The sequence below is a fragment of the Flavobacterium hydrocarbonoxydans genome (assembly GCF_009789235.1).
Taxonomy (GTDB): Bacteria; Bacteroidota; Bacteroidia; order Flavobacteriales; family Flavobacteriaceae; genus Flavobacterium; species Flavobacterium hydrocarbonoxydans.
The window spans coordinates 57,672-115,342 of sequence record NZ_WSTB01000010.1; the positions used below are offsets into that span (position 1 = coordinate 57,672).

Sequence of the window (57,671 nt, forward strand, 5' to 3'; positions counted from 1 at the left end):
TGATTAGCCGCCTTCTGCGCAATATCATACACTGAATTCACCATTTTGGCATCATCACGATCCAGAAAATCTACTTTGAAACCTTTAATACCTAAATCAGCATAATTCTTTAAAATTCCTTCAGTGTTTTTCGTCAGAGCCATCCAGGAACTCCATAAAATGATTCCAACATTTCGTTCTTTTCCATAAGCGATTAAGGCTTCTAAATCCACATTCGGATTGTGTTTCATAATATCGTCTTCCAGACTCCAGCCTTCGTCTAAAACCACATATTCGACTTTGTTTTTTGAAGCAAAATCAATGTAATACTGATAGGTTTTAGTATTGATACCGGCTTTAAAATCGACATTATAAATATTCCAGTCGTTCCACCAGTCCCAGGCCACTTTTCCGGGCTTAATCCACGAAAGGTCTTTTATTTGGGTAGGTTCAGATAATTTCTGAACCATATCATTATTCGCTAATTCAGCATCATTCTCTGAGATAACAATCGCTCTCCACGGGAAACTTCTTGTTCCTTTGGTTTTAACCAAATAATCAGCCCTTTCCGTAATAAGGCGATTAATATTGTTGAAGCCGCCATTTTTTTCCTGCAAAGGATAGTTTGAAAAACGCGATTCAAAACCTGATTTTGCTGTATTATTCGTTACAAACAATCCTGGATAATCTTCCAGATTGGCTTCTAAGAAAACGGCTTTTTTATGGTTTTTATAATCAATTAAAAAAGGTAAAAATGCCAAAGTATCTTTTGCAAATTCACTAATTTTTTTATGTTCATAATGCGCTTCAAAAGACGAAATATAAGGGTCTTTCGGGTTTCTTAAATCACGAACATAAGGAATTAAGGTGTTATAATCCTGATCAAAATTCAATGTAACTTCCTCAGATTTTACGGTAATATTTTTTTTCTTTTTGGTAATAAAACGATACGCAACACCATCATCAAAAGCACGGAACTCTATACTGAAATCATTTTTAAAATTGAGAACCAATTGATTGTACTGGTTTTTTACGTTTTTCTTTTTGTAAAAAGGAGATTCAAAAGAAGCATCAACACTTTCTTTCTTTGAATTGATAACGACAGCATTTTTGCCTAAGACAATATTTTCATCCAAAGTCATAGACACAGAAGATGGTGCTAAAACAACGTCTTTTTCATGCAAAACAGTCCAGGTTATTTGATTCTTTACCGCAATTTGTATGGTAATTTTTCCATTAGGCGAAACGACTGTAAAGTCTTGTTTCTTCTGAGAAAAACTAAGATTAACTAGTAAGAAACAAAAAAGAATACCTATTTTTTTCATGTTGCTATTTTTAAACCATATAAGTGATATAAGTTCATTTAACAAGCTATGCGTATGTTTTGATGAACTTATATCACTTATATGGTGAGGTGAGAATAATTATTTTTTCTTTAGTTTCGAGTTGTATTTTTTTACAATTTCGAGAGTCAATTTGTCGCTAGAAAAAACAGTGTTTAAACCTTGAGGCTCCTGAGGTGGATCAGTAGTCAACGGATCACCCGGACTCCATTTACCTGATTCGTTTACAGGTTTGCCTTCACCGCCAAATCCCCAGAAATTCGCTGCCTGCAACGGACCGTTATTTTTGCGGCTTTCTACAATGCGATCAAAAACATAAGTATAAAAAGTGTTTCTGTTGGTTACCGATGCGTTATTTAGCAAACTCTCGTTTTCTCTTGGTAAACCAAATTCTTCAATGATTATGGGTCTTTTCAGATTATTTGCTACCGCAATATGAGCGTCGATATATTTACCGGCATTTTCGATAGTGGTGGGTAATGTTTTTTCAGCATCGTCTGCTTTAAACCAGTTCCAGTTTTTAGGCCAGATGTGCATTGTTAAATAATCAATATTTGGATTTACGTGCGTTCTTTCAAAAATCCCTATATCATCGTTCGAGCTGTTCAAACCTTCTGAGCCTGTAGAAATCAAATGATTTTTATCTAAACTGTCCATTAAATTAACAATATTGTTCAGCCAAAGTGTGAATTTTTGCTCGTTTTCAACAGTAAAAAGTCTTGGTTCATTTCCAACTTGCCAAGCCATAATAGTGTTGTCATCCGTATATTTCTTTTTTGAATAGGAATTTGTACGGGTCATGATAAATTTTACATGGTTTTCCAAAGCCTCCATACAAGAATCACAACTGTAAAATTGCTGTGTATATTCCATAAACTGCGGCCAGGTATTGGGAGCGATGTTCGGAACCGGAATCGGCCCTTTGCCATTCCACTCCAAATATTGCGACATTCCGCCAGACCATTCCCAGTTGTTTGTCAAATACAAAACCGCATACATTTTGCGCTTCGCCATTTCATTCATCAAAAAATCCAGTCCATCCAGTAAATCCTCATCGTATTTTCCCTGCTCATACTGCAACGCCGGGCGAACGGTAAAATCATATTTTCCACCATCAGCACCCACCAGAATACGCAGGTTATCAATACCGTTTTTCTTCATTAAATCCAGCTCACGAATCAATCTTTTTCGATCACCCACTTTTTTCGAAGCCAGTAAACTTCCGTACCAATAATTGGTTCCAATGTAAGCGTAAGGCTTATCACCTTTATAAAATTCTGTTCCTTTTACCGTGATTCTTTCCTGGGCCTGCGCCGAAAGTGTAGCAAAAACCAGTGCTAAACCAAGTGTTTTTAAAAGTCTGTTTTTCATATATTATTTTTTTTTGGGAGCTAATCCTGCTATCCGTTGCAATCTTTTGTTTTTTAAAGAAAAAAACAAAAGGATTTCCACTTCTATCAGGGCTAGGGCAATACGTTTTTTAAGAAGCTATAAAGAACGATAATTTTGCTGTTTTTATTTAGGCAATTCATACATTTTTGGCAAAGAATTCACTAATGCCGATTTTGATTTAGTGGCAAAAGTTTTAAAATCATTTGCATTGGGCGCTGCTGCATTTGGTACATAGTATCCATCCATATTATTATTCCAAAAGAGCACATAACTCACTTCGATATCATTAGCAGTTAAGGCACTGTACAAATAAGTCGAAAACCAATTTTCTATCGGAGCAGTTGAACTTGTAACGCTATAACCGGTTTCGGTCATGGCAGCAATTTTTACTTTTGTTTTCGCTAAATCCGAAATTATTTTCATTTTAGCATTTGCTTTGTCAGCACCATTTTGCCCCTGATTGTTAAAGTCACCATAATTATCCATACCTATGATATCAACGTAGGTATCACCAGGATAACGGCTCAAATAACTGACCTCTGTAGTATAGGAGTTGTCAGGAGAAAAGGCGTATAAAATATTGTGAACTCCTTTTGTGTTTTTTAAGTAATCAACTGTAAACTGATACGCTTTTTTGTATTCATCCGGGGTCGAAAAATTTGCTCCCCACCAAAACCAGCTTCCGTCAAATTCATGAAAAGGCCTGAAAATTATAGGAATCAGTTCGCCTTTTGAACCTTTTAAATTCAGTACAACACTCGCAACCTTGTCGAGTTTTTTCTTGTACCATTCATGATTGGTTCCACCAGGCAAAATACTTTTAAAGGCGGTTGCTTTTTCATCAGCAGTCATATCATCGGTATAAAAAGAATCTTCTTTGTTCGGTTCGCGAATATGCCAGCTAAAAGTATTGATTATCCCTTTTGCGTAAGCAGCCTTTACATCACTTGTAATTTTTTGCTCTTGCTGATAAAACCAGTTATCCGACTGATTATTATTGTTTTTATCGGTAATAAACATAAAGTCAGAACCTAATACTGCAGGGTCATAACCCGTATTTTTCTTAATGTCAGAGTCGCCTCCTGTATCCTGGTAAAAGCTGTTAAAAGCATCTTGCTGGCCAATGGCGAATTTTGTTTTGGCTAACTTTTTTAAATTATAAAATAAGGCAGCCGTTTCCGGAGTTGCATTTTTATCGACCATATAAGTGGCAACATTTGTTGTGGTCAAAGGATCTGTTTCTACAACCGGTGGAGGTGTAACGATAACTTCCTCTTCTTCTTCAGTTGTTTTATCAGAAGAACAGCTTGTTGCCGAAAGAAACGATAAACTTATTAAAGCTAATTTAAAAAAAGTATTTTTCATCTTTGGTTAGGTTTTAATTCGGCTAATAAGCTCGATACACGCTCTGCCATTGTGATATGGACATTTCCAGAATCCTGCTTTGTCATTTTTCATTAGCGAATAATCACGATTTATTCCCCAAAACCATTCACCGTTTTGAGTATCCAAAAGGTGTTTTTGAATGAATTCCCAACTTTCAAAAACAATTTCTAAATATTTTTCATCACCTGTTAACTGATACGCATTATAAAACCCAATCAACGCTTCGGCCTGAACCCACCAGTGTTTTTCGGCAACTAATTCATTCTTTTCAGGATCAAATTCGTACCATAATCCTCCATCAGCATCTAAACCTTCCAGGGTAACATCTGCCATTAGAATGGCATACTTTTTATAATGATCAATTAAAGTTTTGTTTTCTGTAATTTCAGCACATTGCAATAAAAGCCAGGCTGCTTCGATATCATGACCGTACGAAATAACGTCTGGTTTTTCGACCCAGTTTTCATCAAAAAACAATCGTAAATGACCTGTTTCGGTATTGATAAAATGCTTTTCGATAGTTTGTAATAACTCAATGATATCGTTTTTAAGCGTTTCGTCTTTCCAGACTTTGTACAAATTTGCGTACCCTTCAACGATATGCAAATGCGTATTCATGGTCTTTTTTTCATTGGCATCTTTGTCGCTCAGGCGTAAATCTTCAATAGGCTGCCAGTCGCGTGTCAGGGCTTCGAAATAGCCTTTGTTTACAGGATCGTAACTGTGTTGTTGTATTTTTTGATATAAATTTTTTGCTATTTCTAAAGCTTTTTGATCTTTAGAAATAACATAATATTCGGATAAACCATAAATCGAAAAAGCCAGAGCATAAATCTGATTTTTAGTATCCTTTGGCGTTTTATCAGGGTTGATACTCCAAAATAAACCACCAAATTCAGCATCATAAAAATTCGCCGACAGAAATTCAAAAGCTCTTTTAGCAATCTTCAGATGCTCTTCTTTTTTCGAAATCTGATAGCTGGAAGAAAAGGTCCATAAAATTCGGGCTGTTAAAACTGAGCCTTTTTCTGTTTCGGGAATAATCTGATTATTAAAATCAATCTGACCTACAAAACCACCATTTTTAATATCCAGGGCGTTTTTAGACCAATAATTTAAAATGGAATCAAGCTCTGCTGACAGTTCGGTTTTGAGTTGGTTTAATTGTACTGACACGATAGATTAAATTGCGTTGTTTTTATCAATTAGTTTGATGATTGTATTTACAGAACCTGCTGAAATAAAAGTGTCTTCAGGAGCATTCGTTACATAATCAACTAATTGTGCTACAGATGAAACCGCCACATGCATTCTCGTATCCGATGATGCGTAGTAAATATAAACTGTACCATCGTTATCCTCAATCCATCCGTTTGTGAACAATACATTCGATACATCACCAACTCTTTCAATTCCTTCAGGACCCATAAAATGACCAGCCGGAACGTGCGTAACTTTGGTAATATCATTCAGATCGGTCATGAACATATAAAGGGTATAACGCAATCCTGCAGCCGTATTACGAACACCGTGTGCTAAATGCAGCCAGCCTTTATCTGTTTTTATTGGAGCCGGACCCAAACCATTTTTCAATTCGTAAATCGTATGATATTGCTTGCTGAAAATGATTTTCTCTTCTTTTACTTCCGGATTGGTCATATCATCAACATAGCCTAATCCTATTCCGCCACCGTTTCCAACATCAATAAAACCATCCTGCGGACGTGTGTATAAAGCGTATTTTCCGTTTACAAACTCAGGGTGCAAAACGACGTTGCGCTGCTGTCCTGTATTCGAAATTAAATCAGGAAGTCTTTCCCAGTTTACTAAATCTTTAGTACGTACGATTCCTGCATTGGCTACAGCCGAACTGGTATCGCCTTTTGGTGCATTCGGATCTTTTCTTTCGGTACAAAAAATACCGTAAACCCAACCGTCTTCATGGTTTATCAAACGCATGTCATAAACGTTGGTGTCCGGTTCTTCAGTTTGTGGAATCACGCATGGTTTTGCCCAAAATTTAAAATTATCGATACCATTTGGACTTTCGGCAATGGCAAAAAATGATTTTCTGTCAATTCCTTCAACGCGAACGGCCAATAGGTATTTATCATTCCATTTCATGGCTCCGGCATTGAAAGCTGCATTTATTCCTATTCGTTCCTGTAAAAATGGATTGGTGTTTTCGTTAAAATCAAAACGCCAGTTTAATGGAATATGTGATGCTGTAACGACAGGATTTTGGTAACGCGTATAAATACCGTTCCCTGCTGTGTTTTGAGGTTGGTTTTTTTGCTCTAAAAGTGTTTTATGCTCTTTTTCTAACGCTACTTTTCTATCCTGAAATGTAGTTGAAGTGGCTATTGCTGTCATATAAATCGATTTCTGTATCTGTATTATTCTTTAATTTGATTGGTCTCTTTTTTCGTTTAAATCTTGTTCAATTATTTGTAATTTTTCTTCAGACAAAGGATAGAAGGCAATAAACGCTACTGATATTGCCGCAGCAATCGCAGGAAGTATGCTTAACATTAACTGAATTCCGTTTTGAGTGGTCGCAGTTTGCTCGACATTGGCCTGAAAACCATAGTAACCCAAAAGCCATCCTGCTCCGGCACCACCAATGGTCCACCCAAATTTTTGGGACATGGAGGAAGCTGAGAAAACCAATCCAGTTGCTCTACGGCCTTGTTTCCATTCGGAGTAATCTGCGCTATCGGCATACATTGACCAGATAAGAGGGAAAATGCAGCCTGCACAAATACTGATTAAAACCTGAAAAGTCATAATCAGGAATACATCTTCTTTTCCGAAGAAATAAAAGATGACGCTCAGTATAGCTGCTAAAGCCATTGCGCCAAAGAAGGTTTTCTTTTTACCTATTCGGTTCGCAATGGGCGTTGCGGCAATTACACCTATTATGTTTGCAGCCTGTCCCAAAACCAGATAGATTGAGGTAGGTGCCATGTGAAAATCAGTTCCGAATAACGAAAAATCAAAGTTTACAGTACTGCTCACGTAATATTTAAAATAATAAACAGCGGCTCCGTCACGGATAGAATTGAATACCAAAGTGCCTATTCCGGCTCCTAATAAAATCCACCACGGTTTATTTTTTAATAAATCTTTTAAGTCTTCTTTTAAATCATTTTTTTCGTTTTCAATTGGTTTTACTCTTTCTTTTGTCCAAAGGAAACATCCCCAAAAGAAAATTGTAGTAATCACTCCAAAAACAGCAATTGTAGCCAGCCAGCCTGTTTTTGAGTTTAGGCTTCCGCCAAAGTAATTCACTAAGGGTTCAATTAGCCAAAGCGCCAAAAGACTTCCTCCAAAAGCAAAAACCATTCGGTAAGACGAAAGTGTGGTTCTTTCTTTTCGGTCTGATGACATAACACCCAAAAGCGACGCATACGGCACGTTTATCAAAGAATAAATCATCATCATCAGCGAATAAGTTACGTAAGCATAAATAATTTTTCCTTTTTCGTCAAAATCAGGCGTGTAAAAAGTAAGTACGCCAATAACTGCAAAAGGCACGGCTACCCATAAAAGATAGGGTCTGAATTTCCCCCATTTGCTTTTGGTTCTGTCAGCAATGATTCCAACAATTGGATCAAAACAGGAATCCCAGATTCGGGTAATTAAAAACATGGTTCCCACAACGGCTGGAGCCAGACCGAAAACATCGGTGTAGAAAAACAACAGGTACATACTGAAGATTTTCCAGAACATGGAGGAAGCTGCATCTCCAAGACCGTAGCCTATTTTTTCTTTTAAACTAATTTTGTCGTGCATTAGGTTTTTTTTAAAGGTTGAAATTAGATTTGGGGTAGTTATTTTTTAGTTTTTGGAATGTCTTTTTCGAATAAAGTGTTATCAAGATTATAGAAATCAACAAAGTCTTTTTCGCTTACCTGACCTTTATACGGCGCGTAATAGTGCATTTTTTGCTCTTTATCCTGCCAGCCATGATTTCTCCATAACAAAACATAAGAGGGTTTGTAATCGCCAACGGCTTTAAGTAAAGTTCCGGTCCACCATTTTGGATCTGGAATTGCTTCGTATCCGGCTTCGGCTAAGGCAATAAGTTTGTGTTGTCTTGTACCAATTTTATCAATAATCTTAAATTGACTTTGAACTTCTTCAATAAATCTCGTGCCTTCTTTGTCGTTGTTGTTCTGGTAACTGTCAAAGCTTATGATGTCTGCATAATCGTCACCAGGATAATTGGTTAGGAATTCTTCTTCAGTTTTAAAACTGCTCGTATTGTAAACATAAATTAAGTTATGTACGCCTTTTTTTTGCAAATAATCAAAAGTAAATTTCCATAAAGTTTTAAATTCCTCAGGCGTACAATTTCCTTTTCCCCACCAAAACCAGCCACCGGTTAATTCATGATAAGGACGGAATAAAACAGGTATGTTTTTTCCGTTTTTATCTTGTAATGAAAGAAAAAAAGCAGCGGCTTTATCTAACCAGGAAGTAAATTTAGCATGATTTTCAGCTCCAGGAAGTACTGTTTTGAGAGAGTTGGGTGTGTTGTCCCAGGCATTTTTTCCGGTTGCTGGATTGTCAAAATGCCAGCTTATGGTTGAGATTCCGCCTCTTGCATTGGCATCCTCTATATATTGTTTCATTTTATCAAAAGGAACACCGTCAATATTGTTTGGGAGACCGTTTTCTAATCCAGCTATGTCCCAGCCATAAACCCCAGGATAATCGCCAACCACATCTTTTATATCGCTTCGTCCTGCCTCATATTTCCAGTTTACACCGTAAGCAAGGTCGTCCTGATGGCCAAAAAGAAAACCTTTTTGGGTTAATCGATTTAGTTTTTTATACAATAAAATGGTTTCAGGAGTCGATTTTTTATCTGAAAGTGACAAATTAGTATCAGTTTTAGTGTTTTGGGATCGACAGGAACTTATTGTCAAAACCATAAAAATATATGTTATAAAGCTTTTTTTCATAATGGTTCATTTATTTTTTGGATGAGGGACTCTAAAAGCACTATTTAAAACCTAATCGTAAAAGTCTTTTTTTACAACTTATAATTAAATATTGTTTTACTGCTTTAATTATCAAAACTATAAAAAGATATTAGATAAAAAACGATTAATGTTTATTATTAATATACTTTTTGTAGAATATACAATTGTATTTTTCAAAGATAATTGTATGATAAGCGTGTAATTAATATTATTTTATCAATTATATATCATATTATTGCAATAAAAAAAATCACTTTTAATTATAATACTACGAAATAGAAATGAGTACCGCTAAAAATTTTTACAGGGAGATTGCGCCACTTTCGGCGGGAGATAGTTTTTTGGTTTTTGACAGAGTAAAGGATAGCTTCGATTTTCCGGTGCATTATCATCCGGAATTTGAAATAAATTTTATTTTAAACGGAAAAGGAGTTAGAAGGGTTGTGGGTGATAATATTGAAGAAATCGATAATGTCGAATTGGTTTTAATAGGCCCGAATTTATATCACGGCTGGGAACTCAATAAATGTACAAGCAAAAAAATTCATGAAATTACGATTCAGTTTCATAATGATTTATTTCACGAATCGTTGTTGTCCAGGCGTATTATGAATCCTATTCGGGATATGTTTAACCGATCTATTCATGGTATTTTATTTTCGAAAAAAGTAGCCGAAGAATTAACGCCCAGACTGGTAAAGCTTTCTAAATTAGATGGTATGGATTATTTTTTAGAAATAACCTCTTTATTATATGATCTTGCCAATTCCAGAAATCAGCGTTTGCTTTCGACCTATACGGTTGATTATGATACGTTTGATGATTATGATAAAATGAAGTTGGTTTACGAATATGTACAAAAACATTTTGCTGATAAGATTACTTTAGAAGATGCTGCAAATGTCGCCAGTATGTCTATTATTTCCTTTAATCGGTTTATAAAAAAACGTACAGGAAAAACTTTTGTCAACTATATAAATGATATCAGGATTGGTTATGCGGCAAGATGGCTTGTAGAGAAAGATATGAGTGTTTCTGAAGTAGCATTTAAGTCGGGTTTTAATAATATAGCCAACTTCAATCGTAGTTTTAAAGCGATAAAAAACTGTACTCCAAGTCAGTATAGGGAAGATTTTTCCGGCTTGAAGCGTATTTTGTAGTGATACTTTTTTTGCATGTACAAATATTATTTTTAACGAAATCGTTTGATTTTTCAATAAATCCTTAGATTTTGTTTAATCACAAAGGAGTTTAGAATAGTGTTGATTGCGAATAATGTAATTTTTTGGCAGTTTTATTTTTATATGTATTTTTTTAAAGCATTATAGTAAAAATTCTATCATTAATTGATATAATACTATTAATATGATGTTTGGTTCTGTTATAGTTTTGTTAAATAATCTTTTAGATAAATCTCACCAAATTATTTCAAAGATTTAAATGATCACTTTAAACTAACCAAACACTTATTATGAAAAAACTAATGACTAATTTCGATCATTGGAGAGCGAACCACAAAGCTATTCCTTTGATTTTGTTTTTGCTGCTCGCCAGCAATATTATGACCGCCCAGGTAAAAATTACAGGTGTTGTTTCGGATGATAAAGGACTTTCTATTCCAGGTGCTAACATTGCAGTAGTTGGAGCCAAAAAGTCGGTATCTACAGATTTTGATGGAAAGTATTCTATCGAGGCACCTGCTAATGCTACTATTAGTGTATCTTTTATAGGATATATTACCAAAACAATTAATGTAAACAATGGCGGAACTATAAATGTTGTTCTTAAACTTAGTGCCGAAGATTTACGTGAAGTTTTGGTAAATGTTGGATACAGAAGCCAGAAAAGAAAAGATGTTACTGGTGCAATTTCCTCAGTTACAGCTAAAGATTTCAAAGATTCGCAACAAGTTACGGTAGAACAATTGCTGCAAGGTAGAGCAGCTGGAGTTGTCGTGACGAATAACTCTGGAAAACCAGGAGGAAGCGTTTCGGTGAAAATTCGTGGTAGCGCTTCTTTAGGCGGTAGCAATGAGCCTCTTTATATTATAGATGGAGTTCCTGTTTCTGGTGATGCAACAAGCCAGGCTACTGGAGGAACTATCGTAAGTGGCTACATTGGTACAAACACGGGAAGTGTAACCAATAGCCCTTTGGCATTCCTGAATCCGAATGATATTGAAACGATGGATATCTTAAAAGATGCGGCTTCTACTGCAATTTATGGTTCCAGAGCTTCAAACGGAGTTGTAATTATTACGACTAAAAAAGGTAAAAAAGGTACTGGAAAAATAACTTACGATACTGCATTTTCTGTACAGGATGTTACCAGATTGCTTAAAACAATGAACCTTAGTCAATATGCGGAGCAACAAAACGCATTGGCTCAATATTATGGTGTTGCCCCAAGAGAAGAGTTTGCTGTGCCTTCGGTTTTAGGAGATGGTACAGACTGGCAGGACGAGATTTACAGAACCGCTTTAATGACGAGCCATCAGTTATCATTTTCTGGAGCTAATGATAAAACATCATATTATGTATCTGGAGGATATCTTACTCAGGATGGAGTTGTTATTGGATCTGATTTTAAAAGATATACTTTCAAAACAAATCTGGAATCTAAAATAAAAGATTGGTTGACAATGGGAGTTAATATTACTGCAGGTATCACCAATCAAAATATCACTATCGAAGGATATAGTGATGGTATCATTGGTACTACTATTTTATCTACTCCTGATGTAGCGGTTAGAAATTTAGACGGAACTTATGCAGGGCCTCCAGCTGGTGGTTCTCAGGGTTCCTGGATTAATCCGGTTGCGAGTACTTTAATGAATACTAATTATTTGGTTCAGAAGAATTTTCAGGCCAATTTTTATACGAATGTCAGACTGGCAAAAGGTTTGGAATATCGTTTTGAATTAAACGGTTCTACAAGCATTCAGAATTTTGAAAATTTTCAGCCTACCTATGAGTGGGGAGCAGCTGTAAACAAAGTAAATCAACTTTCGGAAAGAGCCAATACCTGGTACGGAATTAATTTAAGTAACAGATTGAGCTACAGATTCGCTACCGGTAAACATAATTTTACCTTAATGGGGGTTCAGGAAGCAAATGATGCACATTGGTTTGGAAACAGCCAGTCTATCAGTGGTTTGCTAAGCAATGATGTGCACTCTATCAATCTTGGAGATCAAAATACTTTGGTGGCTAGCGAATATAAAGGCAGCAATGCTTTGTACTCATTTTTAGGGTCTCTAAACTATGATTTTGATAATAAGTATTATTTACAGGCATCGATAAGAGCTGATGGTAGTTCTAATTTTGCCGAAGATAACAGATGGGGATACTTTCCTGCAATTTCTGCTTCATGGAAATTGTCTAACGAAAAGTTTATGGAAGGTACCAAAGACTATATCGACAATATTAAATTTAGAATTGGATATGGTGAAACGGGTAATCAAAATATTGGAGGCGGATTATATGCGTCTAATATACAAACGATTAAATCTGCTTTAGGGAATTTCTTTACGGCTGGTAATATTGCTAATCCGGATTTAACCTGGCAATCTGCTGAGGATACCAACCTTGGTCTTGAATTTAGTTTGTTTCAGTCTAAATTATTTGCAACTGTAGATGTGTATAGAAAACAATCATCAGGATTTTTATTTGTATTGCCTCTGCCTACTTATGTTACCGGTTTAGAGCAGTATCAGGGAGGGTTATCTGCTCCGATGGTGAACTTAGGAAGTATGCGTAATCAGGGTATCGAAGCTACTTTGAAATATTCTAACAACTTTAGCCAGAACTTTTCATGGGATGCAACGGTTTTATTTTCTAAAAACAATAATGAATTGTTAAGCCTGGTTGAAAATTTTGATTTAATAAAAGATGTTCAGGTTAATGGTTATACGACTAAAACCGTTACAAAATCTGAAGTTGGTCAGCCAATAGGTCAGTTTTATGGTTACGAAACCGTAGGAATCATTAGAACAAACGAACAGTTGGCAAATGCTCCAATTCCTTTTACAGGAAACAAAGCTGTAAAAAGTGTTTTAGGAGATGTAGAATATGTAGATCAAAATCAGGATGGTCTAATTGATGAAAAAGATTTAACCTATATAGGAAATCCTCAGGCCGATTTTATTTATAGTTTTAATAACTCTTTTAGATATAAAAACCTGGATCTTTCTATTTTCCTGCAAGGATCTCAAGGAAATAAAGTAATGAACTTAACTGGAAGAGCGGCAACAAAAAACCAGCGTCTTTACGAAAATCAATTAGCTGAAGCGGCAGATTTCTGGACTCCGGAAAATGTAGATGCTAAATACCCTAGACCTGACGGAGGTGATGGTCATCCAAATATCGCTATTTCTGACCGTTACGTTGAGGATGGTTCTTATCTGAGAATTTCTCAGTTGACTTTTGGATATAATTTACCTTCAGATGTTATTTCTAAAACTAAATTAAGCAAACTAAGATTTTATGCAAGTGTACAAAACTTATACACTTTTACAAAATACACTGGTTATGATCCTGAAATTGGAGACTATAACCAAAATGCTTTATTAAGTGGAATTGATTCAGGACGTTATCCTACGAATCGTACCATTACTTTAGGAATGAATGTTGAATTTTAATAAGACTTATTATGAAAATATATAAAATAAATTTAAAAAGCTTAGCGGTATTGCTTTTGCTGGCTTTGTCTGCGTCATGTAGTGATGATTATTTAGACCGACCTACTCAGGATGGTTATGTAAGTGATAACTTTTATACTTCTGATGAGCAGGTACAACGCACCACGTACGGTATGTATGGGAGAATGTGGGCTCCTTTTTATACAAAATGTTTCTATGCTCTTTCGGAAATGTCTTCAGGAAACTGTTGGTCAAATGTAGATGGAAACGAAGTAATTCAGTTTAAACTAACGTCTGATAGTTTTATCTTAAACGATCCTTGGCGTTCTTGTTTTGGTGTAATTGCGCAATCTAACGATTTGATTAATAACTTAAATACAAATGCAAAAGAGGGCGTAAGTCAGGCTGTGATTGATAATGCAATTGCTGAGGCGCACTTTTTCAGAGCAGTTTCTTATTTCTATTTAGTTCGTTTATTTGGACCAGTACCTATTATTGAAGATAATTTAGCACTTGCTCAAAACCCATTGGTGAACAATAACAGAATAGAAGATGTGTATAAATTCATCGAAAATGATTTAAAATATGCTGCCGCTAATCTGAAACAAAAAATCAGAATGAGAGGTTCAAGTCAGGAAAATGTATTTGTATCGCAAGGTACAGCGGAGTCTTTTCTGGCCAAAGTATATCTTTATGAAAAGGATTATCCTAATGCAAAAGCAATGGCTGAAAAAGTGATTAATTCAGGAGAATTTGCTCTTTTGCCTAATTTTTCTGATTTGTTTTTAACAAGCAAAAACAATAATGAAGAGTCTATTTATTCCTGGCAATGGTCTGGTGCTATAAACGAATATCAGGGAGGTAATTTTTCTAATGTTCAGTATGGTCTTGATATTTTAAATGACAGAGTGTCTTACGGAGCGGTATATATTCCTTCGAATGATATTCAGGAAGCTTTCGAAACGGGAGATCTTAGAAGAAAAGAGTCCTATATGGTTTATGGCGATTCTTATCCAAACATGAAAGCGGACGATGTAGTAGGTTTTGTTTTGGATGAAGATAAGTATCCGGGGCTTCTGGATGCAACAGGAGCAGCAGTAAAAAAATATGTTGTAGGTCAGGCAACGGATGAAACTGGACCAGCAGATAATTGGGGAGCTATGAATAACTGTAATTATATCATGCGTTACGCTGATGTATTGCTAATTCACGCCGAGGCAATTTTAGCAGGTGCAAACGAAACCAATAATGCCGCAGCAAAAGAATCATTTAACAAAGTGAGAAAAAGAGCGGGTCTGCCACAATTGAATGCAACGACACCATTAACTAAAATGGGCTTATTCAAAGAACGCAGAGTAGAGTTTGCTTTCGAAGGTGAGTTTTGGTACGATTTAGGAAGATTGCCAAGAGCTGAAGCGATTGAAATTATTTCAAAACAAGACAGAGGATCTGATTATGAAGGTGTAAAACACTATACGCCTGTAGAAACAGATTTCATTTTTCCTAAACCAGCAAATGATGTAAGGAAAAATCCAAAGTTGAAAGAAGCGCCAGTTCCTTACGTTTTTAAATAATTCTTAAATAAAATAATGATGAAAAATATAAAAAATATGAAGTTATTGAAGTTTTATTTTTTAGCTTCAATTTCAGTTTTACTGCTTAATTCTTGTTCAAGTGATGATAGTAGTTCATCAGGTTCTGGCTCTTTAGCAGTAACGGGTATCAGCAGATCTGTTATCGATGATCCTTTAATTGAAGGCGATAGACAAGTAGATGTTCCTACAGATGTAATAAATGCAGGAAATACGTATATTATTAGAGGTTCTGGTTTTGCAACGTTAAAGTCAATATCTTTTAATGGATTAAAATCAGAGTTCAATCCTACTTTAGTTACAGATAACGCCATTGTAATAAATGTTGATCAAAAAACACCTTATTACAATGAGATGGATGAGTTGAAACTGGTAACCAATATCGGTACTTTAAAATATAAAGTAAAAGTAAGACCTCCGTCTCCAAACATTATTGGATTTCCTATCAATCCTAATGAGGGTGATATTATTACCATAACAGGAGAGTATTTTTTACGTCCTGTAGTAAATTTTGGAACCATAAAAGTAGAGCCTATTTCTTCAAGTTTAACCGAAATTAAAGTAAAAGTTCCGGCTGGAATTCAATATAAAAACTTATCCATTACGAATGTGTCCGGTACTACTGTAGCGCCACAATCTTTTGGAAGTGCAATTTTTGATGATGCTTATACCTCACTTAAAGCGTATGATGGTTTATGGAATGCTGCTGACGGTTATGATACGGCTTATACTAAAGATGTTAAACAAGGATCAAAATGTATTGCCTGGAAAGCCGGCGGATGGAATGGTTTGTATGTAGGTATCGACAAGACTAAAGTAGATATGTCAAAATACAAAGCAATCAGAATTAGTATCAAGGGTGAAAAAACCGGAACGGCAATCGGAATTGTAAACGGAAATTGGGGCGCAACGGTTTCAATATCGTTTAAGTCTGATTGGACCTATATCGAAATTCCTTTTAGTATGGTAGGCAATCCAACGGAATTAACCGAGATTACTTTTCAGGAATCTGGAAATTTTGGAGGAAACACACTCTTAATTGATGATTTTGGTTTAGTACTAAAATAACATTAGAAAAAACATAAAAAATAAACGTATGAAAATTATATATAAATTAAAGCAATTCGCATTAGTTGCATTTTTGATAACGGCTGTTACCTCATGCGACGATGCGTTACCGGATGTTGGCGGAGCAGAGCAAAACTACAATTCGGCTTATGGCTTAATTCAGGCGAATACTAATTTGAGCCTTTTTGCAAAAGCTATCGAAATAACAAAATTGCAACCCACTTTAGACACGGCTGAAAATTACACCTATTTTGTTCCTACAGACGCTGTTTTCGAAGCCTTCTTAGTGAAAAATGGTTATGTAAACTCATTAGGTTATCCGGATATTAGCCTGGTTCCTGAAGCTGATTTGAAGCAAATAGTTTTAAGTCATGTTGTAAAAGGAGTCAAAAAAAGAGTAGGTAAATTAGAAGGTGTAGAGGCAGATTATCTGGAAACAGGTGAGTTATCTACTTTGGCAAACGCAGCTAATCCAGATTTATATTTGCTTGCTGTAGATGTTGAAGATGGTGTTTTGAAAGTAAATGGCTCAGATAAACAAGCCGTTGGTCTGGATTATTATGGGGACAATGGTTTTGTGCACGTCCTGGATAATGTAATAGACTTAGCGCCACCAGCTCCGGTTATTAGTGGTGTTTCTCAGGCTTTTGCTTCTCCTGGTGATGTGCTTACGATATCGGGTTCTAATTTTGTAAAAGTTACTTCGGTTAAATTTGGAACAAAATCCATAACATTTGCTGCTGTTTCAAAAACTGAACTTAAAGCGACAGTTCCTGCTGATTTCGAGTCGTATGCACTTATAACGGTTGAAACGGAATACGGAACTTCAAATACAGCAACACTTGGGGTTAAATATTTAGTTTTTGGGGACGATTTTTCTGGATCGCCAACACCAATCTCTACCTGGAATTGGGGTGGAACGGAAGATTTTCAAAATGCAGAACAAGTAGGCAGAGGTACAAAATCGATTAAAAGAATTAATAATGACGCCTGGAGCGGTCTTTATATGCAAATTCCGACTATAAATCTTGCTCAGGTGGAGTATCTGAAAGTGTCTATTTATTCTACCAAAAGTACCAGAATTTTGTTTTCAATTGGAGAAACAAATAGTGATGCTGGTAAAGCGGTAGATATTGTAGCAAATCAATGGAATAATATTTCTATTCCAATTTCTGAAATGCACCCAGAAAAATTAGGTACTACCATCAACTCATTGTTTATGCAGGAGTTTTCGGGAGAAAAAGGAATTGTATATCTGGATGATATAGGTTTCTTATAATACGTTACATATTTTGAGTTTTGTTGTTTTAATATTCCCTGATTAATTTAATTAGGGAATATTTTTTTAGTTTTATTAAATAAATTTTCACCAATGAAAAAAATCATTTTACTAGTAGTTCTAAATCTTTCAATAACAGTTTTCGGTCAGGGAAATACATTTACGCAGAAAGCAGGTAAATTCGAGGGTATGGCGATGACACCGCCAATGGGTTGGAATTCATGGAATACTTTCGAAACGAATATCGACGAAAAATTAGTCAAAGAAACGGCTGATATTATGGTTTCATCCGGGATGGCTGCTGCAGGATATACTTATATTGTTCTGGATGATGGCTGGATGACTAAGGAGCGCGATGCTAATGGCGATCTGGTGCCGGATCCGGTAAAATTTCCAAACGGAATGAAAGCACTTATCGATTATGTTCACAGCAAAGGCCTGAAATTCGGATTGTATAATTGTGCCGGAACCCAAACCTGTGCCGGATATCCGGGAACGCGTGGTTACGAATATCAGGATGCCAGATTTTATGCAAAACTCGGAATCGATTTCCTAAAATACGATTGGTGCAACACACAGGGAATTACGGCAAAAGAAGCTTACACCACCATGAGTAATGCACTTAAAACGGCCGAAAAACCTATTGTTTTTAGTCTTTGCGAATGGGGTGACAATCAGCCTTGGGAATGGGGGAAACCAGTGGGGAATCTCTGGAGAATTTCTGGAGATATCTATCCTTGTTTTGATTGCGAATTCAAACACGAAATTGGTAACTGGTCGTCCTGGGGTGTTATGAAAATTGCCGAAATGCGAAAAGACATCCGCAAATTCTCCGGCCCTGATCATTGGAATGATTTTGACATGATGGAAGTTGGAAACGGAATGACCAAGGCCGAAGATAAAACACATTTTACACTGTGGTCGATGTTAGCTTCTCCTTTAATAGCTGGAAATGATTTCAGAAAAATGTCAAAAGAAACGCTGGCTATTTTAACCAATAAAGAATTAATCGCCGTAAATCAGGACAAATTAGGAGTTCAGGGTTTTAAATATACGGTTGAAGATGGAGTGGAAGTTTGGGTAAAACCATTAACGGATGGAAACTGGGCCATTACTTTTTTAAATAGAACAGATGTCGTTAAAAAGATTAATTTTGACTGGAAGAAGCATATTATCAAGGATATAGATTTTGGTTATGAAGCAGATTTTAGCAAAACAGTTTTCAAAATAAAAGACCTTTGGAAAAATAAAGACGCAGGAAATACCAAAAAGAATTTTGTTGCAGAACTGGCTTCTCACGATGTAATCACCGTACGACTAACACCATAAACAAATAATAAGATGAGGTTAAAAACAATTTTTGTAGCAGCAGCAGTATTGTGTTTTAGTTTTTCGAATGCACAATTCGTTAAAAAACACGGTCAGTTAAGTGTCAAAGGAACTCAATTAGTAGATAAGGACGAAAATCCTATTGTTCTAAGAGGTTTAAGTTTTGGCTGGCATAGTATGTGGCCCAGATTTTATAACGAAAAAGCGGTTAGCTGGCTCAAAAAAGATTTTAATTGTAATGTGGTCCGCGCTGCAATGGGTATCGAATTAGGAGAGTATGCCTATAATAAAGAACCTGAATTTTCGAAAGAAAAAATAGAAGCGGTCATAAAAGGAGCCATCAAATCTGATATATATGTAATTATTGACTGGCATAGTCATAACGTAAATCTAAAAGAGGCAAAATTGTTTTTCGAAGAAATGTCTCTTAAATACGGACAATATCCGAATGTGATTTACGAAATCTTTAATGAGCCTGATTACGAAAGCTGGTGGGAAGTAAAAACCTATGCAGAGGAGGTAATTGAGGTAATTCGAAAAAATGACCCGGACAACATTATATTAATAGGTTCGCCTCGCTGGGATCAGGATGTAAATCTTCCTGCCGAAGACCCAATACAGGGATATAGCAATTTAATGTACACGATGCACTTCTATGCAGCTACACATGGAAAAGAATTGCGTGACCGTACGGATGCTGCCATAAAAAGCGGTTTACCCATTTTCATCTCAGAATCTGCAGGTATGGAAGCTACAGGTAATGGTCCTTTAAATTATACTGCCTGGCAGGAATACATAGACTGGATGGAGGCACGCAAACTAAGCTGGATTACCTGGTCTGTTTCGGATAAAGACGAAACCTGTTCTATTTTACAAAAATCAGCAAAATCTGAGGGACACTGGAAAGATGCCGATTTAAAAGAATCGGGAATTAAAGTACGAGAGTTACTCAAAAAGTATAATACTAAGGAGTAGTAATGTGATAAAGAAGATTTAAGAGCCTGTTCAGTTTGAACAGGCTTTTTTTTGTTTTTATAAAAAGGATATGTATTACTTATAGGTAAAAAGGAGTTTGTTTTATAGGTTATTTAGCTTTGTTTGGAGATTTGTTTTTGTAAGAATAATTTAATTTAAATGTAGCCGAATCTTAATTTTGCTTTAATTTTAATTATTTTTAATTTTTTATCGATACCCCCTAAATTTTTAGGGGGTATCGCTTTTTGATGACTAAAATAGGCTTGTTTATTGCTTTTTTTGGTTTTAAAATTAGTAAATACCCTTTCAAAAGCACTTTAAATGATGAAATTTGGTTGTTGAATTTTCAAAAACGATTAGTTATTAATGTGAAATAACGATTATTGTTTAATAAATTTTTGTAATCCATAATTCTGCTGTCAAAAAGGCAAAAAGTTGAGTTTCGATTCTTGTAGTGATACAAAAGTTAATAAATTCGCTAATGAAAATGAGGATGATTTAGAGGGTAAAATAAAATTGTAAAAAAGGTTTATACTATTAAATAACAATATATAAAGATTAACTAACCAGAATCAATTAATAACCAAAAACCAATTAAAACATGAAAAAAGTATTATTTATTTTATCATTAGCCTTAACAACAAGTTTTGCATTTGCACAAGAAGAAGATGCATCAGAAACGACTCCTTTAGAAATTACAGGTTCTGGGGATTTATATTATAAATACGATTTTGCTAAAGTTGGCAATATCCCAACAAGTTTTGCAACAGATCATAATTCGGTTTCTTTAGGAATGCTGGATATTGCATTGAAGAAAAAAATTAAAAATGTGTCTTTTGTTGGTGAAATTTCTTTTGGACCAAGAGGACAATACCAATCAATACCAAATGGAGATGGAACAGATGACAATTCATTCCACATCCAGAATTTGTACGCTACTTATGCAGTTACTGATAAACTTAGTTTAACTGCAGGTTATATGGGAACTTTTATTGGGTATGAGGTGATTTCCCCTGTAGGAAACTTTCACTACTCTACTTCTTATTTGTTTACTAACGGACCATTCCAAAATGCAGGTGTTAAAGCAAATTATGCAATAACGGACCAATTTGGGTTCATGGTAGGATTGTTCAATGATACTTGGAATACCTATAAGGCTGATCCAGTAAAAGGATTAAATGCAGTAGGAGGTCAATTCTCTTTTGTAGCTGATAAAATGAGTGCTTATTTGAATGTCATGGATGGTTCTGTAAGTGGTACTATTTTTGACTTGACGAGTACATTCCAAATAACGGATAAATTCAAATTAGGTTTAAATGCTGCAGATTTTTCAAATGAAGGAGATGTTGGTTATACCGGAGCTGCTTTATACCCATCTTTTGCTATCTCTGATGCTTTTGCTTTAGGATTACGTGGTGAGTATTTTAAATACAAAGAAGGTTCAGGAGATACAGATGTTACAGCCTTAACTTTGTCAGGAAATTTCAAAATAAACGGTTTGACTATCATTCCAGAGTTTAGACTTGATTCTAATTCAGATGAAGTAATGTTCGTAGATTCTGATTTAGCTCCTGCTAAGTCTGCTTCTCAAGTGCTTATAGCCGTGGTTTACGGATTCTAATAGTAAGTAATTATTTAAAAACATACTCTTTATATAAGAGATTAAGATTGATATTTTTTTTTTTTTTTTGGAGCTGTCAAAACATAAGTAATGTTTTGGCAGCTTTTTTATTGCTAAAAACTCAAGTAGAAAAGGCTTGTGTTAAGTCTTAATTCATTAGAAATAAACAACTGCAATTATAAAATTGCCTTCTTTTATTTCATCTTTATTTCAAAATTTAAAAAGATAATAGTAATGATTTAGGTTTCCTGAAATAAAATGATTTAAAATTAACCCGTTGAGTGAAATTATTTTTAATAGAAAATAGCTTATTGAATTCAAAAAAGGTATTTCACTTTCATTAAAACATCCCGAAGCTTCGGGACTATGTGCGAAGCAACGAGTTTCTTTTTGATTTACTTTTTCAAAATCAGTAAAGCTATGTTTTTTATGTGTTTAATTAAATTTTTATTCATGACATCCCAACGGTAAATTAGACAAAGTAGCTTGAACCCCAAATTTGACGTCTCTGATGCCAAATTTGACGTTCCCGATGTCAAATTTGACGTCCCTGATGTCAAGTTTGACGTCCCTGATGTCAAATTTGACGTCCCCGATGCCAAATTTGACGTCTCTGATGTCAAATTTGACGTTCCTGATGCCAAATTTGACGTCGCTGATGTCAAATTTGGGGTTGGATTAGGTTAAATGAGTTGCATAAAAAAAACGCATTTCTAATCTAAATCAGAAATGCGTTTTATTAAATGGTTTTAAGCTGCTTATTGCAGTTGCTTTTTGTATATAGAATAGATAGTATCAATTGTTTTTCTGTCTAAAGTAACAGAAGTGTCTGTTTGAATATAATGCAATTTGAAAGCCATTATCGCAGCCGAAAGATTTTTGGTGTTATAGCCAATAATTCGTAACGCAGGTTCTATTTTAAAATCAAAAGGAGCAGGCTCTAAAAATTCATCAGGCCAGATTCCAAAACCCTTTTCAGCTAAAGTTTTCCACGGAAATAAAGCACTAGGGTCTGTTTTACGACCAGGAGCGATATCCGCATGTCCTATAAAATTTTGAGTAGGAATATTGTAGTCTTTCTTTAATTTGGTCAAAAGAGCCACCAGACTGCTTATCTGAGCTTCAGAAAAAGGTTCAAAGCCATTATTGTCAAGTTCAATACCTATAGAAGAGGAGTTAAGATCGGTGTTTTTTCCCCAAGTTGCATTTCCGGCATGCCAGGCTCTTAGGTAATCGTTTAGCATTTGTACCACTTTACCATTTTCAGAGATTACATAATGAGCGCTTACCTGTGTTTTTACTTTCGTAAAAGTACTGATAGTTTGTTCTAACGAATCTTGTGCGGTATGATGAATAATAACAAAACTCGGTTTTCTTAAATTAAAGTTTACAGTACCTACCCATTGTGTGCTAATACCATTTACTAAAGGAGTAGAACCAATTTTAGAAATCGAATCTTTTACGATATGCAATTGTTGTGCGTAAAGCGAGTCGATACTTAGTGGAGCAACAGGAGGGATAGGCTGAACTTCTTTACTTGTTATTTGTTGTTCAAGAGTTTTAAGCTGTTGGTCGTACGCTTTTTCAGTAGTTTTATGTGGGTTTTTTGTGGCGCAGGATGCAACAATAAGGGCTAATATAAAATAATAAAAGTTTTTAGTCATGGTCAGTGCATTGTGGAGTATAAAAACGGTTACTCAGTTGGTTTACTTGTCTCTTCCAGTGTTTCTTTGGTCTCTTCCTTAGAATTTTTCTTTTTCTTATTCTTAGACTTCGATTTTTTTACTTCTTTAAAGTTTTCCATGAAAGAAGTGTATTTATCTTTTTGGTCTGGGTTTAAAAAAGCATTTACTTTTTTATTAGTCTCTTCTCTTAGTGCTTTTATTTGCTCCATTTTCTGATCCTGACTACTGTTTTCGTTTTTCAAAAGAATACCCTGTTCTCTTATACTCTCTGCTAAAACGTTAGTAATCGCGATGGCTTGAAGTTCATCCAGATTTACTTCCGGTTTCATTTGTTCTACAATTTGAGCTGCAACTTCCTCAACGGGAGTTTCTTTCGGTTTGCTTTGCTGCTGGCTGCTTTGGTTCGTCATGCTTCTGTCCATTCCACCGCCGCCTCTGCCATATCCATTATTATAACCGCCGCCATAACCATTTCCGTATTGAGCAGAAACCGTATGGATGCTTAAAACTGTAAAAACAAAAAGTAAAAGGGATTGAAATGGTTTCATAAATACTTTTTTATATAAAAGTTATAATTGTTTACCGTAAATTTAAGCAGGTTCTCCGTATAAATCAAATTCTGTTGCTTCTATTATTCTAATATTAACAAATTCTCCTGTTTTTACGTAATGTTTCGATGCATCTATTAAAACTTCGTTATCTACATCAGGGCTGTCAAATTCTGTTCGGCCTACAAAATGAGCGCCTTCTTTTCTGTCAATAATACATCTGAAAACCTGACCTACTTTTTCCTGATTCAAATCCCATGAAATTTGCGATTGCAATTCCATGATTTCATTGGCTCTGGCTTGTTTTACATCAGCAGGAACGTCATCTTCCAATAAATAAGCATGTGTGTTTTCTTCATGCGAATAAGCAAAACAGCCCATACGGTCAAATTTCATTTCCTGAACAAAATCTTTCAAAATCTCAAAATCTTCTTGAGTTTCTCCAGGATAACCAACAATCAAAGTAGTTCTAATGGCCATTCCTGGAACTGCTGCACGGAAATCTTTTAATAACTTAGTCGTTTTTGCCTGGGTTGTCCCGCGACGCATCGATTTTAAAATATTATCTGAAATATGCTGCAACGGAATATCAATATAATTACAAATCTTTGGCTCGCGTTTCATTAATTCCAAAACATCCATCGGAAAACCGGTAGGGTAGGCATAATGCAAACGAATCCATTCAATTCCTTCTACTGCTGCTAATGCTTCCAAAAGTTCAGCAAGATTTCTCTTTTTATAAATATCAAGACCGTAATAAGTCAAATCCTGAGCAATCAAAATCAATTCTTTTACACCGTTTTTTGCCAAACCTTGTGCTTCTTTTACCAGTTTTTCAATTGGTTGCGAAACGTGTGATCCACGCATCAACGGAATAGCACAAAAACTACAAGGCCTGTCGCAGCCTTCAGCAATTTTCAGGTAAGCATAATTTTTAGGAGTCGTAGTCAGACGCTCTCCCAATAATTCATGTTTATAATCGGCTCCCAAAGCTTTCAATAATTGTGGCAATTCAGTTGTACCAAAATATTGATCCACATTCGGGATTTCTTTTTCTAAATCAGGTCTGTAACGTTCAGATAAACATCCGGTTACAAAAACTTTATCAACTAATCCTTTCTCTTTCTTGTCGGCATACTCCAAAATCATGTTAACCGATTCAGCTTTGGCATTATCAATAAATCCACAAGTGTTGATTACAATAATGTTTCCTTCCTCAGCTGCAGGTGCCTCATGTTGTACTTCTTTGCCATTGGCACGAAGCTGTCCCATTAGCACTTCACTATCATACACATTTTTCGAACACCCCAGAGTGATTACGTTAATTTTGTTCTTTTTTAAAGACTTGGTTCTCATACTTTTATAAATTGGAGTGCAAAATTACGCTTTTTTATTCAAACACCGCTTATTTAGGTTTCTTTTAGCAGTTTTTTCAGGAGCTGTTCCTGCTGTCCGCTATATTCCCGATTTAGAAAAAAAAGGCTTTTAACTGGAGTTTTTGTTAATCGGGAGATGCCGCTTCTCCCGATAGCTATCGGGACAGGGCTAAAAAAAATCCGCTAAGCAAGACCCAGCGGAAATTTCAAATTAATCTATTTAATTTTAATTACAATTCAAATAATAAAGTCAGTGAAACAGTATTCAGTTTCGATTTAATGTTTGCACCATTAGTAAATCCCTGACTAAAGAATCCCTGATTAGATTTTCTTTCTGCATACGAATAAGCAAGGTCAAGTTTAGTAGAGCCAAAGTTGTAACCTAAACCACCAGAATAACTGGTTAAGTCTCCAATAGTGGTTCCGTTTTTATAAGGACTGCCTTCAAAACGGTATCCGCCTCTTAAACTCAATTGTTTGATTTTATATTCACCACCAATTCGTAATTCACCATTGCTGGTTAATTCGTTGCTTATTTCATTGTTTAATTTTCTGAAACTATCCTGATTAGATGGTTTAAATTTACTATTGCTGTAATCTTTAATGGCATAATCGATACTAATTAATCCTGATTTTCCAAAAACATACGCACCACTAAAAGTTACCTTTCCTGGAGTTTGTAACGTGTAAGGTTCGTAAACATTTATGAGTTGAGGATTTTCAGTGGTGGTTATAGGTTGTTCTCCATCTGCCTGAATGGTAGTGCGTAAATTTTGAGATATTTCAGTGTAAAGTTCGTACCACGTATTTGATTCATACGCCAGACCAAGTCTAAAAGATTCTGTTACTTTGGCAAGAACTCCTAATTGAAAAGAAAAACCATTTCCGTAAGTATATTGATCAGTATTGAAATTTAAATTTGATATGGTCGCATTGGTTTCAAGAGGGTTTTGGTTTTCATTGCTTTCGCGAAAGTATGAAGACTTTCTGTAGTCAGTGATGTGAGCGTTTAAATTTGCTCCAAAGTAAATTCTGTCTTTGTATGATGTAGCGATATTAAAACTCAATTTGCTATTGTATCCAGTAGTGTAAACTTCGTTAATGTGATCGTTACTGCCTTCAGGAACATTTGTTGAATAGGAAGTGTTTTCGGGGTCATTACTATCAGGGTTTATTATATAGCCTTGATAGCCAAAATGAGCTTGTTGTTCATCGTAAAATAAATCTCCGTACGGAACATTATCCAGTACATCCAATGGAACTCCATTTGCATAAGATAAAAAATAGTCAGCTACAGATTTTGTTGGATTTGTACCTGCTGAAAAAACATCATTTTTAAAATTATTAGTTGTTTCGTAGGTGGCTGCGATAGCAATTTTTTTCCAGTTGTTATTTGGGTTACGGTCATGAAATACAAAAACACCTCCGGCCTGATTCAGGGTAAAAGAGTTTGTTTTTTCGCTAGTTTTTGTGCCAAAATAATCCGAATCATTTTTAATATTCTGATTACTAAAACTTACGCCAACCTGATTGTTTGAAAAGATGGCAGAACCGGCAGGATTTACACTTATAGAAGATAAGTCGCCACCAACTGCTCCAAAAGCACCACTCATGGCTCTAAAACGAGCAGTACCAGTTAGATTGTCTTGTGAATAGCGTATAGCGTCTGAAATTTGTTCTTGGGAATAGGAAGCACTAAACGTTAGTCCTGTAATAAAAAGGAATAGTATTTTTTTCATTAGGTTAAGTTTTAAATTTGATTGTATGATTGTAGAAACAACGGATAGAATTATCTTCTTCCGCCGCCTCCGCCTCCATAGGATCTTCCTCCTCCACCACCGCCAGAGGATCTCATGCTTCCGCCGCTGCTATTCATTGAGCGTGAAGGGCTAGGAGTGTAGCTTCTTGATGGTGTGTTGTTGCTATTGTTGTATGTTCTGTTTGTTGTAGTGTTTGATCTTCTGTTTGAATAATCAGTACTATTTTGTGCTTGTGTGCTGCTTCTTCGGTTTGAATAATCATAAGTACTTTGTGTAGTGCTTCTTCTATTGGTAAAAGTAGGTGAAGTGCTTCTTCTGCCATCTACAGTACTGCTTCTTCTGTCTGTGAAGTTTCTCGTTGTGTTGTAGCTCCTTCTGGATGTAGCGTTTCTGTCGGTATAATTTCTGTTACTGTAGTTTCTGGTGCCGTAATAAGCTGCAGAACCTCTGCGGCCTGAAGCATACGCATAGTTTCTTCCTCCGTAGTATCCACCACCATAATATCCACCATAATATCCACCGTAATAGCCTCCGCCATAACCCCATCCGTATCCAGGTCCCCAGTAGCCTGGGTATCCCCAGTATCCGCCACCATAGCCCCATCCGTATCCAGGGTAACCCCAGCCACCATAACCCCATCCATAATAAGGATAGCCAAACCCAATACCCCATGCCCATGAAGGATCGGAATAAGTATTTATGACAACTTCGGTATTGCTGCTTCCCCAGGCCGGATAGCTTGTTGCTACAGCTGTAGTATCGTTTTCTACATCATAATTACCGTAACTGTCAACATCGGTAAAAATTTCTGTTGGTTGTTCTTCGTCCTGAAGTGATTTAAAGTAGTCTTTATATTGATTGCTGGTATTAGTAGCTTCTGTTTGGGTATAAACTCGTGTCGTTCCTCCATATACGCCATCACTATCATAGTAGGAAGTATTCTGATAAGAACCACAGGAAGTCAATAGAAAACTCACTAATCCAATTAAGTAAAAAGGACTTGAGTTTTGGCGGAGAGAAAGATAAGTTTTCATAACTGTGTTTTTTTATTGTTGCACATTACAAAAATAGTTAGTTTTGTGGAACTATTTAGTTAAAAAAAAATAAACAAAATTTGTGCCAAACTATATAATATGAGTAAGAACCTTACTACAAGATCAGAAGATTATTCGAAATGGTATAACGAACTGGTTGTAAAAGCAGACCTGGCTGAGAATTCAGGAGTTAGAGGATGTATGGTTATCAAACCGTACGGTTATGCTATTTGGGAAAAAATGCAGGCTGAGTTAGATAGAATGTTTAAAGAAACAGGACATCAAAATGCTTATTTCCCTTTATTTGTGCCGAAGAGCATGTTTGAAGCCGAAGAGAAAAATGCTGAAGGATTTGCTAAAGAATGTGCTATCGTAACACATTATAGATTAAAAAATGATCCCGATAAACCTGGAAAATTAATGGTGGACCCGAATGCTAAACTAGAAGAGGAACTTATTGTTCGTCCAACAAGTGAAGCTATTATCTGGTCAACGTATAAAGGTTGGGTGCAATCCTATAGAGATTTGCCTTTATTGATTAATCAGTGGGCGAATGTAGTGCGTTGGGAAATGCGTACGCGTTTGTTTTTGAGAACTGCTGAGTTTTTATGGCAGGAAGGGCATACAGCCCATGCTACAAAAGTAGAAGCTTTGGAAGAAGCGGAAAAAATGATGAATGTTTATGCTGATTTTGCACAGAACTTCATGGCGATTCCGGTGGTTAAAGGTTTTAAAACCGAAACCGAGCGTTTTGCCGGTGCTGATGAAACCTATTGTATCGAGGCTTTGATGCAGGACGGAAAAGCATTGCAGGCAGGTACTTCTCACTTCTTAGGTCAGAATTTTGCAAAAGCATTTGATGTGAAGTTTGCGAATGCCGAAGGGAAACAGGAACACGTATGGGGAACTTCATGGGGAGTTTCGACTCGTTTGATGGGCGCTTTGGTAATGACGCATTCAGATGATAACGGATTGGTTTTGCCTCCTAATTTGGCTCCGATACAAGTGGTGATTGTACCGATTTTTAAAACGGATGAGCAATTAGGTGAAATAAGTACGGCTGTTAATGAATTAGTGGCTAAACTGAAAAAACTTAAAATTTCGGTTAAATACGACGACAGAACAACGCAGAAACCAGGATTTAAGTTTGCCGAATGGGAGTTAAAAGGAGTTCCTGTGCGAATTGCTGTTGGTCCAAAAGATTTGGAAAACGGAACTTTTGAGGTGGCAAGACGCGATACTTTATCAAAAGAAGTGATTTCTAAAGACGAAATTGTAAATTATGTAAATGATTTACTGGAAACGATCCAAACGGATTTATTTAATAAAGCATTGGATTATCGTGATACTCATATTACGGAAGTAAATAGTTTTGAGGAGTTTAAAGAAGTGTTAGATGGAAAAGGTGGCTTTGTATCGGCTCATTGGGACGGTACGGCTGCTACTGAGGAGAAAATAAAAGACTTGACAAAAGCAACGATTCGTTGTATTCCTTTGGATGCTGTTGAAGAGGCGGGAACCTGTGTATTTACTGGGAATCCTTCTTCGAAAAGAGTGCTTTTTGCTAAGGCATATTAAAAAAAAATATTTTTTTTTGCATCAGCTATTGTAGAACTTAAAAATAGATGTATCTTTGCATCCGCAATACAGAAGCAGGCCCGTTCGTCTATCGGTTAGGACGCATGGTTTTCATCCATGTAAGAGCGGTTCGATTCCGCTACGGGCTACTATTTTTTTATTGCACAAAGTTCACTCATTTTTTGAGAAAATGGCCCGTTCGTCTATCGGTTAGGACGCATGGTTTTCATCCATGTAAGAGCGGTTCGATTCCGCTACGGGCTACAAAAGAAGGCAATCTATTTAGATATAGGGAAAACCTTAGAACGATATTCGGTCCGTTCGTCTAGGGGTTAGGACGCATGGTTTTCATCCATGTAACAGGGGTTCGATTCCCCTACGGACTACTAAATTAGTTGTAAATAAGTTTTGTAAAATAAAAATTGGTGTCTCGGTTTTTGTTTTATTAGTTAAAACCAAAGTGATTGTTTTATAATTGTGGGAGGTTTTTCTTTTTTAACTAGTATTTATAATAATTATTACATCTAAAATTAAAAAAAATGGCAAATCATAAGTCAGCATTAAAAAGAATCAGAAGTAACGAAAAAAGAAGAGTATTAAACAGATACCAACACAAAACTACTCGTAATGCTATCAAAGCATTAAGATTAGCTACTGACAAATCTGATGCTACTTCTAAATTATCAACTGTTATTTCTATGATTGATAAATTAGCTAAAAAGAACATCATTCATGATAATAAAGCTTCTAACCTGAAGTCTAAATTAACGAAACATGTTGCTAAATTGTAATTAATTACAATTTCCTAAATATAGAAAAGTCCTCAATTGAGGACTTTTTTTTGTATGTTAAAGATCGAAAATTCCAATATTTTAAAATTCCAAATTCTTATGTCAGGAACGATTGAAAGAGTTGGAATTTTAAAAATTTAGAATTTTAATAAATCTATATTTCAATCTTCTTTTTAAGGTATTCCAGCATGGGTTGTGTTATGGGTTTAGAGAGAAAGTCAATGATGATAGGGTATTTCTTGGCCTTTATTAAATCTTCGGGGTCAATTGTAGAAGATAACACAATTACTTTTGCAGTGTTGAAATCTTTGTAATCTAATGTTGTAAAATGATCTAAAAACTCCCAGCCTCCCATTACAGGCATATTTAAGTCTAAAAAAATGAGTTGTGGTTTTTTGTTTAACTTGTTTTTGTCGTTGGCGTATTTAAGATTGTTAAAATGTAGTAAGGCTTCTTCGCCATTGAGAGCGGTGATGATTTCATTTGAAAATTCAGATTTCGAAATTACTTTTTTGCATAACATTAAAGAGATGGGGTCATCGTCAATGCATAAAATTTGCTCAAGCATAGGTTAATTTTTAAAGGTTATAGTAAATTGGGTACCTTTGTTTACTTCGCTGTCAATACTGATGGTTCCTCCCATGGTTTCAACTTGTGATTTTACAAGATAAAGTCCAAGTCCTTTACTGTCAGGATAGTTATGAAATCTTTGGTATAAGCCAAAAACTTTATCTCTATTTCGTTCTAAGTCAATCCCAATTCCGTTATCTTTAAAAGACAGTATTGCTTTTTGATCGATTTGGTCAGCTGTGATTGAAATCTTTAATTTTCTGTTCTCTGACTTGTATTTTAAGGAATTGGTAAGCAAATTTAATAAAATACTTTCGATGTAAGCTTTATTGATGTTTAATGTTGGAACTTTATCAAATTTTAGCTTAATAATTGGCTTGTGCAACTCAATTTGAAATGACAATTGGCTAAAAACATTTTCGAAAACCTCTTTTAGTGAGACTTCTTCTTTTTGCATTGAAGGATTGTCTTTGATAATGATAACCTTAACTAAATCATTGATGGTTTCGTTTAATAAATGAGTCGATTTGCTAAATCCGGCAAGAATCTCTTCTAATTCAGGATTTTTCATTTCGATATCTTCAATGAGATTCAGTAAGCCTATTAAGTTTGATAAAGGAGCTCTAAGGTTATGAGAGGTTATGTATGAGAATTGTTTTAAATCCTTATTGTTTTGTGTCAGTTCACGTATTAAGTGTTCTTTTTCAGCTTCTAATTTTTTTTCATCTGTAATGTCTCTTTGGATGGAAATCCAGTGTGATATGGTGCCATCAAAATTGAATATGGGAATCATAGAAAAACGCACCCAATATTCTACTTTTTTCTTAGTGTAGCTAATGGTTTCGATATGGCATTCTTCCTCATTTTTTATGGCTCTTAATAGTTTTTTTAACTCTGCCGAATCTGATTTTGGTCCTTTAAAGATATTAGCAGGTTTGCCAATTATTTCGCTGGCTTCGTATCCGGACATTATCGAGAAAGCCGGGTTGATATAAACTATTCGGGGTATTCTTCCGTTTGAAGAGTTGGCTTCGGTAATTAAAATAGAATCTTTTGATTGTGTAATAACAGTTTCTAAAAGACGTAGGCGTTGTTCTTCTTCTTTTTGTTTGGTGATATCCTGAATGGCTCCAATCATTCGGATGGCTCTTCCGTTTTCATCTTTCAGAAGGAAGCCGCGGTCTAATACATATTTATAAGTGCCATTTGCACATCTGAAACGATATTCATCCTGCCATTTTTGAGTTTTTTGTTCAATAAAAGAATATAATTTCACCGACATTCGGATGCTGTCTTCGGGATGAATCTTATCAAACCACCATTTTGAGGTTTTGCCAACTTCTTCCGGATTGTATCCAAAAATAGTTTCTATACCTTTATTCCAGCTGATGCAGTCTTCCTGGATTTTCCAGTCCCAAATAGTGTCGCTTGTGGCTTTGGCTACAATGTCATATTTTTCGTTGGATTCTTTTATGTCCTGATTGGTTTGTTTAAGTTTTTCGAAAATTTTGATGCTTCTTTTTTCGTTTTTAGAAAGTATGTATTTGAATAGTAAACCCGTAAGAAGTATTAGTAAAACATCTTTAATAAAGCTAAAATAATAGTGGTTTGAATCAGGGTAATATTTAACAAGTAATTTATGACACAGGATGGTCACAAACAACGAAATGAGAATGTAAGTTAGTGTTATTAGGTTGGTTTTACTTTTCATTACTCAAATGTACTTAAAAATTAACAAAATCTTTACATCAAATTTTACTTATTTGAGGGTTGAATTAACTGGTATTTTTTGAAACTAATTGCTTGGCTATACGTAAACTATCGCAGAAACGTTTTTTATATGAAAATAAAGTGTACCTTTGCACCCATTAAAAATCACAGATGGAATCTATTAGAAACATTGCAATTATTGCCCACGTCGATCACGGTAAAACCACTTTGGTTGATAAAATTATGTATCACTGTCAATTATTTCGTGACAACGAAAACACAGGTGATTTAATTCTTGATAACAACGATTTAGAGCGTGAGAGAGGTATTACTATTACTTCAAAAAACGTATCAGTTCAATATAAAGGAACAAAAATCAATATTATCGATACTCCAGGCCACGCCGATTTTGGAGGTGAAGTAGAACGTGTATTGAACATGGCCGATGGTGTATGTTTGCTAGTGGATGCCTTTGAGGGACCAATGCCACAAACGCGTTTTGTATTACAAAAAGCTATTGATTTAGGTCTTAAGCCATGCGTAGTTATTAATAAAGTTGATAAAGAAAACTGTACACCTGAAGAAGTTCACGAAAAAGTTTTTGACTTAATGTTTGAATTAGGTGCTCAGGAATGGCAATTGGATTTCCCAACTGTTTATGGTTCAGCTAAAAACAACTGGATGTCTGACCATTGGGAAAACGTAACTGATAATGTTGAAGCATTATTGGATATGGTTGTTGAAAATGTACCAGCTCCTAAAGTTTCTGAAGGAACACCTCAAATGTTGATTACATCTTTAGATTTCTCTGCTTTTACAGGTCGTATCGCTATTGGACGTCTTGAGAGAGGAATCCTTAAAGAAGGTATGCCAATCTCTTTAGTAAAAAGAGACGGTACTGTATCTAAATCCCGTATCAAAGAACTTCATACTTTTGAAGGTCTTGGTCGTAAAAAAGTAGAACAAGTTATTGCTGGAGATATTTGTGCAATCATTGGAGTTGAAGGTTTTGAAATTGGAGATACTATCGCTGATTTTGAAAATCCTGAAGGTCTAAAAACGATTGATATTGACGAACCTACTATGAGTATGTTGTTTACAATTAATGACTCTCCTTTCTTTGGTAAAGAGGGTAAATTTGTAACTTCTCGTCATATTAGAGAGCGTTTGACAAAAGAGCTAGAGAAAAACTTAGCAATGAAATTAGGTGAAACTGATTCTGCTGATAAATTCATGGTTTTTGGTCGTGGAGTACTTCACTTATCTGTTCTTATTGAAACAATGAGAAGAGAAGGGTATGAGTTACAAATCGGTCAGCCACAAGTTATTATCAAAGAAATTGATGGTAAAAAATGTGAGCCTATTGAGGAATTAACAATCGATTTACCAGAATCTCTTTCAGGTAGAGCGGTGGAATTCGTTACTATGCGTAAAGGTGAAATGTTAAGCATGGAAACTAAAGGTGATCGTATGATTGTGAAATTTAATATTCCATCTCGTGGAATTATTGGATTGCGTAATCAGTTGCTTACTGCTACTGCTGGTGAGGCTATCATGGCACACCGTTTTATTGGATATGAGCCTTACAAAGGAGAAATTGCCGGACGTAACAAAGGTTCATTGATTTCTATGGAAAAAGGAAAAGCTATTCCTTATTCTATCGATAAATTGCAAGATCGTGGTAAGTTTTTCGTTGAACCAAATGCTGAAATCTACGAAGGTCAGGTAATTGGTGAAAACTCTCGTGGTGATGACATGTGTGTAAACGTAACGAAAGAGAAAAAACAATCTAACGTACGTTCTTCTGGAAATGATGAAAAAGCGAGAATTATTCCTCCAATCATTTTCTCTCTTGAAGAAGCTTTAGAATACATTCAAAAAGATGAATATGTTGAGGTTACGCCAAAATCTATTCGTTTGAGAAAAATCTATTTAACAGAAACTGATAGAAAAAGATTCAAATTCTAATTGTATCAAATTTCAATATTTTAAAAACCCAAATTCCAGTAATAGGAATTTGGGTTTTTTATTTATATAAAGTTTGAAGTTTGGAATTTGGGTTTTGGAATTTTTCAGGGTATTATCTTTTCAGACTAAAATGCCCTTTTACATTTTTTCCGTCATTAAAAAGTAAAGAAAACCAGTAATCATCAGCAGGTAATTGTTGATTATTGTACAAACCATTCCAGCCGCTGCTGTTATTGTTCATTTGTTTTACTAATTTACCAAAACGATCAAAAATGCTAATCGTATAAGTAGAATTTGAAATCAGATTTAGGTTTTTTATGTACCATACGTCATTGTAATTATCTCCGTTTGGAGTAAAAAACCTCGGGTAATCCAGTACATAAACGACATAGATGTTCGATAAACCGCAATTGTTTTTATCGCGTGCTACAACATTATAAATTCCGGGCGAAACATTTATAAACAAAGAATCGGCCTGAAATACGGTTCCATCCAAAGAAAATTCATAGTTGCCTGCTCCGGTATATTCTACTAAAATCGAGTTGTCATTTGCAGAAAAATCTTTAATAATGGCATTTGTTATTGTGGCGGGTTCTGATAATACTAATTTAAAGTTTTTTGTTTTTTCACACCCATTTGCATCGCTAACAGTAACTGTATAATCTCCAATTGTGGAAACTGGAATCGAATTAGAAGTGGCTCCCGTATTCCATAAATAACTTACAAAGCCAGAATCTACGCTTAAAATCATACTATCATCTTTGCATAAAGCTAAAGTTTCATCATTAAAACCTGGAGGATCAAAGGTGTTTATTACAAGTTCAATTGCTACAACGCCATAACAGTCTGTGCCGTTGAGGGCTCTGGCATAAATTGTCTGAGCATTTGGAATTGAATTTTTGAATAAATTAGGCAATTGATTTGTTTCTGTTAAAGCATCGTTTTCATTTGCATAGTAAATAAAATTCAACCCCGATGGCACTCCTGTAATGTTAGGAGAAACTTCAGTACTTAAATTTATTTCATATAAACCATCCGGAATAGCATCCTGATCACAAATCTGAATTGGATTTTGATTCGGAATCACATCATTTGAAATTTCTAAGGCAACTTCAGCAATTTTATAACAGGCATATTGGTTTTCTAATCGTGCATAGATTGTTTTATTTGCAGCGGTATAACTTTCGGGGTTAGCAATAACATTTGTTTTTGTTTCTGCATCTGCTAATGATTCATAATATCCATTATGGAGTATGTCAGAATTATTATTCTTTACAATATCATCTACCTTAGTCAGATTGAATAAAGCGGTACCCGCATTCGCAATATCGCATTGCACAAGTGTCGTGTTTGTAACTTGAATTTCTGGAGAAAAGTCAATCTTAATTTCGCCGGAGGATTCACAAAGTGAGGGCGTTAGAGTTACTTCGACTTTATAAGTTCCAGATTCTGTTGGAGTATAAGTGGGAGTATTGGCTCCGCTAATCAAGACATTATCCTTATACCATTTATAAGAATATGCAGGAGACATATTGGTATCCAAAACAAAATTTTCGCCTGAGCACAAAGGATTATTTGACAGAGCTGTTCTGTCTGGTCCGAAATCTATTTTTGGTTTAAAACTGCCAGCTTCTAAGAAAACAGCAGAATCATAATAAATTTGCGAATCATCAGCTATAACCAGTTTGATATGGTATTTTGTTCCGGCAATCACATTGCTTTGTGCCGTCATAACAACGGTTTGTCCGGCATAATTTATAGGGCTGTTTGTCGAATTATTCAGCCCTTGAAAATATTCTGCATTTACGGCAGGACAGCCTGGATAAGGATCATTTCCGTTAATTCCATTTCCGGGTTCAATTTTCGGGCGGACATTGGTTGACGAAACAACCGTATTGGTATTTGGAATTACAGCTACGTTTTGATAAGTATCATCTGCTTTGTCCGCTTCTTTAATTAAAAAAGCAAATCCGTCAGAATACGAACACGGGAAAAAATACTGATACTCATTGGAAGCAAAAATATAATTGAAACTAAAGAAATTAGTTAACGGAACAAAATCAAATTCTAAAACAGTTGCATTGATAGAAGTGATTCCCAGAGCCTGATCTAAGTTGGCATCGCCTAACCAGTCGCTGTCACCATCGCCCAGATTGCTTACAAATGGCCCTACTGAATTCTGGCTGCTCCAGGTAGATAATAAAACACCTTCTTTAAACGGGAAATTACCATTATTGGAAGAGAAATAAGCATAACTGTTTTTTCCTCCGCTAAAAGTGTCTCCCGTAACAGATACATTCGAAATCGCAACGCATGAACTGTTTACCAATACATCATTTACAAGATTTTCTGCAGTACGGTCATCGTCAACGCTGATGACCTGCGCATTTGTTCGTGTTGAAATCGCGCATACCAAAAATGTAAATAAAATGTATTTTAAATAATTCATAGTATAACAAATATACTATAAATCTCTTTTTTTAAGTAATTTATACGAAAAGAAGATGAACAAAAATGTCCAGATTAGAACAATCAGCATTGCGAAATAATCAACGCCGAAATGCTTTACTTCATCTGCGCCTAATTGATTACCAATAGATTTGATAATAGACAATCTAGTAATAGGTTCAACTATTAAATTTGACATTGATTCTAAAGGAAGATAAGCAATAACTTTCGCTGTTTGTTCAGAAGTATCAAATACTAACCAATTTAGCAAACCTCTTATAATTTGTTCTATAAAAAACCACACTAAAAGAAATCCCAATGCAAATGCTGAACGTTTTATTAAAATCCCTAAAAATAAACAGAAAGAAAAGAACCCCGTAAGTTTTATAAAAAAAGCTAAAAGATATTGTATATCTGTAAAAATAATTTCGATTTCGTTATAGGATGAAAAGCTTAATCCTAAAATTAATGTCATTACAAAAACAAATATTGTGGAACCTAAAGCGAAAAGAATTACGGTCAAAAATTTTGATAGAATAAATTCTTTTTTGCTTAAACCATCAATTAGGTTTTGTTTTAAGGTGCCGTAACTGTATTCGTTTGCCATCATTGAAACAATTACTACAGCCAGGAAAAGTTTTAACCAGCCAGCAAAGTAAGTATTGAAATGCCAGATATAAGGAAAATTGAAAATACCTATTTTAGATACGTCAATATGAATTGGACCCAAATCAACTTTTATCGAAGCAATTAAGGCAATAAAGGATAGTAGGATGAAATAGGTAAGCGTAAGTACTTTACTGGCTTTGTTTTTCCAGATTTTTTGTAGTTCTATAGAGAGAAGTCTGTTCATGATTAGTTGTTTTTTGGAGTTGCGTTTTTGGTTAATTCTAAAAATTGAGCTTCTAAACTGTTTTTGCGTTTGACCAAATGGCTCAAGGCAATATTTTTAGAAAACAAAAACTTGTTCAATTCTGAAGCTGATAATTCTGAGTTTAAATACACCAAAACTTTTCCTTCTTCTTCTGCAATCCTTTCAACTGATGAATGTGATGACAGAATGGCTTTCAAAGTTTCATTATCATCAGACTGAACTTCAAAAAAGCCTTCATTAGCCGACATTTCATCTACTGAACCCGAATATAATATTTCGCCTTTTCTTAAAACAATAACATGCGAACACACTTTCTCGACTTCGTCTAATAAATGCGAAGCCAATAAAATGGTAGTTCCCTGCGAAGCAATTTTTCGAATAATATCACGAATCTGATGAATTCCCTGTGGGTCTAAGCCGTTTGTTGGCTCATCCAAAATCAATATTTCCGGATCATTCAAAAGTGCCGAAGCAATCGCCAAACGTTGTTTCATTCCCAATGAAAACGTACTGAATTTGCTGTCCTTTCTTTCGGTTAAACCTACTAAATCAAGCTTTTCATTGACTTTCGCATAATTAATGCTTTTGATTTTACAAACCAGTTTCAGATTTTCCTCAGCAGTCATGTACGGATAAAAATTGGGTCTTTCGATAATAGCTCCCACTTTTTTTAAGGCTTCGTGTGTTTGTAAATTTCCGCCAAACCAGCTGTACTCGCCAGAGGTTCTGTTAACAACATTCAACACAATTCCTAAAGTAGTTGATTTTCCGCTTCCGTTAGGGCCTAAAATACCGTAAACACGGCCTTTTTGTATTTCAAAAGATACATTTTTTAAGGCCTGAATGCGCCCGTATCTCTTATGAAGATTCTGAATGGTAAGTATGGTTTCCAATAGTATTTTGGTTTTAGTTATTTAGTAAGACGTTTCAATCGGATTTTTGTTACCGCTAAATGTAATTTAATGTAAATTTGCATTAAAGATATTGAAAATGAGCGAGCCGTTGATGGTTTTAAAAAAACCTTCTTACCCTTTGATGCAACCCCTTTTGAGTTATTTAGAACGTTACGATCGTATTTCGAAAGTGTCTGTTTTTTATGATGATTTATTGCGTTTCACAGGTTCTGTAAACGTCTATGATAAATACGAAAGTGATACTTTATGGATTCGGGTTTATTATAACGAATTCGAAAGAAGAGAAATCGATCTGAATCTGAAAAAAATATATTCGCTATTACATTCTGATGGTAATAACGAGATTATTCATTTTCTAAATGTCGATGCAATTGACTATTGTACTTTTGGAAATTCGAAACCTTTCCGAATCAAAGTGCGTAATATTCTTAATGATAATTACGTTCATTTTTATATTAAAAAAGCGGATGCTTCACGAATTTACGGATTAGAATTAGAGGATATTCTTTCGCCGGATAAAATCAATTTTTTGGTTTATAAAGACACTTTGATAGAAGAACACATCATCGGAATTCCGGGTGATGTTTTTATGGATACACTGTTAGAAACTTGTACCGAAACCGAAAAAGCACAAATTGCAAAAGAGTTTGTAAAGTTTAACGAGCGTTGTATGATTAGGCTTTTAGGCGATATGCGAGCCTATAATTACGTAATTGTCCCTATTCATGACTTCGATCAGGTGGTGTATAAAATTCGTCCGATAGATTTTGACCAGCAATGTTACGAAGGGAATTTTAAGGTATATCGCCCGCAGTTTTTTAAGGAAAATTATCCCATGATAAAATTGATTAAAGAGAAACTCGAAGAACGTTCTATTTTTCAATATAAAGATGAAGAAAGAGCTATTTTAGCAAAGCGAATTCACTCTGCCGAAGCCAGAATAACCAAATTATTGAATATCATGTGTCATGATACCATCTCGACACCTGAGAATTTAAACCAACTAAAAATGGAAATCTTTAGTTATACTAATGATGTAAAATTCAAAAATGCAAAATCGATGGGACACGTTATGTTTGCTGCATTTGAGTTTATTACACGTAACTTTAAAAACGCAAATTTAATTTAATTTTTTGCCACAGATTAACACAGATTAATTAGATTTTTAATCATTAAAATCATTTTAATCTGTGGCCAAATAAAATATATTATTATGAAAAAATCATTCTTGTTTTGTTTTTCGATTGTTTTATTGGCTTGTCAGCAAAAAGATTCTAGTGGTGTAAAAGAGCTTTTTTCGCTTCCTAAAAAGCTTAAAGAAGTTTCCGGAATTACGTATTTTCCTGAAACCAATTTGATTTATACTCTCGAAGATAGCGGAAATGCAAACGAAATTTACGCTATAAATTCTGAGGGGAAATTAAATAAAACCATTGCCATTACAAACGCCACAAATGTAGATTGGGAGGATATTACAAAAGATAGCCAAGGAAATATCTATATTGGTGATTTCGGTAATAACGACAACGAACGCCAGGATTTGTGTATTTATAAAGTGAATAAAAACCAATTGAATTCAGAAAACGCTGTTGCCGAATATAAAGTTACTTTTTCGTATCCGGAACAAACGGAATTTCCTCCGAAGAAAAAAGAATTATTTTATGATGTGGAAGGTTTTTTTGAATACCAAAACAACTTTTACTTATTCACTAAAAACAGAAGCAAAGGCTTTGATGGAACCGCTTTTATTTACAAAATTCCAAATGTTGCAGGAACTCAAAAAGCTGAGAAAATTGGCGAATTCAAAACCTGTGATAATTACAATCATTGTGTGTTAACGAGTGCAACGATTAGTCCTGACGGAAAAAAGGTAGTTGTATTAAGTCACGATAAAATTGTTTTGTTTGAAGGTTTTTCGGGAGATTTATTCCAAAAAGGAACCCAGAAGGAAATTAGTCTGAATCATTTTTCGCAAAAAGAAGCAATAGTTTTCAAAGACAATAACACCTTATTAATCGCAGATGAAAAAACAAATAAAGTAGGAGGAAAGGTGTACGAGTTCAAATTGAACTAAGTTGCTGAGATACTAAGAAAAAATAGCCACGAATTCACGAATTAAATTTTAATAATAATTCGTGAATTCGTGGCTATTTTTTTAGACAAAGAAAAATCTTTGAACCTTTGTTCCTATGCAACTTTGAACCTTTTGCTAAAAACTATATGCCGCACCAAAAACAACACGTCCCATTTCTTCAGGTGCTTTAAAGTACGAAACTCTTGCGGTAATCACATTGATAGCATTTAGCCAGATTCCGCCACCGTAATCATGATGCCATTTTTTAGAATCTTCGCCGTCAAACCAAATTCTTCCGTAATCAAAACCACCCAAAATTCCGTAGGTAAACGGCGCTACACTACGCTGTACTCTGCCTATTGTAAAACGCAAATCGGTACTTTGTGAGTAAGAAGAATTTCCTAAAAAACGCTCGGTTCTATAACCACGTAAATCTTTGTCACCTCCCAGAGTTACTCCTTGATAAAATTCAAAATTGTCGTTCAGAATTGTTTTTGTTTTAAAAAGTGTAGCCAAAACCAATTTTCCGTTGGAGTCAATTTTGTGCATAAAACCTAAGGTACTTTCGAGAGTTGGAAAATTTTGTTTGGTATTTTCTAAATTCGTCATCCAGGTTCCAGCAATCATAAAAGCCATTCCCAGTGTTGGTTTTGATACAAAATCCGAATTCTTAAACGAATACTTAATTTTTGCTCCACCATAAACCTGACTGTCAAAAACAGCTGGATTTACAATTCCCGGAACATTAATATAACGATTGTAGGTTTCTTCGACTTTTAATTGTTCTAATAAAGGCTGAAAACTAAACTCACTTCCGTAACGGCCGACGTGTCTAATGGCTGCTGCGGCTTTAAATTGTTGTATGCGTACACGATTAAAATCCATGCCCAGATCCTGATCCTCATTTTGAGTTTCGTTTCCAAAACCAAAATAATTGATAGCAAAATTGGGCGTCGTAAAACCAGACTCTACATCAATAATCCATTTTCCTAATAATCCAGGAAAATGAGCAGTGTAATTAAATTCTAAACCACCCGTTGCAAAGTAGTAAAAACCATTTAGAATGTGTTTTTGGGTATAGGGATTTTGCTTGAAGTTATTGACCGTATAATTCAGATTAATACCCATTTTTACACCATCGTCAGGATTATATCCGATATTTGGAAGTCCTGAAAAGACATTGTATTTAGGTTTTTTATAATCGTACAGATTTACAACATAATCATCTGTAAGTTGTGTTTTGGCTTTAGAATCAATGTGATACGTATTGTTTTTTGATTTAAAATCATAAATTTTGACTTTTTTACCGTTTTCAACAAAATAGGAATCATTATTTTGTCCGCCTATCAAACGAATTTTAATCTTCGATTTTTGTGTTCCTTTTACTTCAAAAACATCATCGTCATCTAAACCATAAAGCCATAAATTTCTTGTTTTTTTATCCTTTATCGTTTTGGTAAACTGCAATTCTTCACCCTCTTTTTTGATTCTAAAAACCTGAAGTTCTATGCTTTTCGGATTATTATGATTGATGATAAATTTGTCTTTTTTGTCTGTTCCTGCTATCATTACGGTATGCGATAATACATCAGAATAGCGCAAAGCATATTTTTGAAGTTCTTTTTTTCGGTTTTTTAATTTGCTGATAATGTCTTCAATCGTTTCGTCCTGAACTTCTTTCGGTAAGTTTTTAAACGCTTTTTCAATATCTTCATCTTTCAGGTTTTCCTGAATATATTGGGCTTGTGCTAACCAGTCTTTTTCCGTTGCTGTTTTTAAAAAGGCCAAATCAAGCGGGTAAGGTTCCCGGTTGAGCCATTTTACATTGTCAATTTCTTTTTTGAAAGTTCTCATGTGTCGAAGTGCCGGAAAGTTCATTAATAACGAAAGTAATTTTCCGTCATACTTTGTAAAAGCCTGATCACGGTCGCGCGGGATTGGACGGTATATAACCTGGTCGCCCACTTTATATTCGCCCCAGCGCCATTGGTCACTATGTCTGTCCCAATCGCCAATAAGCATATCAAATAAACGCGCTTTGATGTATTCTTTTTCGTCAACCACATATTTTTCGTCCTTATGCAAATTGGCCATCATATCATTAGTACTTATAATATCGTTAGGCTTTCCAAAACTTGGTAAATCTTTCTGATTGTCAGTAGGACGTTCTTCCACCATGTACAATTCATCTCCAAAATTGGAATTGAATTCTTTCAGGGCATCTTGTTTCGGAATGTAATATAAAACGGGATTGGTATGCGATAAACCTAATTTATCAGCCATACTTCCCACAACATAAGGAGTGTAAGGATGCGAAGTGGTGTAGAAATCCAATAAAAATCCTTCTGCGAAAGTATTTTCAAAATCATTTACGACGTATTGATCTTTAAAAGCTACGGATTGTAAAAACTGAGTAGCGCTTTTTTTCATGCCGCGCATTACATATTCTTTTCCGTTTTTATCCATCATTCTCAAAGAAACAGACTGATGTCCGCCTCCTTCGCGAATAGGTTTCAAGCCACCAAAAAGCGTGTCTAAAGAAGCCGTTTTAGCTTCAATAGGCAAACTGTAATATTTGCGATAATGATTTCCGAATAAGAATCTATGAAATCCGCTTTTCTTGGTCATTTCGGGAGTGTAAATGGAGGTCGAAACAGTTTTGGGAAACGTATTCAAACCTTTCGAGGCCCAATTAAATTCTTTTGCTTTTATAATTTCACGTTCAAAAAGTAGTTTTTCTTTGTTATTTTCATTTCCATAAAAAGTAACTTTTGCATCGCCACTTTTAAATAAAGTTAGGGTTGCATAACCATTTCCGCCGTATGAAAAATCGGTTGTTCCAATGGCTCTTGCAGCTTCTGATTTTGAACCTGCACCACTAATAATTTGTTTGATGTTTTCTTTGCTGATGTACTGCAAATTGTGATCGTGCCCCGAAACCACAATGACATTTTTCTGACCCTGGAGAAGTGTTTTTATTCTTTTGGAATAAATAGTATATTGTTTATTTTGAAGATCCTGCGGACTAATACCCGATGTTTTTCTCAGTAAATTGATAAAAGAACCAATTACAGGCAGCGGGATTTTATTTTCAAAAGGAAATAATTGTTTCTCTAACGAAAATTGTCCACCGTGAGTTCCGTTGCTCATCAGCGGATGGTGAATGGCCAAAATAACCGTTTTTTCCTGATTTTTATTCAGAAGACTTTCTAATTCTTCAAAAAAATCATCACGCGTTTTGATGTCGCAATTGTCATTTATAGTCGGATGATTGTCCCAATCTTCCAGAAACCATTCGCTGTCGATAGCAATCAAAGTAGTTAAGCTATCAATTTTTATATCATCGATAGGGCAACCTTTTCTTGGTAAAAAGGCTTTGCTGTTTTTTACATTCGAAAGAACAAATTTTTCTTGACTTCTTAAACCAGAAAGTCCGCTATACCAATCATGATTTCCTGGTATGAATACCGTTTTTCCTTTAAAATCCTTTCCTATTTTTATTTGATTAGAAAGTTTTGTCGCAGCCCATAAACTATCTTTATCATTAAATCCATTTGGATATATATTATCTCCCAAGAATAATAAAGTGGCATTTTTGCTTGACTTTTTTAATTTTTGATGTAATAATTCTAAGGTTTGTTGAGCCTGTTCTTCGTCTGCATTTCCGGCATCTCCAACTAAATAAAAAGTGTGTGCAATTTTTATGGTGTCTGTAGCGTTTTCAGTTTCGTTCGCACTTACATTTTTACCATATTGCGCCTGCTGTGTAGCACAGGCATTTACGAGAAAAAGTAAAGCTGCAAATGCTAAATAGGAGTTAATCTTATTATTAAAATGATTATCCAAAAACAATTTCATAATTTAGTAGTATAAAAATAGTCGTATGAATTTAATACAACAATCTGAAGATTTCGTTTATAATTTACTCAAAGATAAACTTTCTAATTTATATTCGTACCATAATTTTAGCCATACTTCGAGCGTGGTTAATGCTGTAAATGAGCTTTGTACCAAAGAAAAAGTTGGGGTAGAGGATAAAGAAGCTCTTTTGGTAGCAGCTTGGTTCCATGATACAGGTTACGTAAAAGGAATGGAAAATCATGAGAGTGAAAGCGTTAGTATTGCAACGGAGTTCTTGAAACAACACAGCCAATCGGATGAGTTTATAGCCAAAGTTGCGACTTTTATTATGGCTACAGCCAAAGAATACGTGCCTAAAACACATTTGGAGAAAATTATCAAAGACGCCGATTACATTCATATCATCAGTGCTGAGTATGTTTCTACCTGCGAATTATTGCGATTAGAATTAAAAAACACGGGTTATAAAGATTTTAGTAATTTAGAATGGGCAACAGAAAATTTTGATTTTTTATTGAATAGACATCGTTTCTACACCGAATTTGCACAGAAAAAATGGCAACCTTTGAAAGAGAAAAATTTAGTTAAAATTCAAAAGAAAATCAATAAGCAAAAAGAAAAAGAAACTTTTTTGATAGAAGATGATTTTAAGAAAAGAGAAAAAATGGAAAAACCCGAAAGAGGCATTGATACTTTATTTCGTGTAACCCTTGGAAATCATACCCGTCTAAGCGGAATTGCAGACAGCAAAGCGAATATTTTACTTTCGGTAAACGCTATTATTATCTCGATTGCACTTTCTACAATTATCCCAAAATTAGACAGTCCTAAAAATGTACATTTAGTGATTCCGACATTTATTATGCTGATTTCTAGTGTTACCACTATTATTTTTGCTATTTTATCGACTAGACCAAAAGTAACTTCTGGTATTTTTACGCGTGAAGATGTCGAAGATAAAAAAGTAAACCTGATGTTTTTTGGAAATTTCTATAAAATGCCTTTGCACGAATACGATTGGGCGATGAACGAAATGATGAAAGACCGCGATTATTTGTACTCGACCATGATAAAAGATTTGTATTACCTCGGACTGGTTTTGCAACGCAAATACAACTTACTTCGTATTGCCTACAATCTTTTTATGGTAGGAATCATCATAAGTGTACTTGCGTTTGTAATAGCTTTTAAATCGGTAGGAGTTTAGTTTAACTCGTCTAACAAATCCTGATAAGTGATTTTCTTTGCAGTAGCAGCTGTATTGTTAATCACTTTTACCCGAATTGCTCTCAATCCTGAAACACCCTGCAAATCTTCAACATCGAATTGTTCGATGGCAGGTTCGAGGATTTTTTTGTGCTGTAAATATTTAATGTATTTTAGATATTCTGCTTCTTCGCTATTTTGAGTATAGACAATCGTAATTTTTTCCTTTTCAGTAATGCGTTCTGCCGAGCCTTTTATGTGAGCTTTATCGATACGTTTTTTAACAACTTCATATCTTGCATTATAGGTTCCGTCAACGTCAAAACGTTTTTCATCCATTCTGAAACGAATTGAAAGAGGCTGGCTAAATACTAAAATCAACGAAGTTACATCCAACTCATAAGGCAAAGACTCTTTAAGCTGATGATGTTCCAGTTCCATTTCGCATAACGTTTGCAATTGCCACAAACGCAAGTTGTGCAAATACATGATATCAAATGGTTTTGTTGGCGCAATCGAAGACCCAATGTATAAATTGTGCTCAACACCGTCCGTTTTAAAACGTTCGTAATAATGCGGATAGATTTGCTGTGCTTCCAGTTGTTTTTTATCTAAAACCGTTGCCAGTTTTTTATTGATAATCGACATGGCGTTATCAAACTTTTTTCTTTCCTGATAGAACATTCCAGATTTTTCATCTAAACTTTCAAAGTACAATTGCTCCAGTTTTTCGTTCTTGGCATTGTATTTTGTGTTTTTTAGGATAGGATGAATTTCTTCTTCAATATAACGCTGAATATGTTGCTCGGTATCTGCTTTTAGAGGAGAATCCAACTCATTACGAAGCGATTCCAGTTCAAATTTTCGTTGTTCCAAAAGCACTAAATTGCTATTTGGTTTTTGGTTATCAAAAATTTCTAAAAGTGTGGTAAGCTGGTTTTTTAAATCTTTTTTTACCGTTTCATTTCGGTGTTCCGATGAGCCTTTAATGTCGATTTGACCATACAAAGGAAAAACGTTTTTGAAAACAATTTCCTTAAAAATATAATCTTTGGTAGGATTGGTATTCTGAAAGTAATTCTGCGATTCTTTCTTGAATTTCCAATAAACACTTGGGTGAATGGTGGTGTACTCACGCTGAATAATCGCCTCAACCTGATGTTGCATATCCGTGTTATAACGATCAATCGTATCGGTTAAATAAGGTAAAACCAATTCCAGTTTGGTCGCATTTACACTATTTAAATCTCTCGGGTTTTTCGAAACTAATTCTACTACACCCAGTAAGTTTCCATCTTTTATAACCGGAGCAAAAACACAACTCTGAATGCCTTGTCGTAATAAATGCTCACCCAGTTTTTTGTTTGGAGATTCTTCTATGAATTTCTGAACATTCGAAATCACAAACGGCTCTTTTTTATCTAATAAATTTTCAAAAGAACAACCAAAAAAAGCATTTTTACAATCAACTTCCTGTTCTTTCGAAAGTAAAAAACTCTGCAATTGATTATCAAATTTTACTGGTCTGATGAATTTTTCTTCCTCAGGATTATAAATAATGAAACCTACTTTTAAGTGCGGAATTTTAAATATAGATTTAAAAATATTTTCTATAATTTCATTTGACGCTACCGTTTTGGTATCCGGTTTTAATAAATTACTTTTTAGATTCGAAATGGCACTTTCGGTAGTCGCATCAAATAAGGAAACAATTCCAAAACCTTTTAAAACCCAGCTTCCTTCAGGAAATTTCGATTTCCAAAGGGCAATATCATTATAATTATCAATCAATAAATCTATGTCGTCCTGACTTAGCTGTACTGCTTTTTCTGTTGGGTTAATTTCCATGAAATCAGCGTTGTACATAATTCTATAATGTTTTTCTACACCATCTTCGTCCGGAATATCATAAAAGAAAGGCTTGTTAAAATCGATGTTTTGTTTGTAATAACTGCTTAAAATTAAACAACAGTTATTGATGTAAAATTGATGCTCATCAAAATCACGAATTTCCATATAAAATTCATCACCGGCATTTCGTAAAATTTTCTTGAAACGTTCGGAATAATTGAAAGAAATGTTCTGAAAAGGAATCGTAACCGCTTTTATTTCGTTTTGAGTCAAAGCAGTAGGGAATAAATCGGCCAGTAAATTTTTGATTAAAGCTTCATTTTTTTTGATGAGACTGTAATCCTGGATTCCCGTTCTGAATTCCGGAAGAGATTCTATTTCTTTTAAAATAGCTTTGGCATAATTCGATCTGTAATCAACATCAGACAAAGCAATTTCTTCAAAAGATTCGATTAATTTATGGAATGATATAATGGTTTTGAAAGGACTTTCGATGTGTAAAAGACTATCCATCTTGTTTTTGTTTTAGGATACAAAATTAAGCAAAAATTAAGTTCATAAATCAATTTGGTATCTAAATCGTCTATAAAGTTATAAGGAGATTTTAAGTTTGCTTTTTGAAAAAAATAGAGGCAAAACTTTACAACCAAACTTGTCATTCCGTAGGAATCTCTTCGGTTAATTGAAATATACTTTGTAGAATCACGTTACTAGGATTCCTGCGGAATGACAAACTTTGGCTTTAATCAAAAAATGATACATTTTCTCCGCAATATTTTCTCCACAATGTTGTCATTTCCGTAATCTTGTCATTCCGAGGAACGAGGAATCTCCGCGCGAAGCTCGACAAAGATTGACTATTAGTGACGGAGCTACTTACGGAGATTTACTTCGTCTATTCGCTATCGCTCGGGTCTCCTCCGTCGAAATGACAAACTAGCCGATAACTTTCTTTTGAAAACGAATTTCCTAGCCCCGATAGCAGTGAAAATCCTTTTGTGGCGGGGTTCGCCACAAAAGATTGTAACGGATAGCGGGATTAGCTCCTGAAAAAAAGATTTGATTTTATCATTGAAATCGAAATGACAAAGTTTGTGTTTTAAAAAAACAAACGCATTGTCATTCCGCAGGAATCTCTACGATTAGCTGAAATATACTTTGTAGAATCACGTTACTAGGATTCCTACGGAATGACAAACTTTGGTTTGAAAAAAAAAAACGGCAATTACAAATATGTAGTTGCCGTTTTTTGATTTTAGTAAGTAAGTAATAGAAAATGAATTGCTACTAGCTTTTTTCTTCTTTATTGAAATAAACTAAGTAGTAATACATTTGTTTTTCTTCATCCCAACCTTTTTCAACAAACTTTTCTGCGCTTTCAGGGTTGATAAAATCCATTTTAATCTGAATGTGTGTGTCCAGATTAATAACGTTTTTAATCGATTTTCTGGCGTCAGAAACTGCTGCATTGGCAATAGGGAATGAGGTTACATCTTCGATGCTGTATTTTTCTCCTTTATCAACTTTGTAGTTTTTAAATTCCGGAATCAAATCAGGATTGTCTAATACTTCATTCAGGAAATTTTGCTCTTCGAACTGATCGTTTTTTGCAAAATAATTCACAGAACGGTTCATAAACATTACTTCCTCTTTCTTGTCTTCAGCTGGCAAAACCACGTCTTTGGCGAAGTTCTGGCAGAATTTTAAATATTTTTTGGTAATGAAATTTTCATCTTCAAAAGCATCAACAGATAAAAAATGCTCTAACCAGTAACGCGCGTCGTAACGGTTGCTATCTACAGTCAGGATTTTATATCCCTCTTCTTTTTTATAATTAAAAATCAAACATCCTTTGTCTAGTTTGCTCAGGTTGATACCTTGCTGTAAAATCATTTCAAGGTTGCTGTCTTTTTCTTCAAATTGTAAAAAGTCGGCTTGTAATTCGCTTTTAAAAATTCCAATGGCATCTACAACATTATTATCGATACTTAAATTGGTCAAATACGTCACATAAACTTCTCCGTTTTTAATGTGCGGATGGTTCGATTGTTCGAATAAATGCTGCGTGATGTTTTTAGAAATCTCTTGCAGTTTACTTGGATTGTCAAAAATCTCGGTAGCATATTTAAACATGTCGTTGTAATCCAAATCGACTTCGTGCGCAAACTGATAATAGTTTTCTTCTTTCTCTCTAAAAGGTTTAAAAAAGTACTCTTTTATCAAAGGCACAATTTCGTCATTCAAATTAAAAGGTTGTTCCGATAAAAAAATCGCTTCGTTTCTGCTCTTGTTTCCTACGCGGTGTATCGCAAGCGTCTCGATGTGGGTGTTGAATAAGTTGATCATATTTAAAGTTGCTGAGGTTCTGAGTTGCTGAGGTTCTGAGTTTTTTAGTTTCTATCTTTTAATTTCTTAATAAAAGAAACTAACATTCTCTCTACTTCACGACTGTCCTCATATAAATTATTAAATTCTTCTTCGTTAAGGTAAGTTATATTTTTAGCAATTTCTAATTGAGTTTGCATTTCAAATAAAGAACCTACGGAAATATTTAAAAAGCGTAAAAAATCTTTATCACTTTCTCGTCCAGATCCTTCAGCAATATTGCTCGGAATAGAAATGGAACAGCGTCTGATTTGTGAAGTTAATCCGAAGATCTCTTCTTTTGGAAAATTGTTTGTTGAAAAATAGATTTTGGTGGTTAAGGACATTGATTTTTGCCAGATTAGTAAGTTTCTAAAATTACTCATATAATTTATTTTAAAATTAAAAATAAATATAAGAAAAATCTGTAAACAAAAAAACTTAGAGCCTTAGCAACTCAGAACCTTAGTTGCTTAGATTAATTCCAATTCTCCTCAAATCCGTAATCTTCAAAGCTGTCGTCGCCTTCAAACATATCAAGATCATCTTCGTCTAAGTCATCTTCAAATTCGCCGTAGATATCGTCGTGCATATCAGCTTCAAAGTTTTTTTCTATGGCTTCATCCGGCATTTCACCGTGAGAGAACAACGTTTCCGGATAAATCGCACCAGCAGATTGCTCTTCGATAGCAGCCAGTTCTACTAAGAATGTCCACATATTGATGAAATCATACACATAAATGATTTTGGTATTTTCTTTATCCAAGATAGAAGATAACGGATAATCAGCCATAGTTCGTTGCTCACCCGGAACATCACCAGTATCAAAAAGCGGAATTTCATCTTCCTGATTCCAGGTTTCATCGCAGGTATAAAACGAAGCCACTTCCATTCCGTCAAAACCAAAAGCGTTGAAGATGGCATTGTGTAAATCCTCAAGCGTATCGTCTTCAAGAATTGCAATGTCTCTAAAAATATCTTCTTCGGCGTCTAGAATTACTCTAAATTTATAAACCATAATCGTTGTTTTTATTGAAAGGTCAAAGGTAAAATATAAATTATGATTTACGAATCGTGAATTACGATTTGTTGAAAAGATTTTAATTCAGTAGTATTTGTTGTTGTAGAGACGCACTGCAGTGCGTCTCTACAATCGGGTTTATTTCCCTCTCAATCTCTTTCTAATCTTATGAAAACGTTTGTGATACGTACTATGGCTTGGATAACTTCTGCTCGAAGTCATATTATTAAAAACCAAAGCAGTTACAAGCAAAATCAAGACACCAACAAGTACTGGCGAAAAAACATATTCGTAACCCAAAGCTTTTATTTTATCAGAACCAATAATAGCAATCAGCGCAGTGGCGCCTCCAGGTGGATGTAAGGTTTTGGTAATTTGCATAAAAACAATAGCAAGCGAAACCGCCAATGGAGCCGCAATCCAGATAATATCCGGAGCCAGTTTATGCACCGTAACACCAATAAAAGCAGAAATGAGATGACCTCCAACTAAATTTCGGGGTTGCGAAAAAGGACTCTGAATAATTCCGTAAACCAAAACGCTCGAAGCACCAAAAGAACCAATTAAGTACACGGCATCATTTCCTGAAAAATGAATCGACTGAATATAAGCGAGTATTCCGATACCGACAAACGAACCTATAAAAGACCAAAAATGTTCCTTAAAATCGACTAAAGTTTCTTTGTAAAGAATGTAACGGGTTTTGCGGTAACCTCTTTTTATTTTTTGAACAGGCATAAGTTTAAATATTCGCTTGGTAAGTAGCCACGAATTCACGAATGTTTAGTTTAATAAAAAAAAAAATCGTGATCCCGATAGCTATCGGGAGTGGCGGAAAATTATTTTGTTAAGCTTGGAGCATAGCTATATACAGTGTAAGGATAAACCATTTTTGCAGTGTATTTCGAAATCAGACAAACGACCAAAATAGGCAAGAATAATGTGTAATCATTCGTTAATCCGCAAACTAAAAATATGGCTGTAAAAGGCGCATGAATACTCGCACTCAATACTGCCGCCATTCCGATAATCATAAAGTTTACCGGGATTACATTTACATGAAAAAAGGTATTTAAAACCGATGAAAGTAACAATCCTAAAAAAGCTCCAATAAAAAGACTTGGTGCAAAAACACCACCATCACCACCAGAAGCAAGGGTTATAGAAGTTACGATTGGTTTCAGAATTAATATTCCGATGAAAGTCAAAGCTAAAGTTATCGTTAACGGAAGTTGTGATGAAGCACCAAAAATTGCTTTTATAGCATGATACCCTTCTCCGTACAATTGTGGAAAAATAAATAACGAAACACTTAAAACTGCTGAACCAATTAGAATTTTATAATAATGAGTTCCGATTTTTCCAAACTGTGACTTAAAAAAGAGCACACAACGCGTGAGATAAACCGAATTTAACCCTGCCATAATTCCCAATAGAATAAAATACGGAATCGCTTTTAAGTGCCAGGTTGTAATATTTACGGTAAATAAAGGTTCTTCTTTTAGAATAGAAAGCAAACCAAAAGCAATTGAAACCGCAATAACATTCGAAATCACAAAAGCTCGTGTCACTTTTCTGGAAATCACTTCCAAAGCAAATAAAATTCCCGCAATTGGGCTGCTGAATAAAGCCGTAACTCCGGCTGCAACACCCGCACAAATCAATTCGGTTTTGTATTTGCGGAATACATTCTCTTTTTGCTGTGCTACAGAACCAATCGTCGCTGTAGCCACAACTGTCGAAACTTCGATTCCGGTTGAGCCTCCAAAAACAACAGTCAGTAATCCGTTGATAAAGTGCGAAGGGATTTTATAAGAAGGTAAATTTTTAGATTTGGATTGGGTGCTTTCAAATACTTCTTTGATGCCTTTGTTTTCTTTTTTCTTAAAAAGATATTGTCTCAAAAAATAAATGACAGACAATCCGAAAACAGGGAAAATCACATAGAATATAGGGTTTACCGAGACTTCATGAAAGAAGATTTCTTCGTAATATTCGGTTATTTTTTTAAGTGAAATTCCTAAAAAGGCTGATAAGAAGCCAATTAAAATAGAAACCACAACTAATTTTTGGAAAACAATAAATTGATGATTTTTCTTGATTTGCGCCGTTTTGTTCATCAGAAGTAAATTTGTGAATCGTATGCTTTTTATACGTTTTCACAAAATTAGACAATCATATTCGTTTTTTAATAAAATTTGGACTTTATATAGTGTTAAATTTAATTAATTAAGAAAAGTCTTGCATGTTGGTTTGTTTAAAAAAATGTTTTTGCCACAAAGGCACAAAGACGCGAAGTTACAAAGTTTATTTCACGCAGATTTTACAGATTTAAGCAGATAAAATAGATTTTTTAATTATTAAAATCACTTGAATCTGTGGCTTTAAATGTAAAACTTTTTTTTTTGAATAGCCTCCAGCTTCAGCTGGAGATACAAAAATTAGATAATAAAAAGGCTTTAGCCAAAATATTTTGTTCGGCTAAAGCCATTTTGTTTTACTTTATTTATCCCTCCAGCTGAAGCAGGAAGCTATTCATAAAACTATTTTTCATAAAAATAGATAGGTAACAAATTCGGATCGGCTTTAAAAGTCTTTTGTCACAAAGGCACAAAGACACGAAGTTTAAATTGTTTTTCCTTTGTCTCTATGAATCTCTGCACCTTTGAACCTTTAAAAAAACTATCTCTCATAAAACTCAATAGGCAACAAATCCGGATCGGCTATAAAAGTAAAACGCTTTTCGGTAGTTTCATCAATTCTGATAGGTTCAGATGCTATGTTTTTGGTGTTTAAAAAAGCAACGGTTTCATCCAGATTGATCACTTCGAAAGCCAAATGCCTTAATCCAACCGCTTCCGGTCTTGAAGGTCGTTGCGGCGGATTCGGAAACGAGAATAATTCAACGATATACGTTCCGTTTAAAGCCAGATCGAGTTTATACGATTGGCGTTCTTCGCGGTAAATTTCTCTGATAATATTCAAACCCAAAACCTCCGTATAAAAAGTTTTGGATTTTTGATAATCTGAGCACAAAATGGCGATATGGTGTACTTTATTGAGGGTAAGCATTTTTTATTTTTAAGATTCCTGATTTAATTTTCGAATAACTTTTGCGGGATTTCCAACAGCCAGAGAGTTGTCTGGAATGTCTTTGGTAACGACAGAACCGGCTCCAATAACACAACCTTTTCCGATGGTGACACCAGGGCAAATTACCGAATTTCCACCAATCCAGCAGTCATCTCCAATGGTGATAGGCAAAGCATTTTCAAGCGTTTTTCTAAGTTCAGCGTCAAGCGGATGTGTTGCCGTATAAATCTGAACATTAGGCGCAAAGAAGACATTCGAACCAATATTTACGGGAGCACAATCCAGAACGACACAGTTTACATTAAAATAAACGTTATCACCGCAGGAAATATTATATCCGTAATCGCAATGAAATGGAGGCTCGATGTAAAAATTCTGCCCGACATTCGGAATTAATTCTGCTAAAATTTCTTGAGCGTTTTCATTATAAACAAATTCTGTAACATTTAATTTATGAAGTAGGTTTTTAGCTTTTCGGCGTTCTTTTACCAAAACCGCATCACCCGCTAAATAGTATTCTCCCGTTATCATTTTTTCTTTTTCAGTCTTCATAAGGCGTATATTTTATTTTTATTCTTGATTTAATTTTCGAATTACTTTGGCAGGATTTCCAACAGCAAGTGAATTTTTAGGAATGTCTTTGGTAACTACAGAACCAGCGCCAATTACAGATCCTTCTCCGATAGTTACACCAGGACAAATAACAGAGTTTCCGCCAATCCAGCAGTCATCGCCAATAGTTACAGCTTCGGCACTATGCAAAATTTTTCTGGTTTCTGCGTCAAGCGGATGCGTTGCCGTATAAATTTGAACATTGGGAGCCAGCATTACATTTGAACCAATTTTTACTGGAGCACAGTCCAGAATGACACAATTCACATTAAAATAAACATTATCTCCACATTCAATATTAAAACCATAATCACAAAGAAACGGAGGCTCTATATAAAAGTTATTTCCTGTATTAGGAATCAATTCAGCGATAATTTGTCTTGCTTTTTTTGTAACAGCATATTCAGTTACGTTCAGTCGATGTAGTAATTTTTTGGCTTTTAATCTTTCTTTCCTTAAATCGGCATGGCCAGCTTCGTAAAATTCGCCAGCAATCATTTTCTCTTTTTCAGTTTTCATTTTATTCTAAAATTTATTTTTTTGCAATCTTTTCATGAATCTTCAATGTTTCCTGCAAAGCTGCTGTGCAATACCAAAGCGTTAGTTCAGCTTCGAGTAAATTGGCTTTGATAGCCGGATCTGTAGCAACAAGTTTTTCAGCGTCTTCGATAGTTTCAACATTAAAAATATAAATTCCACGATAATTTCTATCGTTTTTCATGAAAGGGCCCGCAACCGCCAATTTTCCTTCTTTAGCTAATTTTCCAATGTTGGTCATGTGACCTTCGAATAATTTTTGCGTTTCTGCTGTAGAAGCGGTTGTGTTGGTACCAGTTTTTAGAAGACAAAACACATATTTTTTCATACCGCGTTCATCTGCATTTAGTGATTTGGCCAAATTTTCATCGTATTTGGTTTCAGTTTCCTGAGAAAAACCGATGGTGTTCATAACTAAAAAAATAAATAAGAGTAGTAATCGTTTCATTTTATTTTTTTTAAAATTAGTAGAAGCTTTTCTTTTTTGTCATTTCAATATTTTTAATCGAAGCCACAGGCGTGATTTTTATAGCAGGATTACCTTTACTTAAAAAGAAATAATAAGTCGTATTGGAACCAATTAGATGGATATTTTCAGATTTTCCGTCGTTATAATTTACTTTATATTCGTATTGCAATTTATTTTCTTTTATTTTTTTCGAAAGAAAATATCCTCCTCCAAAACCAAATCCGATATAAAGGGAAAATAAAAAACTATTGAGCATTTTTACCGAAACGAAAATATATTCGTTTCTTTTCTCCTCTTCGGTGACATCTTTGTTCTCATAATTCTTTTTTATATCAAAAAGTTTCTGAACCCATAATTTGTCATCATTTTTTAGTAAAAATTTGGGTAAATTATAATGAAAAATAAATAGCAAAAGGATAGGAATTGTAAAAATCAGATGCGAAGTTATGGTTGCAATAGGACTAATTAAAATATCCATGATCGATGAATAAGTTACAATATTAATCCCTATCTGATAATAGTAAAGACCTTCTTTTGCGATTCCTAGAATCACCAGATAAAGATAACCCAACGGCAGCAAAGTCTGTATTTTATCAATGTTTTTCATATATACAGCTTACTAAAGCAATTTTTTCAAAATAACAATTTGCCCTAAATGATACACGTCATGCTGAATAATGCCGTGGATATGTTCGTAATACGTATGATTGTTATTTGGATATATTTTTACAAAATCGGCATCATCAAAATCAGCCAGAAAAGTATTCCAGGATTCCTGCGATTTTTTAAGGTTTTGAAGCGTTTGCTCCCAGGCTGCTTCGGATGAATCTAAAACTGGTACAAAATAATTGTGATCTGGAGTTATAATGACAGCTCCCTGCATACGCTCCAGAATGTTCCTTCTCCATTGAATCAGGTGCGTGACAATTTCCCAAATCGTATTCAGATTTGGATTTATTTTTCTGTAAGCCTGCTCAGCTGTTACATTTTCTAAAGTCTTCGCCAACGTGACTTCCAGCCACGGGTTTCCATTATAAATGGATTGATATAAATCTGAAATTCTGTTACTTTCTTTCATGGTTTTCTTCTAAAAAATGTTGAACAATTTCTTCTGTTTCGGTGTTAAAAACAATAATGCCTTCTTTTTGATCATCCAGTTGTCCGGCTGCTTTTCCTTCTTTTGTCCAGACCGCACTACATCCTATACTTACAAAATTATCACATTCACCCAAACAATTTGCCATTAAAACGGGCATTGAATATCTTTTGGCCACTTCAGGATAGTGTGCAAAAGCTTTATTAATCCCGTTCTGTGATTTGGCTACACTTGCGAGATATATAGTGCCGCCAAGTTTACTTGCTTTTTCGGCATGTTCGGTTTGCAGGCTTTCAAAACATATTGCCGGAATAATTTTTTGGTTTTCCAATGTAATGATGACTTGTTCATTACCATTTTCAAAATAAGGAAATTCATCTTCATGAAGTTGTTGTTTTGAATACGAAACCCTTTGTTGATTGGGTTGAAAGATAAGCATGCTAATTTGGTTTCCGGTTGCTGTTTTCGTAGGTGCTCCAACTCCTATAGTAATATTTCTCAGATCACTTATTTTCTGAAACACATCAAATCTTTCGTCTTCTTTTTGAGTGGCAAGCTCTTCAGCCAGTTCGGGTTCGTAGCCCGTTAATGAAAGTTCAGGAAAAAAAACAGCAGTCGCTTTAAGCGAACCAGCAAG

The 57,671-nt window shown here is 34.9% G+C and carries 46 protein-coding genes and 3 tRNA genes (2 of these 49 cut by a window edge); 18 read left to right on the forward strand and 31 right to left on the reverse strand.

Going from position 1 to position 57,671, the window contains the following annotated elements; all coding sequences use genetic code 11:
* The 7 genes from GON26_RS16525 to GON26_RS16555 form a co-directional block, all read right to left on the reverse strand.
* Window positions 1–1,304 carry the 5' portion of a glycoside hydrolase family 97 protein gene (locus tag GON26_RS16525; RefSeq protein WP_160375879.1) on the reverse strand. Its footprint begins 682 nt before the window's first position, so only the first 1,304 of its 1,986 coding nucleotides appear in the window; the start codon lies at window positions 1,302–1,304; its stop codon lies beyond the left edge, outside the window.
* A gap of 99 nt (window positions 1,305–1,403) precedes the next feature.
* Window positions 1,404–2,693 (reverse strand): glycoside hydrolase 5 family protein, encoded by a 1,290-nt coding sequence (locus GON26_RS16530; protein ID WP_160375880.1) that lies wholly within the window; start codon window positions 2,691–2,693, stop codon window positions 1,404–1,406.
* 144 nt (window positions 2,694–2,837) lie between these two features.
* Complete coding sequence (locus GON26_RS16535; RefSeq protein ID WP_160375881.1) at window positions 2,838–4,079, reverse strand: glycoside hydrolase family 26 protein; 1,242 nt, start codon at window positions 4,077–4,079, stop codon at window positions 2,838–2,840.
* Between the two features lie 6 nt (window positions 4,080–4,085).
* On the reverse strand, window positions 4,086–5,276 hold the full coding sequence (locus tag GON26_RS16540; protein ID WP_160375882.1) for an AGE family epimerase/isomerase: 1,191 nt from the start codon (window positions 5,274–5,276) through the stop codon (window positions 4,086–4,088).
* A gap of 6 nt (window positions 5,277–5,282) precedes the next feature.
* Window positions 5,283–6,473: a glycoside hydrolase family 130 protein gene (locus tag GON26_RS16545; protein ID WP_160375883.1), complete on the reverse strand. Its 1,191-nt coding sequence runs from the start codon at window positions 6,471–6,473 to the stop codon at window positions 5,283–5,285.
* 30 nt (window positions 6,474–6,503) lie between these two features.
* Entirely contained in the window at window positions 6,504–7,895 is a 1,392-nt protein-coding gene (locus tag GON26_RS16550) for an MFS transporter (protein WP_160375884.1), read from the reverse strand.
* Between the two features lie 38 nt (window positions 7,896–7,933).
* Complete coding sequence (locus GON26_RS16555; RefSeq protein ID WP_230407956.1) at window positions 7,934–9,070, reverse strand: glycoside hydrolase family 26 protein; 1,137 nt, start codon at window positions 9,068–9,070, stop codon at window positions 7,934–7,936.
* A gap of 302 nt (window positions 9,071–9,372) precedes the next feature.
* On the opposite strand from GON26_RS16555, the gene GON26_RS16560 reads away from it, so the two are divergent.
* The 9 genes from GON26_RS16560 (at window position 9,373) to GON26_RS16600 (ending at window position 22,281) form a co-directional block, all read left to right on the forward strand.
* Window positions 9,373–10,251 carry a helix-turn-helix domain-containing protein gene (locus tag GON26_RS16560; RefSeq protein WP_160375885.1) on the forward strand — a complete coding sequence of 293 codons (879 nt, stop codon included), beginning with the start codon at window positions 9,373–9,375 and terminating at the stop codon, window positions 10,249–10,251.
* A gap of 311 nt (window positions 10,252–10,562) precedes the next feature.
* Window positions 10,563–13,730, forward strand: coding sequence for a SusC/RagA family TonB-linked outer membrane protein (locus GON26_RS16565; protein ID WP_160375886.1), 3,168 nt, complete (start codon window positions 10,563–10,565; stop codon window positions 13,728–13,730).
* A gap of 11 nt (window positions 13,731–13,741) precedes the next feature.
* Window positions 13,742–15,304 (forward strand): RagB/SusD family nutrient uptake outer membrane protein, encoded by a 1,563-nt coding sequence (locus GON26_RS16570; protein WP_160375887.1) that lies wholly within the window; start codon window positions 13,742–13,744, stop codon window positions 15,302–15,304.
* Window positions 15,305–15,322: 18 nt separating this feature from the next.
* Window positions 15,323–16,390 (forward strand): IPT/TIG domain-containing protein, encoded by a 1,068-nt coding sequence (locus GON26_RS16575; RefSeq protein ID WP_160375888.1) that lies wholly within the window; start codon window positions 15,323–15,325, stop codon window positions 16,388–16,390.
* Window positions 16,391–16,418: 28 nt separating this feature from the next.
* Complete coding sequence (locus GON26_RS16580) at window positions 16,419–17,669, forward strand: fasciclin domain-containing protein (RefSeq protein WP_160375889.1); 1,251 nt, start codon at window positions 16,419–16,421, stop codon at window positions 17,667–17,669.
* Window positions 17,670–17,762: 93 nt separating this feature from the next.
* Window positions 17,763–18,998, forward strand: a complete 1,236-nt coding sequence (locus GON26_RS16585; RefSeq protein WP_160375890.1) for a glycoside hydrolase family 27 protein — start codon at window positions 17,763–17,765, stop codon at window positions 18,996–18,998.
* 12 nt (window positions 18,999–19,010) lie between these two features.
* The gene (locus tag GON26_RS16590; protein WP_160375891.1) at window positions 19,011–19,973 is read left to right on the forward strand and encodes a glycoside hydrolase family 5 protein; all 963 of its coding nucleotides are present in this window, start codon (window positions 19,011–19,013) and stop codon (window positions 19,971–19,973) included.
* Between the two features lie 601 nt (window positions 19,974–20,574).
* A complete protein-coding gene (locus tag GON26_RS16595) occupies window positions 20,575–21,594 on the forward strand; it encodes a porin (RefSeq protein WP_160375892.1) in 1,020 nt (339 codons plus the stop codon).
* 486 nt (window positions 21,595–22,080) lie between these two features.
* Complete coding sequence (locus GON26_RS16600) at window positions 22,081–22,281, forward strand: hypothetical protein (RefSeq protein ID WP_160375893.1); 201 nt, start codon at window positions 22,081–22,083, stop codon at window positions 22,279–22,281.
* A gap of 71 nt (window positions 22,282–22,352) precedes the next feature.
* Here GON26_RS16600 and GON26_RS16605 read toward each other — a convergent pair whose 3' ends face one another.
* From GON26_RS16605 to GON26_RS16625, 5 genes are all read right to left on the reverse strand, one after another.
* Window positions 22,353–23,258, reverse strand: coding sequence for an N-acetylmuramoyl-L-alanine amidase (locus GON26_RS16605; protein ID WP_160375894.1), 906 nt, complete (start codon window positions 23,256–23,258; stop codon window positions 22,353–22,355).
* A 29-nt stretch (window positions 23,259–23,287) separates the two neighbouring features.
* A complete protein-coding gene (locus GON26_RS16610; protein WP_160375895.1) occupies window positions 23,288–23,827 on the reverse strand; it encodes a hypothetical protein in 540 nt (179 codons plus the stop codon).
* A 42-nt stretch (window positions 23,828–23,869) separates the two neighbouring features.
* Window positions 23,870–25,183 carry a 30S ribosomal protein S12 methylthiotransferase RimO gene (gene rimO / locus GON26_RS16615; protein WP_160375896.1) on the reverse strand — a complete coding sequence of 438 codons (1,314 nt, stop codon included), beginning with the start codon at window positions 25,181–25,183 and terminating at the stop codon, window positions 23,870–23,872.
* 250 nt (window positions 25,184–25,433) lie between these two features.
* Window positions 25,434–26,942, reverse strand: coding sequence for an OmpP1/FadL family transporter (locus GON26_RS16620; protein ID WP_160375897.1), 1,509 nt, complete (start codon window positions 26,940–26,942; stop codon window positions 25,434–25,436).
* Window positions 26,943–26,992: 50 nt separating this feature from the next.
* Window positions 26,993–27,997 carry a hypothetical protein gene (locus GON26_RS16625; RefSeq protein WP_160375898.1) on the reverse strand — a complete coding sequence of 335 codons (1,005 nt, stop codon included), beginning with the start codon at window positions 27,995–27,997 and terminating at the stop codon, window positions 26,993–26,995.
* A 99-nt stretch (window positions 27,998–28,096) separates the two neighbouring features.
* On the opposite strand from GON26_RS16625, the gene proS reads away from it, so the two are divergent.
* The 5 genes from proS to rpsT all read left to right on the forward strand — a co-directional run bounded on the left by proS (window position 28,097) and on the right by rpsT (window position 30,366).
* Complete coding sequence (gene proS, locus GON26_RS16630; RefSeq protein ID WP_160375899.1) at window positions 28,097–29,575, forward strand: proline--tRNA ligase; 1,479 nt, start codon at window positions 28,097–28,099, stop codon at window positions 29,573–29,575.
* A gap of 77 nt (window positions 29,576–29,652) precedes the next feature.
* Window positions 29,653–29,724 (forward strand) — tRNA-Glu (locus tag GON26_RS16635).
* 43 nt (window positions 29,725–29,767) lie between these two features.
* Window positions 29,768–29,839 (forward strand) — tRNA-Glu (locus tag GON26_RS16640).
* A 50-nt stretch (window positions 29,840–29,889) separates the two neighbouring features.
* Window positions 29,890–29,961 (forward strand) — tRNA-Glu (locus GON26_RS16645).
* A 153-nt stretch (window positions 29,962–30,114) separates the two neighbouring features.
* A complete protein-coding gene (gene rpsT / locus GON26_RS16650) occupies window positions 30,115–30,366 on the forward strand; it encodes a 30S ribosomal protein S20 (RefSeq protein ID WP_160375900.1) in 252 nt (83 codons plus the stop codon).
* A 154-nt stretch (window positions 30,367–30,520) separates the two neighbouring features.
* Here the strand turns inward: rpsT and GON26_RS16655 are convergent, their stop codons facing one another.
* Both GON26_RS16655 and GON26_RS16660 read right to left on the reverse strand, forming a co-directional pair.
* On the reverse strand, window positions 30,521–30,934 hold the full coding sequence (locus tag GON26_RS16655) for a response regulator (RefSeq protein ID WP_160375901.1): 414 nt from the start codon (window positions 30,932–30,934) through the stop codon (window positions 30,521–30,523).
* Between the two features lie 3 nt (window positions 30,935–30,937).
* Window positions 30,938–32,647, reverse strand: a complete 1,710-nt coding sequence (locus GON26_RS16660) for a PAS domain-containing sensor histidine kinase (protein WP_160375902.1) — start codon at window positions 32,645–32,647, stop codon at window positions 30,938–30,940.
* A gap of 170 nt (window positions 32,648–32,817) precedes the next feature.
* Here GON26_RS16660 and typA point away from each other — a divergent pair, with 170 nt between their 5' ends.
* Window positions 32,818–34,614 (forward strand): translational GTPase TypA, encoded by a 1,797-nt coding sequence (gene typA / locus GON26_RS16665; protein ID WP_160375903.1) that lies wholly within the window; start codon window positions 32,818–32,820, stop codon window positions 34,612–34,614.
* Window positions 34,615–34,726: 112 nt separating this feature from the next.
* On the opposite strand, the gene GON26_RS16670 is transcribed toward typA, so the two are convergent.
* The 3 genes from GON26_RS16670 to GON26_RS16680 are packed head-to-tail and all read right to left on the reverse strand — an operon-like array spanning window position 34,727 to window position 38,829.
* Complete coding sequence (locus tag GON26_RS16670) at window positions 34,727–37,063, reverse strand: T9SS type B sorting domain-containing protein (RefSeq protein WP_160375904.1); 2,337 nt, start codon at window positions 37,061–37,063, stop codon at window positions 34,727–34,729.
* 15 nt (window positions 37,064–37,078) lie between these two features.
* Complete coding sequence (locus tag GON26_RS16675) at window positions 37,079–37,915, reverse strand: ABC transporter permease (protein ID WP_160375905.1); 837 nt, start codon at window positions 37,913–37,915, stop codon at window positions 37,079–37,081.
* Between the two features lie 2 nt (window positions 37,916–37,917).
* Window positions 37,918–38,829, reverse strand: coding sequence for an ABC transporter ATP-binding protein (locus GON26_RS16680; RefSeq protein WP_160375906.1), 912 nt, complete (start codon window positions 38,827–38,829; stop codon window positions 37,918–37,920).
* 97 nt (window positions 38,830–38,926) lie between these two features.
* Here GON26_RS16680 and GON26_RS16685 point away from each other — a divergent pair, with 97 nt between their 5' ends.
* Both GON26_RS16685 and GON26_RS16690 read left to right on the forward strand, forming a co-directional pair.
* The gene (locus GON26_RS16685; RefSeq protein WP_160375907.1) at window positions 38,927–39,979 is read left to right on the forward strand and encodes a hypothetical protein; all 1,053 of its coding nucleotides are present in this window, start codon (window positions 38,927–38,929) and stop codon (window positions 39,977–39,979) included.
* Between the two features lie 84 nt (window positions 39,980–40,063).
* On the forward strand, window positions 40,064–40,924 hold the full coding sequence (locus GON26_RS16690; RefSeq protein ID WP_160375908.1) for an SdiA-regulated/phytase-like domain-containing protein: 861 nt from the start codon (window positions 40,064–40,066) through the stop codon (window positions 40,922–40,924).
* Between the two features lie 135 nt (window positions 40,925–41,059).
* Here GON26_RS16690 and GON26_RS16695 read toward each other — a convergent pair whose 3' ends face one another.
* Window positions 41,060–44,782, reverse strand: coding sequence for a metallophosphoesterase (locus tag GON26_RS16695; protein ID WP_160375909.1), 3,723 nt, complete (start codon window positions 44,780–44,782; stop codon window positions 41,060–41,062).
* Window positions 44,783–44,807: 25 nt separating this feature from the next.
* Here GON26_RS16695 and GON26_RS16700 point away from each other — a divergent pair, with 25 nt between their 5' ends.
* Entirely contained in the window at window positions 44,808–45,992 is a 1,185-nt protein-coding gene (locus GON26_RS16700) for a Pycsar system effector family protein (protein WP_160375910.1), read from the forward strand.
* Here the strand turns inward: GON26_RS16700 and GON26_RS16705 are convergent.
* The 13 genes from GON26_RS16705 to GON26_RS16765 all read right to left on the reverse strand — a co-directional run.
* Window positions 45,989–48,355, reverse strand: coding sequence for a GAF domain-containing protein (locus tag GON26_RS16705; RefSeq protein WP_160375911.1), 2,367 nt, complete (start codon window positions 48,353–48,355; stop codon window positions 45,989–45,991). The genes GON26_RS16700 and GON26_RS16705 overlap by 4 nt on opposite strands.
* Before the next feature lie 774 nt (window positions 48,356–49,129).
* Complete coding sequence (locus GON26_RS16710) at window positions 49,130–50,188, reverse strand: nucleoid-associated protein (RefSeq protein WP_160375912.1); 1,059 nt, start codon at window positions 50,186–50,188, stop codon at window positions 49,130–49,132.
* Window positions 50,189–50,232: 44 nt separating this feature from the next.
* On the reverse strand, window positions 50,233–50,592 hold the full coding sequence (locus GON26_RS16715) for a four helix bundle protein (RefSeq protein ID WP_160375913.1): 360 nt from the start codon (window positions 50,590–50,592) through the stop codon (window positions 50,233–50,235).
* Between the two features lie 92 nt (window positions 50,593–50,684).
* Window positions 50,685–51,224 (reverse strand): IS1096 element passenger TnpR family protein, encoded by a 540-nt coding sequence (locus tag GON26_RS16720; RefSeq protein ID WP_160375914.1) that lies wholly within the window; start codon window positions 51,222–51,224, stop codon window positions 50,685–50,687.
* 141 nt (window positions 51,225–51,365) lie between these two features.
* Complete coding sequence (locus GON26_RS16725) at window positions 51,366–51,965, reverse strand: HPP family protein (RefSeq protein ID WP_160375915.1); 600 nt, start codon at window positions 51,963–51,965, stop codon at window positions 51,366–51,368.
* Between the two features lie 101 nt (window positions 51,966–52,066).
* Window positions 52,067–53,347, reverse strand: coding sequence for a chloride channel protein (locus GON26_RS16730; protein ID WP_160375916.1), 1,281 nt, complete (start codon window positions 53,345–53,347; stop codon window positions 52,067–52,069).
* Window positions 53,348–53,909: 562 nt separating this feature from the next.
* Window positions 53,910–54,299: an SMU1112c/YaeR family gloxylase I-like metalloprotein gene (gene gloA2 / locus GON26_RS16735; RefSeq protein WP_160375917.1), complete on the reverse strand. Its 390-nt coding sequence runs from the start codon at window positions 54,297–54,299 to the stop codon at window positions 53,910–53,912.
* Between the two features lie 9 nt (window positions 54,300–54,308).
* Window positions 54,309–54,872: a sugar O-acetyltransferase gene (locus GON26_RS16740; RefSeq protein WP_160375918.1), complete on the reverse strand. Its 564-nt coding sequence runs from the start codon at window positions 54,870–54,872 to the stop codon at window positions 54,309–54,311.
* 18 nt (window positions 54,873–54,890) lie between these two features.
* A complete protein-coding gene (locus GON26_RS16745) occupies window positions 54,891–55,451 on the reverse strand; it encodes a sugar O-acetyltransferase (protein WP_160375919.1) in 561 nt (186 codons plus the stop codon).
* A 13-nt stretch (window positions 55,452–55,464) separates the two neighbouring features.
* Window positions 55,465–55,917, reverse strand: coding sequence for a YciI family protein (locus GON26_RS16750; RefSeq protein WP_160375920.1), 453 nt, complete (start codon window positions 55,915–55,917; stop codon window positions 55,465–55,467).
* Window positions 55,918–55,933: 16 nt separating this feature from the next.
* Window positions 55,934–56,545, reverse strand: coding sequence for a hypothetical protein (locus tag GON26_RS16755; protein WP_160375921.1), 612 nt, complete (start codon window positions 56,543–56,545; stop codon window positions 55,934–55,936).
* Window positions 56,546–56,557: 12 nt separating this feature from the next.
* Entirely contained in the window at window positions 56,558–57,016 is a 459-nt protein-coding gene (locus GON26_RS16760; protein ID WP_160375922.1) for a DinB family protein, read from the reverse strand.
* A protein-coding gene (locus GON26_RS16765) for a carbon-nitrogen hydrolase family protein (RefSeq protein WP_160375923.1) crosses the window boundary here: on the reverse strand, window positions 57,003–57,671 show its 3' portion. It continues 81 nt past the right edge of the window; only the last 669 of its 750 coding nucleotides appear in the window; its start codon lies beyond the right edge, outside the window; its stop codon occupies window positions 57,003–57,005. Before GON26_RS16765 ends, GON26_RS16760 begins: the two co-directional genes overlap by 14 nt.

Coding starts and splice junctions, on each gene's coding strand:
- GON26_RS16530 (WP_160375880.1), bottom strand. CDS start 2,693: ATGAAAAACAGACTTTTAAAAACACTTGGTTTAGCACTGGTTTTTGCT.
- GON26_RS16535 (WP_160375881.1), bottom strand. CDS start 4,079: ATGAAAAATACTTTTTTTAAATTAGCTTTAATAAGTTTATCGTTTCTT.
- GON26_RS16545 (WP_160375883.1), bottom strand. CDS start 6,473: ATGACAGCAATAGCCACTTCAACTACATTTCAGGATAGAAAAGTAGCG.
- GON26_RS16550 (WP_160375884.1), bottom strand. CDS start 7,895: ATGCACGACAAAATTAGTTTAAAAGAAAAAATAGGCTACGGTCTTGGA.
- GON26_RS16555 (WP_230407956.1), bottom strand. CDS start 9,070: ATGAAAAAAAGCTTTATAACATATATTTTTATGGTTTTGACAATAAGT.
- GON26_RS16560 (WP_160375885.1), top strand. CDS start 9,373: ATGAGTACCGCTAAAAATTTTTACAGGGAGATTGCGCCACTTTCGGCG.
- GON26_RS16565 (WP_160375886.1), top strand. CDS start 10,563: ATGAAAAAACTAATGACTAATTTCGATCATTGGAGAGCGAACCACAAA.
- GON26_RS16570 (WP_160375887.1), top strand. CDS start 13,742: ATGAAAATATATAAAATAAATTTAAAAAGCTTAGCGGTATTGCTTTTG.
- GON26_RS16575 (WP_160375888.1), top strand. CDS start 15,323: ATGAAAAATATAAAAAATATGAAGTTATTGAAGTTTTATTTTTTAGCT.
- GON26_RS16580 (WP_160375889.1), top strand. CDS start 16,419: ATGAAAATTATATATAAATTAAAGCAATTCGCATTAGTTGCATTTTTG.
- GON26_RS16585 (WP_160375890.1), top strand. CDS start 17,763: ATGAAAAAAATCATTTTACTAGTAGTTCTAAATCTTTCAATAACAGTT.
- GON26_RS16590 (WP_160375891.1), top strand. CDS start 19,011: ATGAGGTTAAAAACAATTTTTGTAGCAGCAGCAGTATTGTGTTTTAGT.
- GON26_RS16595 (WP_160375892.1), top strand. CDS start 20,575: ATGAAAAAAGTATTATTTATTTTATCATTAGCCTTAACAACAAGTTTT.
- GON26_RS16605 (WP_160375894.1), bottom strand. CDS start 23,258: ATGACTAAAAACTTTTATTATTTTATATTAGCCCTTATTGTTGCATCC.
- GON26_RS16610 (WP_160375895.1), bottom strand. CDS start 23,827: ATGAAACCATTTCAATCCCTTTTACTTTTTGTTTTTACAGTTTTAAGC.
- rimO (WP_160375896.1), bottom strand. CDS start 25,183: ATGAGAACCAAGTCTTTAAAAAAGAACAAAATTAACGTAATCACTCTG.
- GON26_RS16620 (WP_160375897.1), bottom strand. CDS start 26,942: ATGAAAAAAATACTATTCCTTTTTATTACAGGACTAACGTTTAGTGCT.
- GON26_RS16625 (WP_160375898.1), bottom strand. CDS start 27,997: ATGAAAACTTATCTTTCTCTCCGCCAAAACTCAAGTCCTTTTTACTTA.
- proS (WP_160375899.1), top strand. CDS start 28,097: ATGAGTAAGAACCTTACTACAAGATCAGAAGATTATTCGAAATGGTAT.
- rpsT (WP_160375900.1), top strand. CDS start 30,115: ATGGCAAATCATAAGTCAGCATTAAAAAGAATCAGAAGTAACGAAAAA.
- GON26_RS16655 (WP_160375901.1), bottom strand. CDS start 30,934: ATGCTTGAGCAAATTTTATGCATTGACGATGACCCCATCTCTTTAATG.
- GON26_RS16660 (WP_160375902.1), bottom strand. CDS start 32,647: ATGAAAAGTAAAACCAACCTAATAACACTAACTTACATTCTCATTTCG.
- typA (WP_160375903.1), top strand. CDS start 32,818: ATGGAATCTATTAGAAACATTGCAATTATTGCCCACGTCGATCACGGT.
- GON26_RS16670 (WP_160375904.1), bottom strand. CDS start 37,063: ATGAATTATTTAAAATACATTTTATTTACATTTTTGGTATGCGCGATT.
- GON26_RS16675 (WP_160375905.1), bottom strand. CDS start 37,915: ATGAACAGACTTCTCTCTATAGAACTACAAAAAATCTGGAAAAACAAA.
- GON26_RS16685 (WP_160375907.1), top strand. CDS start 38,927: ATGAGCGAGCCGTTGATGGTTTTAAAAAAACCTTCTTACCCTTTGATG.
- GON26_RS16690 (WP_160375908.1), top strand. CDS start 40,064: ATGAAAAAATCATTCTTGTTTTGTTTTTCGATTGTTTTATTGGCTTGT.
- GON26_RS16695 (WP_160375909.1), bottom strand. CDS start 44,782: ATGAAATTGTTTTTGGATAATCATTTTAATAATAAGATTAACTCCTAT.
- GON26_RS16700 (WP_160375910.1), top strand. CDS start 44,808: ATGAATTTAATACAACAATCTGAAGATTTCGTTTATAATTTACTCAAA.
- GON26_RS16705 (WP_160375911.1), bottom strand. CDS start 48,355: ATGGATAGTCTTTTACACATCGAAAGTCCTTTCAAAACCATTATATCA.
- GON26_RS16710 (WP_160375912.1), bottom strand. CDS start 50,188: ATGATCAACTTATTCAACACCCACATCGAGACGCTTGCGATACACCGC.
- GON26_RS16715 (WP_160375913.1), bottom strand. CDS start 50,592: ATGAGTAATTTTAGAAACTTACTAATCTGGCAAAAATCAATGTCCTTA.
- GON26_RS16720 (WP_160375914.1), bottom strand. CDS start 51,224: ATGGTTTATAAATTTAGAGTAATTCTAGACGCCGAAGAAGATATTTTT.
- GON26_RS16725 (WP_160375915.1), bottom strand. CDS start 51,965: ATGCCTGTTCAAAAAATAAAAAGAGGTTACCGCAAAACCCGTTACATT.
- GON26_RS16730 (WP_160375916.1), bottom strand. CDS start 53,347: ATGAACAAAACGGCGCAAATCAAGAAAAATCATCAATTTATTGTTTTC.
- gloA2 (WP_160375917.1), bottom strand. CDS start 54,299: ATGCTTACCCTCAATAAAGTACACCATATCGCCATTTTGTGCTCAGAT.
- GON26_RS16740 (WP_160375918.1), bottom strand. CDS start 54,872: ATGAAGACTGAAAAAGAAAAAATGATAACGGGAGAATACTATTTAGCG.
- GON26_RS16745 (WP_160375919.1), bottom strand. CDS start 55,451: ATGAAAACTGAAAAAGAGAAAATGATTGCTGGCGAATTTTACGAAGCT.
- GON26_RS16750 (WP_160375920.1), bottom strand. CDS start 55,917: ATGAAACGATTACTACTCTTATTTATTTTTTTAGTTATGAACACCATC.
- GON26_RS16755 (WP_160375921.1), bottom strand. CDS start 56,545: ATGAAAAACATTGATAAAATACAGACTTTGCTGCCGTTGGGTTATCTT.
- GON26_RS16760 (WP_160375922.1), bottom strand. CDS start 57,016: ATGAAAGAAAGTAACAGAATTTCAGATTTATATCAATCCATTTATAAT.